We start from the raw sequence: 57,671 nt of genomic DNA, 5'->3' as shown, positions 1-57,671 counted from the left end.
AGTTGACCCCGCTGATGCAGATGCCAGGTTTTATCAAAAGAATATTATTGTTCCTGATGCTCAACTGGCAGATTTTGAAGGCCGCGAGCAGGTGCTCGCTACCGAAACCGAAAACAGCTATTACTGTGTAGAGCCGAACGAATTTGAGATAGACCGGGGAATTCTACGTGGCACCCTTTGGGGACCTAGAAAAGGAGATGATGGGGCATTTTTAACTTGTGAAACCGGAGTTAGAATTTACCCTGTTAAAAACAAAAGAGGAAATGGGCCGGAATATGTAAGCCATACACTAAACGTTGACTTTACCAATGAAGGTGCGTTGCATCATACAGGATACAGATGTTCCAAGTACCAGTTTAGCCGAACTTCACCAAACGGTAACAATTTTAGTAGCGTGGATTTGGTGTTGATGCGTTTGGCAGAGGTGTACTTAATGAGGGCGGAAGCCAAATTAAGAAGTGATGATGCAGGAGGAGCTCTTGTTGATGTAAATACACTACGGGCCTCAAGAACGGCCCGTCCGGATCAAACTCCGGAAGCATTGGAAGCGATAGATTTGGAGATAATGTTCCGCGAGCGGGGATTTGAACTCTACTGGGAAGGCTTTAGACGTGGAGACCAAATTAGATTTGGGAAATACGAGGACTCTTGGACAGAGAAGACCGATTCCGATGTAAATCACAGATTGTTCCCTATTCCGCAAAGTGCTGTTGATGCCGCTTCGGGAATTGATGGTTTTTTAGAGCAGAATCAGGGTTATTAACAATTAGTTTAAATTAATTTTTGTTAAAGGCGGACGTAAATGTCCGCCTTTATTCTTTTTGGAATGCTATGGTTTCTTACATCTTGGAAAAATATGTTGCTACACTCCAATCAGAATAAAACTACTTCCAATAAACTTGCCGTTTTATTTTCCATGTGCCTACCTTTAGGGGTTCATTAAGTATTTTTGTTGTATTTTGTCTTCAATGTTCAATTCCATCGTACTTTTAATTGGTGCAGCCTACAGAGCTGCATTTTATTATCAATGTGAATATGATTAGGCAAGTAGGGATAGTAAATAGAGACTTTATATGAAAAAGGGACGTGTTACCATTAAAGATATTGCACGTGAACTCAATATAGCTCCGTCTACCGTGTCCAGGGCCCTAAACGATCATCCGGCCATAAAAAAGGAAACCAAGGAGGCTGTAAAAGCCCTGGCTGAAAAATTGGACTATCAGCCCAATCTTTTGGCGTTAAATCTACTTCAGAAAAAATCCAACACCATTGGGGTAATCGTCCCCGAAATAACAGGCCATTTTTTTTCAGCAATTATTACCGGGGTTCAGGACGTAATCGTTCATTCCGAATACAATATTATGATTTGCCTGTCCAATGAATCCTACGAGGAAGAGTTGACCATTGTTAAGAGGTTGTCCAAAATCCAGATAGATGGGGTCTTGGTGTCGCCTTCCTCGGAAACCAAAAACTTTGATCACTTTAAAAAACTTCAAAAAAGTGGTATTCCCATTGTGGTATTTGACCGGGATTGTCCGGGATTGGAGGCCGACAAGGTATTGGTAGATGATTATTTTGGGGCCTTTCAGGCGGTGGAATACTTAATCGGTATAGGTTGTAACCGTATAGCCCATTTAGGAGGTCCCTTAAATTTAAGTACTACAGAACACAGGCTGCAGGGTTATTTGGATGCTCTTCATAAAAACAAGGTGGCAGTGAATGACCAATACGTTGTTCACGTTTCCGGGTTTTCCCATGAAGAGGTAGAATTGGCCACTAAAGAACTCCTGAACAACAATGAGCTGCCCGATGCAATTTTTGCCTATAGTGATAATCTTGCCATATCCGCAATGCACACGGCCAAAGAGTTGGGATTGCAAATTCCAGGGCAGATCTCCATTGTTGGATTTGATGATGAACCGCATTCCGCTTTTATTACCCCGGCCTTATCTACCGTTTGGCAACCAGTGTATAGTATGGGAATGCTTTCGGCAAGGATTTTATTAAGTCATTTAAAAAATCCGAATACCCCACCGGAATATAGAAAAGAGGTTTTTAAACCAGAGTTGGTAATAAGAGCATCTTCCAAAGAGAATAAGTTGGTATCGGAGGACTAAGACAGTCTTTTGGCAATGCAAACCTTTGCATGCACTTTTAATGCGAAATTCTTCAAAACACCAATTATTTATTGTTATTTGTGTAAAAGATTAAGGCTATTTATAGTTATATTAAAATTTTACATGCAGATTTCACCTAAAATATTATTTGGGCATTGTTATGGCAAGTTTGCCATACCGGCTGTCAATGTTTTTACCATGGAACAGGTTCTTGGGCTTTTTTGCGCGGGAGAAAGGGCCAATGCACCTTTCATTGTTCAAATTACTCCGGCTGCCAGGGATTATGCACATCCAGAAATGCTCATATCCATGATCAACGCAGCCGCCAAGATTTATCCCAAAGCGGTCTATTCCGTTCATATGGATCACGGGAACGAGGAGCATGCCTTTGACGCTATATTGTCCAATGATTATAACTCTATTATGATTGATGCCTCCCATGACAATTTTGCCGATAACGTTAAAAGAACCAAGGCTGTTGTTAAGGAGGCCCATAAAAAGGGAATCGTTGTTGAAGCAGAATTGGGGGTGCTCAGTGGAGTGGAAGACGATATATCCATAGATGAAAAATTGGCAAAATACACCCAGCCGTCTGAAGTAGAGGAATTTGTAGAACTAACTGGGTGCGATAGTTTGGCAGTGGCGGTGGGCACTAGTCACGGAGCCTATAAATTTTCTGGAGGAGAAGGTATACAGTTTCAAATTCTGGAAGATATCCAGCGCAGATTGCCCCAATACCCCATTGTACTGCATGGGGGATCTGCCGTAAATGAGCAGGAAATAAAAAGGATTAATAAGGCGGGTGGCACTTTACGCGAAGGGGCTTCGGGAGTTTCTCCGGACGAAATTGTAAAATCCATTGCCTATGGGGTGTGTAAGATCAATATAGCCACAGATACCAGACTATTGTGGACCAGAGTGCACAGGGAGTTTTTTAGGGATGCTCCAGAGTTGTTCGATCCTGTAATTCCAGGGAAGACCTATATGAAGGAGTACGAAAAATTTATGCTGGAGAAGTTCAATCTCTTGGGTGCTACCGGGACAGTAAGCGACATGAAATTTTAAAATTAAAAATTATGGAACATAATTCACATTTGCAGATAAAACCAAAATCCAAGACAGGGATATATCATCAAATTACACCTACAAAGGCCAACTGGGAATACCTCAATTTTGAGGCAAGATTAATGACCAAAGGTGAAAGCTGGGAACACCATACCCAGGATAACGAGATGGTCATTGTGCTATTAAGTGGCAATTTTAAGGTGGAAAGCGATAAGGGAAACTGGGAAACAAAAAATGGCAGAAAGGATGTTTTTAGTGGGGTGGCCCACACCCTTTATCTGTCGCGAAATAGCAAATTCACTTTAACGGCAATGAGCGATACCTTGGATATTGCATATGGTTGGTGCAAGGTAACGGAAGATTTCCCGGCAAAATTCGTGACTCCAGAGGATACGCCCGTGGTTATTTTTGGTGGTGATAATGCTACCCGACAGTTTAACGACCTGGTGCCACCAGGTTTTGGCTGTAGTAAAATAGTGGTGCGGGAAGTCTATACGCCTTCTGGGAATTGGAGTTCATTTCCTGCCCATAAGCATGATGAACGCATAGTAGATGAAAAAGGTACCGTTTTGGAACCTATACAGGAAGAGACCTATTTCTACAAATTTCAAAAGCCGGGAGCCTACGCCATTCAACAAGTCTATACCAAGGATAGGTCTTTGGATGAAATTGCCAGGCCCAAACATAACGATGTAGTACTTATCCCCAAAGGGTTCCACCCTGTAGTGGCCGAACACGGTTTTCATTGTTATTATCTAAACTTCTTGGCCGGAACGGACCAATGCCTGGCCAATACCACAGATCCGGATCACGAATGGATCTATGATTCATGGACCTCAAAGGATGCAAGATTGCCGTTGGTAACGGCCGAAATGAACAAACAATAATATCATGGACGAAAAAAAGTTTGATGTAATTACCTTTGGAAGATCATCAATAGATCTTTATTCCCAAAATGTAGGATCGCCCTTTAATGACATCCAGGGTTTTGATGCCTTTGTTGGCGGATCTCCTTTAAATATAGCCGTTGGCTGTGCCCGATTGGGGGTCAATGCAAGTTTGTTGACCGCGGTAGGTAATGACAAAGTGGGAGAATTTATTCTCAACTTTTTGAACGGTGAAGGTGTAAACACCCATACTATCCCGGTTAAATATGGTACCAGGAGTAGTGCCGTGGTTCTAGGGATAGAACCTCCAGATAAATTCCCCTTGGTTTATTATAGGGATAATGCCGCCGATAGTCAAGTAGATATTGATGATGTGGACTCTGCCAATATTGCGGACTATAGGATTTTATTGATCAACGGTACCGCGCTAAATGTAGAACCTACTAGAAGCGCCACTTTTTATGCCACGGAAATTGCCAATAGAAATAATGTTGATGTAGTTCTGGATTTGGATTTTAGGGCAGACCAATGGCATGATTATAGGGCCTTTGGTTTAACCGTCAGGGCCATTTTGCCCAGGGTGAAAATAGCCATTGGGACCGAAGAGGAAATTTTGGCGGCCACTCTTATAGATGCTTCCCAAGTTACTATAAAGGAACAGCAGATTTCCGCCCCTGAAATTAAGGGGGATATAGACGAATCCATTAAACAACTCCTTTCTTCCGGCATAGAGATACTCATTGTAAAACGTGGTGAAAAAGGTGCCAGTATTTATCAAAAGGACGGTTCCAGGGAAGATGTTCCCGGCTTCCCGGTATCGGTTTTAAATGTGCTGGGCGCCGGTGATGCCTTTGCCAGCGGGTTTCTATATGGTATACTACAAGGTTGGGATTTAAAAAAAGCATGCCGAATGGGGAATGCCAGTGGAGCACAGGTGGTGACTAAAAAGGGTTGCGCCAACTTTATGCCAACCCTAGAGGAATCTTTAAAATTTATACACGAAAAGGGGGGATTTTAAATATAAAACCATGAAGACAAAAAGACTTACGGTGGCCCAGGCTACCATTGAATATTTAAAAAATCAGTATGTAGAGCGCGATGGGGTGGAAAACAAATTTTTTGCCGGCTGCCTTGGAATTTTAGGCCACGGGAATGTAGCAGGTATAGGGCAGGCCTTACATCAACATTTGGACTTCCCATACTATGTGGCTAGAAATGAACAGGGCATGGTACACACGGCAGCAGCCTTTGCAAAAGTAAAGAACAGGTTGCAAACCTTTGTGTGTACATCGTCTATAGGTCCGGGAGCTACCAATATGCTTACCGCTGCCGCAGCGGCAACTATCAATAGGATTCCAGTCCTTTTAATTCCCGGCGATATTTTTGCTACAAGGCAAGTGGCGCCGGTACTGCAACAGTTGGAGTCCAATCTAAGTCAGGACGTATCCGTTAACGATTGTTTTAAGCCGGTTTCCAAATACTGGGATAGGATCAATAGGCCAGAACAGCTGATAACCTCCTTACCTGAGGTAATGAGGGTACTTACCTCACAGGCCGAAACCGGGACGGTTACCCTGTCCATACCGCAGGACGTGCAGGCCGAGGCATTTGATTTCCCTGCAGAAATGTTTGTAAAACGAGTATGGCATATAGGCAGGACCATGCCCGATAAAACACTTTTGTCCAGGGCCATTGCGCAGATCAAGGAAAGCAAAAAACCCATGATCATAGCAGGAGGAGGGGCTATTTACAGTGGTGCATCGGCTGTGTTGAAAAAAATTGTCAATAGGAGCGGTATTCCCCTAGCAGAAACCTTTGCAGGCAAGGGGACATTGGATTACAATGAACCACAGAATCTGGGTGCTGCCGGGGTAACAGGAACACCAGGTGCAATAGCGGTTGCCAAAGAGGCCGACCTGGTCATTGGAATTGGAACAAGATATAGTGATTTTACCACCATTTCCAAGTCTGCTTTTCAGGACCCCAATGTGCGCTTTATCAATATTAATATTACGGAGTTCGATTCCTTTAAACACGGAGCACTTCCTTTGGTAGGTGATGCCAAGGCCATTTTGGAAGTCTTGGACCAGGAACTGGTCGGTTTTGAAGTGAGTAAGGGGTACCGTGAAAAAGTAGAAAATTTTAATAAGAGCTGGGACCAATTTGTGGATGATATCTATGCGGAAAAAAATGACACGCCCGCTTTTCAGGGAGAGGTTATAGGTGCTGTAAATTCCTTTTCCAGCCCAGAAGATATAGTTCTTTGTGCTGCCGGGAGTCTACCGGGAGATCTTCATAAATTATGGCGTACCCAAAACCCTAAAGGCTTCCATCTGGAATACGGATATTCCTGCATGGGCTATGAAATTGCCGGTGGTCTGGGCGCAAAAATGGCCCGTCCAGATGCCGAAATATATGTTATGGTGGGCGATGGCAGTTACCTTATGATGTCCCAAGAGATTGTAACATCGATTCAAGAAAAGCAGAAAATGACCATTATTTTGTTAAACAATGACGGTTATTCCAGTATCGGAAGTTTGTCCAGTTCCCTCGGAAGCGAAGGCTTTGGGACGTATTATCGATATAGAAATGAGGAAACGAACCAATTGGACGGGGGAGTGTTGCCTATAGATTATGCAGCCAATGCTACAAGTATGGGGGCCCATGTAATCAAGGCTGCCAACGTTCAGGAATTGAACGCCGCATTGAGAAAGGCAAAGACGATAGATAAAACCACTGTAATATATATAGAGGTAGACCGTAAGAAGGCAGTACCGGGATTTGCATGGTGGGACGTGGCAGTAGCCGAAGTGTCAGAAAAAAATGCAGTAAAGGAATCTTTGGAAACTTATAAGGAAAACAAGAAGACACAGAAATATTATCTATAGACCATAACCAAGCCATACTATGAATACCAATTTGATCATTATACTAACTTCCTTTGTCCTCTTTACCGGAGGGGTCGCTTTTTTTACATGGTATAGTCTGCGAAAGACTAATTTAGCCTCTACCGATGGTTATTTTTTAGGAGGTAGAAGTTTGTCGGGAATGGTGATTGCGGGTTCCATGTTGTTGACCAATATTTCTTCTGAACATCTTATAGGAATGAACGGTAATTCCTATGTCAATGGTTTTATTGTCATTGCCTGGGAGGTTACCTCCTCTATCGCCTTGGTCATTGCGGCCATTTTCTTTGTGCCCAAATACCTGAAAATGGGGCTTACTACCATACCCCAATTTTTGGAAAATAGGTTCGATGGGGTTACTAGGACAATGGTGGCGGCCATACTAATATTTTCCTTTGTAGTGACCCTGCTTCCCATTGTGCTATACTCTGGGGCAATAGGTATAGAAAGTCTTTTTGGGGTTTCGGAAATCCTAGGCGTAGATAAGACCGAAGGCCTATGGGTAACCGTGGTCATAATAGGGACCATTGGATCTATTTATGCCATTTTTGGAGGGTTAAAAGCAGTGGCATTGTCCGATACCATTAATGGTTTTGGACTGTTGCTGGGAGGATTGTTGATACCTATACTGGCATTGATGGCCATAGGGGACAACAATGTTGTAGACGGACTGGTAAAAGTATATAACTATGCTCCAGAGAAATTCAATGTGGTTGGGGCAAGGGATTCCGTATTGCCCATAGAGGTCCTCTTTACGGGTTTGATAATCAATCAACTTTATTTCTGGGGAATGAACCAAACCATAATCCAACGCGCCTTGGGGGCAAAAAACCTTAAGGAAGCACAAAAGGGATTATTGATAACGGGTCTGTTTAAAATATTGATACCCCTTGTGATTGTACTCCCAGGTGTTATCTGCTACTATTATTTTCAGGACACTTATTTTGATCAGCAAGACACGGTATACCCCCAACTTGTAAAAAAAGTTCTGCCAGTGTGGTTGATCGGATTTTTTGCTGCCGTTATCATGGGGGCCGTTCTTAGTACTTTTAACTCTGTGCTTAACTCGGTGGCCACCTTGTTTAGTGTAGATATCTATAAAAAGCATATAGCTAAAAATGTGAGCGATATAAAACTGGTAAGGATAGGGAAGGTAACCTCTGCCATTCTTGCGATAACCGCCATTTTTGCGGCCCCAATGGTGGCAAATGCCTCAGATGGGCTGTATCAATTGTTGCAAGAGCTCAATGGGATATTTTTTATTCCCATAGCCTCTATTCTGTTGGCAGGTTTCTTTATGAAAAAAATATCGGCCATGGGTGCCAAGGTAGCCCTCATATTTGGACTTTGCTTTTATGTTTTTATGACCTGGGGCTATACCAGTCACGGCATTCACTTTGTGCATCTATGGGGTATAGAGTTTTTGCTAAACGTGGCCATAATGTATTCGGTCTCCTATTTCTACCCCAATCAGAATATGTACGAAATTACCGATGTGGGGGCCGTTAATCTCAAATCATGGAAATACACCATTCCAATGTCTATTGGATTGTGTGCTATAACCATAATTATTTATGCCTTGTTATGGAACAATAACTAACATGGCAATAAGGAACAATAACATTTAATACTATACAAAATGGAATTATTAAAAAATTATATCGATGGAGTTTGGACCTCTAGTGTTGCTAAAGAGTCCATAGATGTTGTAAACCCTGCTACTCAGGAGGTTTTGGCAAAGGTGCCATATGGCAATGACACCCAAAAGGATGTAGATAAGGCCGTGGGTGCGGCTTCTAAGGCTTATAAGGAATGGCGAAATGTTCCCGTATTAAAAAGGGTGCAGGTATTATACCGATTAAAAACTTTGATGGAAACCAATAGGGAGGAATTGGCCGAGATTATTACCAACGAATCCGGAAAAACCTATGGAGAGTCCATTGGAGAAATCCAAAGAGCCATAGAAAATATAGAAGTAGCCTGTGGCACACCTATGCTAATGGGTGGTGATGTAATTGAGGATATTGCTTCGGGCATAGATGAAATGATGATCAGGCAGCCGGTAGGGGTTGCGGCCTGTATTACCCCTTTCAACTTCCCCAGTATGATTGTTTTTTGGTTTTTGCCTTATGCCATAGCAACCGGGAATGCCTTTGTGGTGAAGCCGTCTGAGAAAGTTCCCATGACCATGATGAAGATTTTTGAGTTTTTGGATCAATTGGATATGCCCAAAGGATTGGTGAGCTTGGTACACGGTGGCAAAGATACTGTAGACGCTATTTTAGAGCATCCGGAAATCAAGGCTGTTAGCTTTGTTGGGAGTACTCCGGTTGCCAGGTATATTTATTCCAAAGGCACTGCAAACGGTAAGCGGGTACAGGCCCAAGGGGGGGCTAAAAACCCTGTGGTGGTACTGCCCGATGCCGATATAGAAATGTCGACAAAAATAATAGCCGATTCCGTATACGGCTGTGCTGGCCAGCGTTGTCTGGCAGCCTCTACGATTATTACCGTGGATGATCAAAAAAGACAGGTTAAAGATGCGCTGTATGAGACCGTGAAGGCCCGGACTACTGGATATGGCTTGGATAAGAACGTTAATATGGGGCCGGTAATTACTCCGGAAAGCAAATCTAGGATTACGGGACTCATCCAAAAAGGCGTTGACGAAGGGGCTAAAGTGCTTTTAGATGGCCGAAATGCCTCCATTTCGGGCTATGAGAAGGGAAACTTTCTAAACCCAACCATATTGGAAGACGTGGCCTTGGATAAGGAACTTATTGCGACCGAGATTTTTGGTCCAGTGATGAGCCTGATATCCATGAAGAATATAAACGAAGCCTTAAAGTTTGTCAATAGTGGCAATTATGGCAATATGGCCTGTTTGTTCACAGGTAGTGGTGCCAATGCCAGAAGGTTTAGAAATGAGGCCGACGCAGGAAACATAGGAATTAATATAGGGGTGGCCGCACCAATGGCACAATTCCCGTTCAGCGGATGGAAGGATAGCTTTTTTGGAGATCTCCACGGACAGGGAAAACACGCTATAGAATTTTTTACGCAGACCAAGGTGGTCATAGAAAGATGGCCTAATATATGGTCCAGAAAATTTTAATCGGTATAGCATGATGAAAATCGCAAATGCCCCATGTTCATGGGGGGCCTTGGAATTTGACCTGGCAGAAAAACCGGAAGAAATTGGTTTTGAACAGGTGTTGGACGAAATCAGGGAAACTGGATATATAGGAACAGAATTGGGAGATTGGGGCTATATGCCTACTACTCCTGAGCTGCTGAAAGCTGAACTGGACAAGAGAGAGCTGGCCTTATTGGGTGCCTTTGTGCCTGTTGCCTTGGCAAATCCCGACAATCATGAAGTAGGCGTAATCGCAGCCCTAAAAGTGGCAGAACTTATGTACAACGCAGGGTATAAGGATGCATTTATTGTATTGGCAGATGACAACGGCACCGTTGTGGAACGTACAAAAAATGCTGGAAGGATCACGGCTAGCATGGGCCTTTCGGGTGAACAATGGCAAGTGTATGCCGCAGCTGCCGAAAGGATTGCCATGGCTGTTAAGGAGGCTTATGGCCTGCGTACGGTTTTCCACCATCATTGTGCCGGCTATGTGGAAACCCCAGAGGAGATAGATAAACTAATGGCCTTGACCAATCCCCAGTTATTAGGGTTGTGTTTGGATATGGGGCACTATGCCTTTGGTGGGGGAGACCCACTGGAAGCCCTGAAAAAGTACGGGGTTAGAATATGGCATGTTCACTTCAAGGATTATAGCCCCCAGGCTGCCAGGGCATCGCGCGAGGCCAATGGGGATTATTTTGACGCTCTTAAGCGGGGAGTGTTCTGCGAATTGGGAAAGGGTGCTGTTAATTTTCAGGGTGTAGTAAAACTGCTGGAGCAAATGGGATACAAGGATTGGATCGTAGTGGAGCAGGACATATTGCCAGGGATGGGCAATCCTAAAGTATGTGCACAGGCCAATAGGGATTATATAAAATCCCTGGGGCTTTAGTTAATAAGACTATCAGGAAACGATATTAAAGAAATATAGAACAATGACAAAAGTTAAATTCGCCGTAGCAGGTTTGGGAAGGATAGGAAAGATTCACCTAAACAACCTTCTTCAAATGGACCAAGTGGAAGTAGTTGCTGTAATGGATCCCATGGAAGATTGTCAGGAGTATGCAAGGGAAAGAAATATACCCTATATCACCAGTACCTACGGGGAACTGCTGAATAGTGTCGAATTCGATTCTGTTGTAATCTGCTCCCCTACCAACACCCATGCCGATTATGTGGAAATGGCCGCAAAGGCCGGAAAGCATGTTTTTTGTGAAAAACCGTTGGATCTGTCCATGCAACGGGTGGTAGAGGTTTTAAAAGTGGTTGAAGATACCAATACAAAGCTTATGTTGGGGTTCAATCGCAGGTTCGATAAAGAATTTAAAAAAGTCCGGGACCTTGTTGGGGAGGGGGCCATAGGGAAGCCGCATTTGGTTAAAATTACCAGTCGCGACCCTGGGGCTCCACCAATTGGTTATATAGAAAAGTCCGGGGGGCTGTTTTTGGATATGACCATTCACGATTTTGACATGGCCCGCTTTGTGGTAGGAAAAGAAGTAGAGGAGGTCTATGCCAAGGGGGCAGTACTGGTAGATGAGGCCATAGGGAAGGCAGGGGACATAGATACCGCAGTGGTAACCCTTACCTATACCGATGGAACCATGGCTGTTATAGACAATAGTAGGGAAGCGGCCTATGGGTATGACCAAAGAATAGAAGTCTTTGGCTCCAAGGGCATGGCACAGGCAGATAATAACTTCTCGGATTCCCACAGGTTATATAACGGCCAAGGAATACACGGGGCATTGCCCTTGCATTTTTTCTTGGAAAGATATGCGGAAGCATATAAAATAGAAATGGCGGACTATGTACGGAGCCTGGTAAAAGAAGAAGCCGTGCCCGTTGATGGTAAAGATGGCCTATACTCTTTGCAAATAGGGTTGGCTGCCATAAAATCCTTAAAGGAAAAAAGACCGATATGTATTGATGAAATAAAGTTGTGAACCTCCTATTATTTAAGGTTGAAAACATAGCTGTTTTAAGAATTTTTTAGTCTATATGGTCAATCATTATTAAAACCATAGAAAAGGTAATTTTCTATGGTTTTTTGATTAAATATATGGAATATATGTTCGGTTTTTAAAGGGTTATTTTTTTCAATTCATTGTATATTAGTCAACAACATAGTCCAACCAATAACCAACATAACCGATATGAGCAAAGGCGTGAAGTACAAGAAAATGGATAAATCCTATTTTGAATCCAGGGAACTTAAACGCCATGCAGGGGTATGGTCCTTATGGGCCTTGGGGGTTGGAGCTGTTATATCAGGGCATTTCTCCGGATGGAACCTAGGCTTGGCTTCTGGGGGTTGGGGCGGTATGTTTATGGCTACATGTATTGTTGCTATTATGTATGTAGGGCTTACCCAGAGTGTTGCGGAAATGTCACCCGCTTTGCCACATACCGGTGGTGCTTATTCATTTGCGCGTTCGGCTATGGGGCCTTGGGGCGGTTTTTTTACGGGGCTGGTAGAGAACTTGGAGTTTATTCTTACCCCTGCAGTCATTGTGTTTTTTCTGAGTAACTATATGCAAGGTATTTTTGGTACCTCACCAGAGGCGTTGCCTTTATGGTGGTTTGGATTTTATACCATTTTTACCATATTGAATATCATTGGAGTGGAACTATCCTTTCGTTTTACCGTTACACTTACTTTTTTGGCCTTGGGATGTTTGGCCATTTTTTGGGTCTCCTCTATAGGAAGTGTGGATTTTACCACCTTTGCCTTGGATATAAAAGCCGGAGCCGATGGCAAGGCAGAATACCTGAACGGCGGGGGAGGTTCACTATTTCCAATGGGTTGGGAAGGAGCCCTAAAGGCTATGCCATTTGCGGTTTGGCTGTTCTTGGCCATAGAGCAATTGCCCTTGGCCGCAGAGGAATCGGTAGATCCCAAAAAAGATATGCCCAAGGGGTTGACCTATGGTATTATTACCTTGATTATATCGGCATTTTTAATTCTATGGCTTAATGCCTCCATACCTTTGGGCTCCTATGCGTTATCACAGTCCGGGGAACCATTGCTGGATGGATATAAGGTATTGTTTGGGGATAATATTGCCAAGCTTCTGGCTTTGGTAGCTTCCATTGGGTTGTTGGCCTCCTTCCATACAATCATTTTTGCCTTCGGAAGACAAATTTATTCCCTGTCCAGAGCAGGATATTTTCCTGTTATACTATCCCTGACCCATAGTAAAAGAAAAACACCCTATACAGCCCTTGTCCTAGGATCGCTAATAGGTTTTGCCGTGTTAATGGTCACAAAATTCCTGGCTGGTGAGGAAAGCGAGGTCTTTGTGGGGGGAGCTTTATTGAACATTGCCGTTTTTAGTGCCATGCTGTCCTATATTTTACAATGTGGATCTTTTTTAATGCTGAGGAAGGATAAGCCAGAATTGGAGAGACCCTATGTTAGTCCACTTGGGAAATTTGGAGCTTGGACTACCATATTTCTGGCCAGTGTTATCATTTATTTCCAACTGCAGGACCAGTCGTACAGAACGGCAGTATTTATATCCATAGGCTATTTGATCATTGGTTTGGTCTACTTTGGATTAAAGGGAAGGCATAGATTGATCCTCTCTCCGGAAGAGGAATTTGCCCTGGAGCATGAAGCAGAAAAAGCCCAGGCAAAAAACTGAAAATAATGCTGCTTGATCCTCATGAAGCATTATTTTTATGGAAGTTGTTTTAAAGGGAACTGGATATCACTTTTTATTAAATTGAATATTAGGCCAATAACCAAAAAAATAAAACCACAAATAATGGAAGAATCAAAATGGAACGTCAACTCGGTTACAGAATATATCAAGGAACATCAAATTGAAAATATAAAGTTGGCCGTGGTTGATATTGATGGTGTTCTTCGCGGTAAATATGTAAATGCCAAAAAGTTCCTTTCTGCCTTGGACAAGGGGTTTGGATTTTGCAATGTGATATTTGGTTGGGATTCCAATGATGTGTTATATGACAAAGATTCTTTTACCGGTTGGGCCGATGGTTTTACCGATGCCGATGCTGCTATAGATGCAAGTAGTATGCGGTTGTTGCCCACAGAGGATTATAAATCGGTTATTTTTCTGGTTGATTTTTCCAAGAGTGATGCGGCGGCGGTATGCCCCAGATCCCTGCTTAAAAAGACCTTGGATAGGTTGGGGAGCTTGGGATTTGATGCAACTGCAGCTTTTGAATTTGAGTTTTTTCTGTTTAACGAAACCCCAAAATCTATACGGGACAAGAATTATAACCAATTGGAGCCCATGACCCCTGGGAATTTTGGGTATTCTATTTTGCGTAATTCTACCCATGCCAACTATTACCATGAGATAATGGGGCTGGCCCGGGAAATGGATATGCCCTTGGAGGGGCTGCATACAGAAACTGGAGCGGGAGTGCTGGAAGGTGCCTTGGAGTATTCAGGGGCACTAAGGGCGGCCGACAATGGGGCCCTGTTCAAAAATTTCATTAAAGTCTGGGCGCAACAACGCAATTTAATGGCCAGTTTTATGGCCAAATGGTCCGCAGACTACCCGGGGCAGTCTGGACATATTCATATATCCCTGCAATATAAGGACGGTTCCTCTGCCTTTTATGATGGGGACAAAAAGGATGGGATGTCCAATATCATGAGATGGTTTATTGGAGGTCAACAAAAATTAATGCCAGAACTATTGGCAATGGTTGCTTCAACCTGCAATAGCTACACCCGACTCATTCCAGGGTTCTGGGCACCAACCGATGCCTCTTGGGGAGTGGATAATAGGACATGTGCCTTACGGGCCATTCCAGGTTCCCAAAAATCGCAAAGAGTGGAATATAGGGTGTCAGCAGCAGATATTAACCCACACTTGGCCTTGGCGGCAGCCATTGGTTCTGGAATATGGGGCATAGAAAACAAAATAGAACCTACCAAGGATGTAGTGGGAAATGCCTATGATATGGATTTTCCTGAAGAACTTCAGTTGCCCAGGACGCTGACCCAAGCAGCAGAAAAGTTTAAAAAATCGGATATTGCCAGAGATCTGTTCGGTGATAAATTTGTTGATCACTATGCCTATACCAGAATTTGGGAAGACCAACAACAACTGGCAGCGATTACCGATTGGCAATTAAAACGTTATTTTGAAATAATATAGACAATGATAAATACCATTTCACCTATAGACGGTTCCATTTATTACAGTGCAGAGGAACATGGTCCCAAGGACATAGATCAGGCCTTAATAAGGGCAAAGTCGGCCTTTGCCCCCTGGTCTAGCCTAAGCATACAGGAACGCGCTAAATATATCACCTCCTTTGTGGATGCCGTGGTAGAGGATAAAGAGGGGATTGCCAAGGAGATTACCTGGCAAATGGGTAGACCTTTAAGTCAGTCCCCGGGGGAGATTGCGGGTTTTGCAGACCGTGCCCATTATATGATCGGCATAGCCGAAGAAGCTCTCGCGGGCCAAAGTGTAGCCAATGAAAGCCAAGATAAGAGATGGGTAGAACGTGTGCCCATTGGCGTTGTAGGTGTGTTAAGCCCTTGGAACTACCCCTTTTTAACGTCGGTAAATGCCATTGTTCCTGCATTAATGGCGGGAAATGTGGTGATCTTAAAGCATTCTTTTCAGACGCCCTTGGTTGCAGAACGCTATGCCCAGGCTGCTGCTAAGGCCGGGTTGCCGCAGGGAGTGTTTCAAATATTGCACCTCAATCATAAAAATACTGCCCAATTGATATCAGATACCCGCATGGACGGGGTATTTTTTACAGGATCGGTACAGGGCGGAATTGCAGTTCAAAATTCATTGACCAATAAATTTATACCCTGTGGTTTGGAATTGGGAGGAAAAGACCCAGCCTATGTAATGGCCAACGCCAATCTGGAAATGAGTATAGAGAGTTTGGTAGATGGGGCCTTCTTTAACAGCGGTCAATCCTGTTGTGGTATTGAAAGAATCTATGTGCACGAATCCTTATATGATAAGTTTGTAGACGGATTTGTGGAGTCAACTAAGCAATACCAATTGGGAAACCCTTTGAATGCAGGGATCAATTTAGGCCCAATGGTGAAGACCGATGCGGCCAATTATGTTAGAAAACAAATACAGCAGGCGCTTGCCAAAGGTGCAAGATCCTTGATCGCGGAAGACTTGTTCAAGGCTTCCAAAAAGGGAACGCCCTATCTGTCGCCCCACGTATTGGTAGGCGTAGACCACAGTATGAAGGTTATGACACAGGAGAGTTTTGGACCTGTTGTTGGGATTATGAGGGTGGCGAATGATGAGGAGGCCATTTCTTTGATGAACGACTCACAATATGGGTTAACCGCTTCACTATGGACTGATGATATGGACCGGGCCACTGAGTTGGCCAGACAAATTGAGACGGGAACCGTATTTATGAATCGCTGTGATTACTTGGATCCTGCCCTGGCGTGGACAGGGGTCAAGAATTCCGGAAAAGGTGTTACCCTGTCCAAAATAGGTTACGAACATGTGAGCAGGGTAAAGTCCTTTAATTTTAGAAAAGGGGAATAGGAAGTTAAAATTGAATTTACTGAACATTAAAAAAAAGAACTAATGCTATTGGCAAATACAAATTGGAATTATCCAACCGCAGTCTGGTTTGGAAATGGTAGAATTAACGAATTGGTACAGGCGTGTAAGGAATTGGGGATAAGGAACCCGCTATTTATAACTGATGAAGGTCTTGTAAAGTTGGATATTGTTGAGAAAACCTTAAATGTTTTAAGGAAAGAACAGCTTAGTTTTACGGTTTATAGCGATGTGCAGGGGAACCCTACCGGAGACAATGTAGAAAATGGAGTAAGGCATTTTAACGAAAACAAACACGATGGGGTAATAGCCTTTGGAGGGGGGTCTGCCATTGATGCCGCCAAGACCATCGCCTTTATGTCCGGACAAAGCAAGTCGCTTTGGGATTTTGAAGATGTGGGAGACAATTGGACGCATGCCAACCTAGCCGGAATTGCACCAATAATAGCTATCCCCACAACAGCTGGGACAGGGTCTGAGGTAGGTAGGGCATCGGTGATATTGGATGAAAATCTACATAGTAAAAAAATCATTTTTCACCCTAAAATGCTACCTGGCATAGTAATATTGGACCCTGAATTGACCATAGGATTGCCCCCTAGTATTACGGCATGGACCGGGGTCGATGCCATGGTACATGCTATTGAAGCATACTGTGCCCCGGGCTATCACCCCATGGCCGAAGGTATAGCCATTGAAGCCATACGCATTATAGCTAAATACCTGCCCGTTGCAGTGAAGGACGGAAAAAATTTGGAAGCAAGGGGTCAGATGTTGGTTGCGGCCGCCATGGGAGCTACTGCCTTTCAAAAAGGGTTGGGATCCGTGCATTCAGTTGCCCATCAATTGGGGGCCATATATAACAAACAGCACGGATTATTGAATGCCATTATTCTGCCCTATGCCTTACATCAAAATAAATCCGCCATTGAAGAAAGAATGGTGTATTTAAGTACTGTATTGGGACTTAAAGATCAAGGAACGGATGCGGTGATAGCATATATACTGGCCTTGCGAAAGGAACTGGCCATACCCCATACCCTTAAGGAGATTGGTATCACGGAAGACAAGGCAGCGGAAATTGGCAAAATGGCCTATAAGGATCCCTCAACACCATCCAATGCCAAAACTGTAAATGCAAGGGATTTGGAGCAACTTTTTAGGGCTGCGGTGAATGGAGATATAAAAGAACTGTAAGCGTGAGGTTATTAATCGTAGAAGGCAATAATGAACAAACGCGTCACCTAAGGGGTGGTTTCGGCATACAACCCTATCACTTGATGTTTCAGGAAATGATTAAAGGTATGGTTCCAGAGGCAGAAACGGCGTTTGCCTTTCCAGCTGATGGAACTAAAGGGTTGCCAACAATTGCCCAATTAAAGGAGTATGATGGTGTGTTATGGACAGGTAGTTCACTAAGTGTTACCGCTGATATTCCAGATGTTAATAGACAATTGCAATTTGCAGATGAAGTATTCATGAGTGGTGTGCCACTTTATGGTAGTTGTTGGGGAATGCAGGTAGCTACGGTAGTGGCCGGAGGTAAGGTGGCCCTTAGCGATAACGGTTTGGAATTTGGAATTTCCAAGCCAATAGAGCTAACTGGGTTGGGAAGGAAAAGCTCGTTGACTTCACACCGAAAAACGGCCTTTACTTCCCTGTGCATTCATTATGATGAGGTTGTGAAAACACCGGAAAATGCCAGTATATTGGCCAGTAATGCACATTCCAAGGTACAGGCCATGACATTTGATTATAAAAATACATCCTTTTTTGGGGTACAGTACCATCCAGAGTTCAATCCTTCCAATATGGCGTTGATAGGTTCTTTTTTGTCGGAAAAATTGGTCAATAATGGTGCGTTTGGATCTGTGGATGAAGTGAAGAAATTTACCTTGTCTTTAAATGAACATATAGGATTGGCTCCAGAGATTAGCAATTACCAACTCCATACCCAGGAAATAATGGCCTGGTTAAGGTATATCTGTTGATAAGATAGTTTCTTTTGGGGGTAAAGGTTTAGACTTTAATGGCCTCAAATGCACTTTTTAAGCTGCTGACGATAAGGTCGCAATCGTCTTTGCTAAGTATCAAGGAAGGTCTCATGGTAATAATGTTCCCTTCTATAATTTTAAAGGCAACCCCTTGTTCCAAACAATGGTACATAATTTTTTCCGCAGCATCTACGGCTCTTTCCTTAGTAGATCTATCGGTTACTAGATCAACGCCAATATGGAATCCCTTACCGGCAATATTTCCAATTATTGGATAGATATCCATGAGTTCCATTAAGCGGTCCATTAGATAATTCCCTAGTTTTTCAGCATTTTCTACTAGATGGTTTTCTTCTATGAATTCTATTTCTGCCAATCCCGCAGCGCAGCATAGGGGATTTTTTTCGTGCGTAAAATGTCCAATGGACCGGTGTTGCAGCGTATTGTATTTCTCTTTGGTCACTATACCGGCAAAAGGAACCAGACCACCTCCCAAGGATTTCCCCAAAACCAATATGTCCGGGCTTACAAAGTGTTCCGAGGCAAACATTTTGCCCGTACGGCCAAACCCTTCAATAATCTCATCAAAAATTAGCAATATATTATATTGTTCGCAAAGCTGCTGTACCTGCTGCCAATATCCGTGGGAGGGAATTACGGGAGTGGCCGAAATGGGTTCGGCTATAATCGCCGCTACATCCGGATTGCGACGGAGGATATTTTTAATCTGGCGCAAGTATTCCTCGTTAATGGCCTCTTGATCTGAATACCCCCATGGATTTCGGTAATAATTTGGGAATTCTACATGGAAAGCCCCGGGTACCATAGGGCCTTGTCCTACTGTAAAATGTTCTTCCCCACCAATACTGGAGGCTTGGAACCCTGTACCGTGATAGGAATCCCAATAGGAAATGGTCTTCCACTTACCCGTGACCTGTTTGGCCAGCATTACTGCCATTTCTATGGCTTGGGAACCACCTGGGCAAAATAGTACCCTGTCCAATCCGTTGGGTGTTATCTCTACCAATTTTTTTGCCAGCTTTATGGCTGGGAGATTAGTGTATCGGCGTGGGGTAAAGGCTAGGCTTGCATCCATCTGGGCCTTTACCGCAGCAACTACTTTGTGGTTGTTGAATCCTGCATTGTGAACCCCATTGCCGTGTAAATCAAGGTATTTTTTGCCATTTAAATCTTCTATATAGGCAGCAGAGGTCTTGGCGAGAACATTCATAACCGGCGTTGACAGGGCCTGATGTAAAAAATATTTGGCATCTTCCCCTATCCAGTATTTGGTTTCCTTATCCAAATTTTCATGGTAATTTTTTCTATTTACAGTGGCGTTGTTGTCACCCTGTTCCTGGGATACCTTGGTTTTCATAATAACAGGTTTTAGTCAATTTTACAGCATAGTACATTTAGATCTATCCATACAGTAGATACAGGATTTGGGCATTTGACGATCTGGTTGGGAAAATGCTTGTAGCTAATAACAATTACATTTTTAGGTTACTGGGATTCAAGGTACTTATTTTCTTTTTAATAAAAGGGGGGGGGCTCTATGATGGATAATAGATGGGTTGTGTAATAGCTACCACAAACCTATATTCCATTTTTATATTGTACGTTATTTAGGAATGGGCGCTTCCTTTGCCTAGTTATAATTGAAAAAGGATCCTCATTGTGGAATTTCTTTTAAAGTAAATGTGAGTGTTTCTTAAAGGAAGAGTTTGACAATATCACAATATTTGTAGGAAAGCACTCTAAAATTCATGAATTTTAGAGTGCTTTCTTTAGCAATATTCAGTTTCGAGTATTGCTTATGATATATTTAACTCTTGTTGCCTATAGCTGTTAACAGCCTGTATTTTACTCGTTTTTCAGCTTGGGTTAAACTAATTTAACTAACTAAAATTTAACAATTTATGAAGATTACACTAATTAGATGTCTTTTGCTTTTTGGAACATTTTTATGTTTCGGGCTAGCAGGGGCACAGACAGTTACTGGAAGTGTTTCGGATGCATCCGGAGCCTTGCCTGGAGCTAACGTATTGGTAAAGGGAACTACCAATGGAACGCAAACAGATTTTGATGGCAACTACACATTGGACAATGTGGATAGCAATGCCACCTTGGTATTTAGTTATATAGGTTATAAGACTTTAGAGATTCCTTTAAATGGGAGAACGGTAGTAAATGCACAATTGGAAGAGGATGCCAGTGAATTGGAAGAGGTAGTGTTAATTGGCTATGGTAGTCAACGAAAATCGGATTTAACGGGTGCCGTGGGGCAGGTAGATGCCGATCAGCTACAGGAACGTCCGGCAACTTCGCTTAATCAGGCCTTATCGGGAAAAATTGCAGGTGTTCAGGTAAATACCAATTCGGGGCGTCCAGGTGGTAAATCCAATATTAGGGTAAGGGGGTTTAGTTCTATAAATTCTTCCAACAACCCACTCTACGTTATAGACGGGGTACAGTTACCTCAAGGTAACCAAGCAAATTTTAGTTCGGCAATAGATTATTTAAACCCTAATGATGTTGTTTCCATCGAGGTCTTGAAAGATGCCTCTTCAACGGCCATATATGGAGCCCGTGGTGCAAACGGTGTTATTTTGGTGACTACTAAAAGAGGTCGTGCAGGGCAGGGAAGGGTTACCTATGATGTTGAATATAGTGTAAACCAATTTGGTCCCAATAGGGCCAAGGTACTAAACGCGGAACAGTATGCTATGATAGAGCAACTCTCTTGGGAAAACACCCAGAAATTTGATCCAGAAGGGTGGGCTGCCGGAAATTATGCCCAGTACGAGCCTAGACTGAAAAGAGCTAATCCCAATGTGGCTTATCTGTTTGATAGTGATGGTAAAGCAATCTATGATACGGATTGGTCCAAAGAAGTGGTGCAGCACAAATTGTCGCAAAACCACCAATTGGGATTCTCTGGGGGTAATGAAAGAACCACTTATGCCGTTTCCTTGGGTATAAGGGATGCCCAAGGCCTTTTGAAGAATACATATTTAAAGCGATATTCAGGACGTTTTTCAATTGATGATCAAATCAAAACTTGGTTAAAGATCGGGGGCTCTTTGAGTTATAACAATCAAACCGAGAACTTGGCAGACACCAATGACCAAGTACCACGTAGAATGGTGGAGGATTATCCTTTTTACCCTGGTCCTTTACACACAGGAGGTCCATTGGAAGGGCTATATGCCAATAACAGGGACTATCCCTACGCGGAGGGTACCCGTAATTCTGTGAATTGGCTGGAAAATAATGAGTATATATTAAATACGCAAACTACCACTGGAAGCTTCTATACCAATCTTAACCTTACCAAGGAATTGGAAATGAGAACTGTTATAGGGGCAAATGTCCTTACCCAAGAGAACAATGAATTTAGAAATAGCGTGTTGGATAATAATGCGGTAGCCAGGGCCCAAGCAAGCAACGAAAAGCAGACCTTTTGGTCAATTGAAAACTACCTGACCTATAACAAGGAAATCAATGAAAACAATTCATTTACCGCCTTGTTGGGGGTATCTTGGCAGCAATCCAATCAATTTTTTGTCAACGCAGATTCCAGGAACTTCCCTACTGATTATTTTAAATATAACAATTTGGGTGCAGGATCGGATAATATAGCTGTACAATCTTTTGCGGATAGGGAAGCACTGAATTCCTATTTTGGGCGATTAAATTATAATCTCTATGGCAAGTATCTATTTACCGTTACGGGCAGGGCAGATGGTTCGTCGAAATTTGGGGACAATAATAAGTTTTCCTTCTTCCCCTCAGCGGCGGTTGCCTGGAGGATTTCGGACGAAGACTTTCTTGTGGACAACACGCTGATCTCTAACTTAAAACTTAGAACAAGTTATGGGGTAACAGGTAACTCGGAAATACCACCTTATTCTTCATTGTCCTTGTTAAGCTCCAATTATGCTGCTATATGGAACGAAAGCCGTGTGGGAGGAACAGGATTGAACAGGTTGGCAAACCCGGATTTGAAATGGGAAAAGACAGCCCAATACGACATTGGTTTTGAGCTGGGCCTATTTGATAATAGAATTAGTATGGAAGCTGATTATTATTATAGGAAGACCACCGATATGCTTTTGGATGCCCCTGTTCCCCAGTCTAGTGGATATGCTACCATAAGACGAAATGTAGGGTCTATGCAGAACCAAGGTGTTGAATTGGGGCTTTCTACCAAAAATATTGTTACTGCCGACCTTAGCTGGAACACCACCTTTAATATTTCCATGAATAGGAACAAGGTACTTTCCCTGGCCACCCCTTCAGATATTTTTGGGGTAGGCGGACCTGGTATAACTAATGAAACCAGTATAATTAGAGTAGGTGAACCTGTAGGTGCTTTCTGGGGACTTACCCGCTTGGGCACATGGGGAACCGATGAGGCCGCTGAAGCCGCCAAGTTCGTAAGTTATAGAAACGGACTTACCATTTTGCCCGGTGATATTAAGTACAAGGATTTTAACGGGGATTATATCATTAATGATGAAGATAGGTCTATTATTGGAAACGGTTACCCAACCGCATGGGGGACACTAACAAATTATGTGTCCTATAAGAATTTGGATTTTACCTTGGAACTTCAATATTCCTGGGGTAATGATGTTATGGATATGAACCTTCACTCCAGTGAAGACCGTCAGGCACTTGCCAATAGTTATACTACAGTCTTGGACGCCTGGACTCCGGATAATCAAGATACCATGATCGCCCAGGTACGGGATACACGGGCCGGATATGTTACAAATGTGGATTCACATTGGGTAAAGGACGGTTCCTTTGTAAGGGGTAGAAACATTATGTTGGGATATACCTTTGGCCAAAACTTAATTGAAAGGATGCATTTAAACAAATTGAGATTATATGCCTCGGCGCAAAACTTCTTTTTATTGGTAGATGACGAACTGCTGGGTGACCCCGAGGTAACTCCTATCCGAGGAGGTGAAAGCAATAACGTTTTCTCACAGGGAATGAAATGGCATGAATATCCAAAATCGACAACCTTTGTACTGGGTCTCCAAGTTGGTCTGTAATTAATAAATTTTAAAAAATAATATTATGAAAATTGATATAATTAAATATATAGGCAAGTTCTACCTCTGTGCGCTCTTACTGGTGTCTATGGTAGGTTGTTCTGATTTTTTGGATGAATCGGATCCATCCAATCTTACACCGGATAGTTTTTACACTACCGCCAAGCAAGCAGAATCGGCCATTGCCGCAGTTTATGCCGATGCTAGGTTTGTTGGTAATGGTGCCGGTATTTTTTCTTCCAACTGGCAATTATTGGAAGCTCCTACGGGAACCTCCACGACACAGACGGCGCAGAACTCGGATTTAAACAACTTGTACTCCCTATCGTACGATGCCAATACCCTGCATGTCAGAAACTGGTGGCGAGGGGTGTATAAGGTAATAGCCAACGCCAATTTAGTGCTGGAGAATGTACCGGATATTGATATGGATGAGGGCCAAAAGAACCAAATCTTGGGTGAAGCCAGATTCTTGCGTGCCTGGGCGTATTTTTATGCCGTTAGATTGTGGGGCGATGTGCCGCTGATTACCCTTCCACAAAGTGCTACTTCCGAGGATTTTTTCCCATCTCGGAGTCCACTAAAAGCGGTGTACGATCAAATTGTGGCCGATTTAACGGCTGCGGAAAGTGCAGGACTATCCTGGACCGATGAGAGTGGACGGGTATCCCAATCGGCTGTAAAATCTCTCTTGGCCAAGGTGTATCTTACCATGGCCGGAAATCCTTTGAACGAAACAGCACGATATGCCGATGCGGCCAGTAAGGCCAAGGAGGTAATAGACAATGCTGGCCCTATAGATTTGTTTGATACCTATGGAGAGATCCACGACGAAAGCCTTGGAAACACCGTAGAGCATATTTTTAGTTTGCAATACAACGATGAGGTGGCCGGTAATCCTATGGGGAATATGTTCCCGAATTTTCAGCCGGTTACCTACCGTGGACCTTCGGGAACAGGTAGTACCGTACCCGAGATAGAATTTTATAACTCTTTTGAAGCGGGCGACCAAAGAACCGTAGATCGAGAAGGGTGGTTCTATACCAGTTACTATACCAATGGGGACGGAGAGCTTTTTGATTTGGGTGCCCCTTATATCTTTAAACATTTTAATGTGACGGCCAATGGTACCCAAGGCGTTCCGGGAACGGCAAAGGACAATCTTAATATGCCTATAATAAGGTTTGCGGAAGTATTGCTCATTTATGCGGAAGCTTCCAATGAGGCCACAGGTCCAACCCAAGATGCCGTTGATGCTTTGACAAGGATACGGGACAGGGCGCAACTAACTACACCCACGCTTGGGGAATTTACCCAAGAATCTTTACGTGAGGCCGTTTGGAAAGAAAGATGGCATGAGCTGTGCTACGAACAAATTACATGGTTCGATATGGTGCGCCTTAGAAAGGTGCTGAACAGTGAAACAGGTGGTTTTGACGATTTTGTGGGTCATATTAACCTTAGTTCCGACCAGGCTTTACAAGAAAAACACTTATTGTTTCCCCTTCCAGAGCAGGAAATGATCAACAATCCAAGTTTAACACCACAAAATCCGGGATATAACTAATGGAAAACGCCAAAAATATTCGCGGTGATCAAAAACTTTGGTAATTAGTTTTTAGTTAATAATTAGTTTGGAGTTTTATTAAGCAGTATCCCTAAAGGGGGTACTGCTTTTTTTGTGATAATAGGTAGTTTGGCCAAGCCTATTTCTTATAGATCCCCTTAGTCTGAGCAGTATTCTTTGTTTTTTAGAATGTATATGGAGCGTAGACCTTGATTAGACGATTTTCTTTAGTTGATTTACCCGTTCTATTGCCTTGCTCTTGACCTCAATATTGTTGTTCAGCTCATTTATAAAGTTGGATGGTAAAATACCCAGTCTTTTCTTAAAGGCGGCGTTAAAGGTATTTAGGTTGTTAAAGCCCAGGGAGACGGCTATATAACTTAATTTATTGTTCCTGTAATCAATATCCTTTAATAGTTTTGGCAATAGATAGTTTATCCGTAACTCGTTTATATAATTGTTGAAATTGGATTTTTTCTCTTGATTGATGACTTGTGAAAGATATTTTGGGTTGGTTTTTAGCTGTTCGGCCAACAGGTGCAAGTTGCAATTAGGGTCCAGAAAAAAGGATTTTTTTTCCAATTTTTCCAATTTAGTCAGGATTATGTTCTTAATTTCTTCGTCAAGTCTGGGCTGGGCCTTTGGGGCATCGCGTTTTTTTCGCTCAACGGACCAATTGCTACTATCTTGCTCATATCCATTAAGTTTTTCGCTCAGCCTTAATTGTATTTCGGCAAGATCTATGGTTCTACATAATAGCAGTCTATTTTTTTTTCGCACTTTTAGATATGAGAAAACAGCAATACAACTTATTGCCATTAGAAAAAGCAGGGCAATGATAAAACCTCTAAACTGTGCTCTTTGGGCCTTATTCTCCAATTCCAATATTTTTTTCTTTTGTAGTACCTCCTTGACCTTTCTTTTGGTTTCTAGAATTAAGATTTTTTGTTCCTGTTCATTGGTAAATAGGGAGTCGCTTATGGTTTTATATAGATTCTTGTAATCATTGGACTTTAGAGGTTCATTGGTTTGTTGGTACAATTGCCCTAGTATGTAACTGTTGCGCTTTACCACGTCAAAGGCATTTATGTCCTCTGCAGCTTCAATACTTTTTTCATAGGTTAAAATAGCCTGGGTGGTGTCATGCTGTTGTAGATAAAGTTTGGCTTTGATAGTTAGGGCCCGGGGGATTCTAAACCTATAGTTGTTTTTATAATTAATCTCTAGGGCGGTAGATATATGGTTGAGTGCCTTTTTATTCTCCCCAATAGACATATATATGTTGGCTATATTACTGTGAACAGAAGCAAGTATGTAGCTGCCGGCCGGAGGAAGTTTCTTTTCAATATCCAGAAAAAATGAATAGACTTCCAAGGCTCCTTGTGGGTCGTTTAGTTGGGCGGTCATTTTTGCAATTTCATCTATCTTAGGGTAGATGTATTCTGTCTTCTTCAGCTTTAAAATATAATGCAGGCCCTGAAGACAATAGTGTAGGGATTTTGAAAACTGTTCAATTCTTAGGTAGTAGTGGGATAAGGCGGCATTGGCCTTCATCAATAGGTAGTCGCTCTTTGTTTTCTCGGCATGGTCCAAAAGTTGTAAGCCAACCTCCAAGGCTTTGTCATACTCCCCCCTTTCAGTATATATATCGGATTTCAAGGTGGCAATGTCGCCATACACATTCTGGAAACTTCCAGCCACTATTAAGTTCTCTATCTCCTGCACCATTTTCATGGAAGCATCAAAATGTCCTTTTACAAACAAGTGGTAGGCTTTATTGTATTTTGCGGAAAGTATGCCTTGGGTGAACCCTATTTTTTCTGAGAGCTCCAATGCTTGTTCATTGTAGGTATTGGCCGCATCATCGGATTTATAGATATATGCGGTAAATAATTTAAGCAGTACCAATATTTTTTCGTTGCCTTCCGCTTGCTCCTTTTTGGCCAGCAGGTATTCTATATCCAAAAATTCTTCTTTGTAACGATCTTTGACCTCAATAAGATTTCGGATAGATTTAAGGTAAGAGTCTATGGATTTGTTTTGTCCTTCAGTAGCGCGCAAGGGAATGATGGTACAAAAAAAGAAGAAAAGTAATAGTTTGATGGTTAGGTTGTTCATGGTCTTTTTTTTTACTTATTAAACTGGGGGATTTTTAAGCAAAGGAAATGGGACCTTCTTTTTGGTTTTTGTAGCTAGGGGTACTTGGAACTTGAAATGTAGGTAAAATGGTTTGTATCCATAATTAAAGAAATAATTAAGTTTTGGTAAATACCATAAAGGATTTATAAATATAATGGAAATATAACAACACCAAAATTTAAAATCCGCAATATAAATATGGAGAATGGCTTTGTTGCTATCCGGAATAGGTTTGGATGTAAAATGGCTTTTGGTGTCTTGTTAGGCGAAATTTGGTATAAACTCCCAAAAACTAAAAAGAGCCCTGTTAAGACAACAAGGCTCTTTTACGAGAACACTATATGAAAATGAAAAAATTACTTTTTTGCTAATTATTATGTTGTAAATGTAAAATACCGAACCTATTTTGAGAAATTATTGTTGTGAACCTTGTTGATTATGAGGTGTCGCCAATAAAATTTGTTGTTTGGGCATTAATTCTTCTTTTAAATATAAAAATATGACGAACTTTATAGCTTGAAATTTATGCAGCTATATTTAGTAGTCCTGCTAATGTTAATGTAAAAAAGAAGATGGATATGCAACAATCAGAAAGGTTAGACGAGTTTAAGAAATCGGTACACAATAAATTTAATATTTATAATAGTCTATTCCTTAATTTGCCGTACCGTAACATTGAAAATGTAGGAATGCTTATTCCTTTGTTGCTTCATCAGGCCGACAAGGGACTGAAGTCTGGTAAGAATCCCCAGGAAATATTGGATGCCTTTTTTCAAAATTACGCCAATATTGATTCGGAAAGGGAAAGGATAGATTTTATGTTCCGTATTATACAGTATGTAGAAAGACAGGTGGTACTGTATGACAGTGTTGAGGACGCTGCTTTTCCTAGACTCCAGAAGCATAGTAGTTCTTTGAGTATCCGTGACTATTTTCAGTTGGTTGACAAAAATAAAAGTTGGGATCAGATATCGGAAAAATTATCAACCTTTAGTGCCAGGATAGTTTTAACGGCCCATCCTACACAATTTTATACTCCTGCTGTACTAGATATCATCAGCAATCTTAGAAACCTTATTTTGGAAGATAAGATAAACGATATAGATATAGTATTGCAACAATTGGGGCTAACTTCCCTGATCAATGCAAAAAAGCCAACTCCTTTGGATGAGGCCAAGAATATCATATACATTCTTAGAAATGTATATTATGATGCTGTAGGGGATCTTTATGCTTATATAAAGGATAATATTGGGGATGTGGAGTTCAATAACCACAATATTATGAAGTTGGGCTTTTGGCCCGGTGGGGATAGGGATGGAAACCCTTTTGTAACCTCTGATATTACAAAGGATGTAGCAGATGAACTGCGGATAACCCTAATGAAGTGCTACTATCATGATGTAAAGGGGCTACAACAAAAATTGACTTTCCGCGAGGTTCAGGATATTATAGTAAAGCTTAGGGATCGCTTGTATACTTCCATGTTCGATGCCAATAAGGTTTTGCCTTATGAAGATATTATTGGACCACTTTTGGAAACTAGGTCAATTTTAATTGAAAAGTACCACAAGTTGTATTTAAAGGATTTGGATCATATTATAGACAAGGTTAAAATCTTTAAGACCCACTTTGCCACTTTGGATATTAGGCAGGACCACAGTGTGCACAAACAAGTGGTGCAGACCGTACTAAGGGAGCAAGGGCTTATATCGGAAAGTCTAGAGGAATTAAGTAAAGAGGAGTTAGTAGATATTCTCTTGCACAAGGACATAGATCTTAGAGCGCAGAACTATGGCGAGGATATAGTTAAAGAAACCATTCAGAACATACTTCAATTGAGAGGTATTCAAGAAAAAAATGGCGAGGAAGGATGTAACCGTTATGTAATCAGTAATTCTGAAGATGTTTTCTCCGTACTCTTTGTTTTTGGTCTATTTAGATGGTGTGGTTGGGATTCCGATAAAATTACTTTTGATATTATTCCTTTGTTCGAGACCATGAAAGGTATGGAAAGCTCTGAAAATACCATGGAGGAATTGTTCAGTATACCAGAATATATGACCCATTTGGAGCAGCGGGATAGAAAACATACTATAATGTTGGGATTCTCTGATGGTACCAAGGACGGTGGTTATGTTAAGGCCAACTGGGAAATCTTTAAGACCAAGGAAACCTTATCCGCAGTTTGTGAACAAGCAGAAATAAAGGCTATATTCTTTGATGGTCGAGGTGGGCCACCAGCACGTGGAGGAGGAAAAACCCATAGGTTCTATGCCGCCCAAACAAAGGATATTGCCAACAATGAAATTCAACTTACCATTCAGGGGCAGACCATAACCAGTACCTATGGCACCAAGGAGCAGTTTATACATAATTGCGAACAACTGCTTACAGCCGGACTTTCCAATAATATTTTCGGGAAGGAAAATATAATTTCCAAGGAATCAAGGCAGTTAATGGAGGAACTTTCCGATCTGAGCTTTGCCAAATATGATGCCTTAAAGAACCATGAGCGGTTTATACCTTATTTGGAAGATAAGAGTACCTTAAAGTACTACCAGAAAGCAAATATTGGTAGTAGACCGGGCAAGAGAGGGAAGAAGAAAAAATTGGAACTTACAGATTTAAGGGCTATTTCATTTGTGGGGTCTTGGAGCCAGTTAAAGCAAAATGTACCTGGTTATTTTGGAATAGGTACGGCCATCAAAACCCTAAAGGATCAGGGGAAAATGGAAGAATTGAAAGAAATGTTCAATGAGGTTCCTTTGTTCAAGGCGCTGATGCTTAATAGTATGATGTCCTTGGCCAAATGTTATTTTGAACTTACCAGTTACATGAAAGAGGATAAGGAATACAAGGAATTCTGGAATATTCTTCATGAGGAGTATCTGCTTTCCAAAGAAATGTTACTGTTAATTTCCGATTCGGAAATACTGATGGAAAAAGAGTCGGTGTCAAGGGAATCTGTGAAAATAAGGGAAAATATTGTACTTCCCTTGTTGGTAATACAGCAATATGCCTTACAAAAAATGAGTAAGGATACCGAATTTAAGGAGTTGTATGAGAAAATAGTTATACGCTCATTGTACGGTAATATTAATGCCAGTAGGAATTCGGCCTAATCACCTAATAACGGTAATTTTTAGGTTGTCTACATATAGAAACCCCAAAGTGCAGCACGTACTTTGGGGTTTTTACTTGTTTGGCATGCAGCGGTATGTTTTGTATAATTTTTCCTGATTTTTTTTACGGTAGGTAATTTGCTTTCCAGCCCTTGTATTGTAGGTGGCAATTAAGTTTTTCGTTGGAACATGTTCCATTACAAGGCTTTGTGTGGTGTGATTGTAGAAATAATCCAAGGTCTATAGACCGGTTAACTATTACTTTGATTATATTAGGGGCAGTAATAGTATGGCAATAGGATCCCTATGTATAGGTAATAGGGAAATATATTTGATCTACTAGGTATTCCCCCCTCTTCCTTATAAAGAAGTAGACAACCAATAATGAATAGTCAGACAAATGCATGTGTAGGATTTAAAATGCTGTAAACATGTATGAAAATTATGTAATTTACGGTAGTATTTAAGACTAATTGTTGTAATAAAAAAAAGGGGGGATGCCAAAATACAATAATGGTACATTTCAAAAAGACTTTGGTCAATTGTTAAATGACGAAAGTGGTATTTTTAGCTATTTGGAGCAATATGTTCTGGATGGCTTGTGGTGTTGTGATTTAAGGAATCCTGAGAAAGGTAGTATCAACAACAACCTGGCCAAGTCTTTGGGGTATGCCCAAGAAGTAGGTGGAGGCATGACCGTTGATTTTTTAACACTGGTGTATGGACCCGACCGGGAAATACTACAAAACTCTTATAAGGACCTTAACGGGGCTTCTGTTGTAACCAATGTTAATGTGGAGCTAAGGCTGATCCCCAAAAACAATGATCCAATATGGTATAACCTAAAGGGGTTCTTGGTTATGGATGGGTTGGAAGGCCCTTTGCGGATATTGGGTGTGGCTTACAACATTCATAAATACAAATCCTTAGAGCTAGAGATAAGAAGAAGGAAAGAGTATTTTAAAAATGTTGTAAAAGGGGCCAAGATTGGAATATGGGAAGGTAATCTTATTACAGGGGAAGTTGTATGTAATGAGCGGTGGGCAGGTATGGTAGGCTATACCTTGGAGGAATTGGAGCCTATCAATTATGAGGCGTTTTTGGGTCTTGTGCACCCGGATGATGTACCTATTATAGAACGTTCACTTCAGGATCATGTGGGCAATCTAGGTGTTTATGAGGTTGAATTTAGGATGCGCCATAAAGATGGACACTGGGTCTGGATGCTGAGCAGAGGTGAAATCACCAAATATAATTCCGAAGGTCTTCCCCATATAGTTTCAGGTATCCACTATGATATTACGAAAAGAAAAACGAACGAACTATTACTTAAAAAATACAAGGATCTTTTTGAGCGATCTGGTGAGGCGGCAAAAATTGGCTATTGGGAATTGGATCCACTGAACAATACCATTTTTTGGAATAAAGCAGTAAATGAAATCCATGAAGTGCCCCAAGACTATGTTCCAACTTTGGAAGGTGGATTGGAATTTTATTTGGAAGGAGAGGATCGGAATCGTTTTCAGGCTATAATTGATCAGGCTTTAAAGCAACCTATGGAGTTTGATGAAGAACTGCGCATCAAGAGCAGTAGTAGCCGAGTAAAATGGGTGAGGGTTATAGGGGTTTCAGAGCATAAAAAGGGAGAGTGTATAAGCCTTTTTGGACTTATACAGGATGTAGATCAAATAAAAAAGGTACAACTGCAAATAAAGATAAGGGAGGAGCAGTTTAGGCAGACCTTTAATCACTCTGCGATTGGGATGGCCCTGATAAACAAAGAGAATAAACTATTACAGGCAAATGACAGTTTAAGTGGGATCTTTGGCTATAGCGAGGAAGAACTGCAGCAGATGAACCTTGAGAAAATAGCAGAGCCCAACGATCTAAAAGTGAATAGAAAGCTAATAGAGGAGCTGTTTTTAGGTAAACATAAGTATATAAAGCTAGACCATAGGTTTATTCATAAGAATGGATCTGTAATCTGGGCCAACGTATGCATGTCTGCTATTAACAATGATCAAGGTGATATCATTCATTTTGTGGCCCAGATACAGGATATCACCGAGCGCAAGGAAAATGAAATGCTATTGGCCCACAATGTGGACCTAATGCAGCGAATAAATGATGCCGTGAATATTGGGATATGGGAACTGGATTTGACAGGCAATACGGTTTATTGGAGCCCAACAATCAAAAAAATGGCGGAAGTTCAAGACGATTTTGTACCCACTCTGGAGGAGGTTTACACCTTTTTTGCATCTGGCCAACAACGGGAAACCTTTGTTGAAGCCATAGAACGTGCCGTGGAAAAAGGAGAAGGCTTTGATCTTGAACTTCAGGTTGTTAGCACAACCAATAAAGTGTTTTGGTCCAGGACCATTGGTATTCCCGTTATGGAGGATGGGAAGTGTGCCAGATTGTACGGTTTTTTCCAGGATATTGATGAGAAGACAAGGGCAACAAAAGAATTGGCTATCAAAGAAGAGGAGTTTAGGAGGTCTTTTAAACATGCGGCAATAGGGATGCTGGTAATTGATCTTGACGGCAGGTTGAAAAAAGCGAATCCCAGGATTTGCGATATACTGGGTTATGATGAAAAGGAGATTCTTCAGAAATCAATTATAGATTTGGTACATCCGACGGATAAGGACAGTGTTCGTCAGATGTTGGATGATATTCAAAGGGGGGAAAAAGGAGTGTTTAAAATGGAGCAGCGCTGTGTGCATAAGTCAGGGGATTACGTCTGGGTTAATTCCGGTATAGCAGCTGTTCAAAATGACGCTGGAGTCTATACCCATTTGGTGGCACAAGTGCAGGATATTTCCGATAAAAAACAATTGACCGAGAATCTTACCGAACACAACAACAGATTGATAAATTTTGCACATATCGTTTCCCATAACCTAAGGTCCCATACCAGTAATATTAGCATGTTACTGGATTTGGCACTACAGGATAACCCCAGCTTGCTTAAAAATGATTATTATCGAAATATAAAAGCTGTTTCGGATAATATGAACGAGACAATCTTTCAGCTAAATGAAATTGTTGAAATAAATTCCAAGGTGAGTTCTACCTTGACCTCCCAAAATTTATTGGCCAACGTTCAAAAGGCATTAAATACGGTTCAATCCCTGGTAAATAAAACCAATGCCAAGGTTGAAGTGAATATCGATTCCGATATCAATGTTTTGGCCGTACACGCCTATTTGGAGAGTATTATTCTGAATCTGGTTACCAATGCCATAAAGTATAGGTCGCCAGACCGAAATTTGGAAATAAAGGTATTAGGCGGATTAAAAGGTAGTTTTGCTTATCTAAGTATTGAAGATAATGGTTTGGGATTGGATTTGGATAGACACGGTTCTAAAGTTTTTGGTATGTATAAAACTTTTCATAGTCATCCGGAAGCAAGGGGAATTGGGCTGTTTATTAGTAAGAATCAGATTGAAGCCATGGGCGGCAGTATAATGGTGGAAAGCGAATTAAATAAAGGAACTACCTTTACCACCTACTTTTTGATCGCAAAATAAATTTAATCAAATATAATAAAATGTCTTTTTAGAAAATGGGAGTTCATAAAATATTACATATAGACAAATATGTATTGGTAAAATCCTTGCGTATCAATTACCTTAGATGCGTAAAAAATGAATGTACAAAAGGTAAGGTATTGGATCAAGAATTATAGAATCTTTTTAATTATATGAAAATCAATACCACCTTTATTATAGATGACGACCCAATTTTTGTTTTTGGTTCTAAAGTACTTCTGAAAAAATGTGGTTTCGCATCCAATATTGTTGTTTTTCAGAACGGAAAGGAGGCACTGGAAACAATTGTAAAGCTTCTGGAGTCTGAAGCGGAGTTACCCGAAGTTATTTTTTTGGATTTGAACATGCCTATTATGGATGGCTGGGAGTTCTTGGAAGCCTTTGGTAAACTGTCCGGGCTAGAGAATATACGCCTGTATATTTTGAGTTCTTCAATTGATTCCAGGGATATGGAACGCGCCAAAGACTATGATATTGTCGCTGATTTTATCGCAAAACCCTTGACCGAAGGCAGAATAAGCGAATTGTTGAGCAGTATAGAAGTATAATTTACGTCCAATCGTAAAATATGCTCTACAGTTGTTTTGCAGCCTTGTGATACAGAATTTAACCATACAGTTGGAGGGGTTTTCACTTCTGAAGGCTATTAGGGTGCAAATAGTGTGATTTTAGTTAAAATCGTAAGATTGTTCTGGTAATCAAGCTATATTATGTCAAATTTATTATAATCCATTAGTATTTTAGGTTGCACTGCGTTATTTTAGTGCCTGCGAAAAAATAAGTCCATTATTGGTGCATTTTACTATTTTGAGTGGACCATCCAAGAGTTAAGAGGCTGGTTATATGCTGAGGGCCTGTTGGAGGTTAGATGTGCTAAATTTTTTAATTCATGAGATTACTTTTAAGTATTGTCCTTCTGTTGTTCATTGCATCCTGTAAAACTTCCTATGATGAGCCAGAAATTTCACTTGACGATTATACCTTGGAGGAGGGCTTCTCTTTAGATGTTGTAGCCTCCGAACCATTATTGACAGCTCCCGTGGCAATTGATTTTGATTCCAAAGGACGTATTTGGGTTGCCGAAATGACCGGATTTATGGTTAATTTGGAAGGTGACGATGAGGATTTGCCCAGTGGGTCCATCAAGATATTGGAGGATTTGGACCAAGATGGGGTTATGGATCATGCCAAAACCTTTCTGGATAGTTTGGTTATGCCAAGGGCCTTGGCATTGGTCTACGGGGGCTTGTTATATGCGGAATCACCCAATCTTTGGTTTGTGGAAATTAAGGATGATAAGCCCGTAAACCGGGTGCTGGTAGATTCTTTGTACGCTGTAGTAGGGAATCCGGAACATCAGCCAAATGGTTTAATGATGAATGTGGATAATTGGATTTACAATGCCAAGTCCAATTATAGATATCAGCGAAAAAACGGAGTTTGGAAAAAAGAACCTACTACCCAAAGGGGGCAATGGGGTATTTCACACGATAATTTTGGGCGACTATACTACAATAATAATTCTACCCAGTTGCTGGGAGATCACGTACTGCCCAATAGGCTTACCAGGAATAAGTTTTTTGTACCCAAGGTGGGAGTGGATGAAAGGTTAACCAAGGATCAGCGGGTTTATCCCTTGCACGCAGCATCGGTAAACAGGGGGTATGAAAAAGGGGTTTTGGACCAAGATAGTTTGTTGCGTAATGTAACGGCCGCCTGTGGTCCTCTGGTGTATAGGGGCGGAACGTTTCCTGAAGGTTATGATCAGAATGTATTTGTCTGTGTGCCGGAAGTTAATCTGGTAAAAAGGAACGTACTCTCTTTTGAAGCAGATAGAGTAGTGGCCAAGCAGGCTTGGGAGGGTAAGGAATTTCTGGCCTCTACGGACGAAGGCTTTAGGCCGGTAAACCTTTCAAACGGACCGGATGGGAATATGTATGTTGTGGATATGCACCGTGGTGTAATTCAGCATTACGCATTTTTAAGTCCTTATCTGAAAAAAATATCGGCCCAGAAAAAATTGGATACTATTCAAAATTATGGAAGGATACTAAGGGTTAGTGCTAAAGGTCAGGCCGCTAAAACTATTCCTGATCTGGAGACTTTTTCAACATCCCAATTAGTGGCGGCTTTAAAGGATACCAATGGTTGGATTAGAGATCGTGCCCAACAAATTTTGATTCACAATAAGGATGTGGAGGCCTTGCCGCAATTAAAGAATATGCTTGGGGATAATGACAGCCCCTTGTCCCAAATACACGCACTGTATGTACTTGAAGGATTAGATGAGCTGGAGTTTGATATGTTGGGGGATATGGTTAAAAATGGTAGGCCAAATGTGGCTTCACATGCCCTTGTTCTTATGGAAGGGTTTGCATCGGCCCAAAACGTTTCCAAGGCAGAGCAGATCTTTAAAGAGGCCGTGGATAGGAATCAGCCTATGATGGATCTTTATCTATCAACCACTTTGGGGGTATGGGCTCAGTATGACCAGGATGTATTCTTTCCGGTTATTTATGAGTTGTCCCAAAAATACAGTGATAAAAAAATATATCAGGAGGCCATTGTGAGTGGGGCCGAAGAGGTGATGCCAGCCTTGAAATCCGGAATGGGTAAGTTGGCCAATTTGCAGGATTCCGATCTTGATAATTTATTGGCAGAGACCGTTTCCCGTAAAGAAAACGATAAACAGAATTATATTTATTCCACTAGAATTGCAAGGGCCGATTCCAGAACCAATGGAGCCGTTCTATTTCGTCAGATTTGTGCCTCATGCCATTCCTCCAGCGGGGAAGGTATTAACGGATTGGCACCGCCATTGGTGGGGTCCGAATATATATCTACCCATTTGGAGCAATTAGGTTTAATAATTCTCCACGGTCTAAAAGGTCCCCTGCTGATTAATGGTGAAATCTATGATAAAAACCATCAAATGCCCGGGTTAATGTATAATACTGATATTACCGACAAGGATATATCGGATATTATTTCATATGTTACCAATGCTTTTTCCGTTAAGCCAAAAGGGCTGAAGCCCGAAAAAATCAAAGAACTCCGAAATGCTAAACCTAAAGCTGGTATAGGGTATACGGAAGAAGAACTATACCAAACCTTAGGGAAATAATTTTATTTGCTGGCAGTGGTCTGTTCTAATAAATAGTTAATCATTAAAAATTCAAACCCGGTAGAAAGATGAAGACTTTTATAAATGAAGATTTCTTGTTGCAGAGCGAATTTTCTAAAATTTTATATCATAATTATTCCAAAAACTTACCAATTATAGATTATCACAATCACCTGCCTCCAGAGGAGATTGACGGAAATCGGGTTTTTGAAAACATCAGTCAAGTATGGCTGGCCGGGGATCATTACAAATGGAGGGCCATGCGTGCGTTGGGTGTAAATGAGAAGTACATTACCGGAAATGCATCGGATAAGGAGAAGTTCTTAAAATGGGCAGAAACCGTTCCCTATACCGTAAGGAATCCGCTCTACCATTGGACGCATCTTGAGTTGCAGCGCTATTTTGGTATTCAGGAGCTTTTAGGGCCGGACAATGCAGAGGAAATTTATGAAAAGACAACGGCAATACTGCAAGGGAAATCGCATAGTACCATAGGACTGTTGCAGCAACAGAATGTAGAATCATTGTGCACCACCGATCAGCCAACAGATACCCTGGCCTTTCATAAAAGCATAAAGGAAAAGGGCGACTCGCCAAAGGTTTTTCCAACCTTTAGACCAGATAAGGCATTTGCCATAGACTTAGGGGCTTCCTATGTTTCCTATTTGGAAGAATTAGGGAATGCGGCTAAGTTGAGTATAGAAAGTTACGACGATCTTTTATCGGCTTTGGAAAATAGAATGGATTTTTTTCATGATCAGGGATGTAGATTGGCAGACCATGGCCTGGAGCAACTGTATTACTTCAAGGAAGGGACCTATGTAGCGGCCGAGCTGTTTAAAAAGGTGAGGGAAGGCAAGGCACTTTCCAATGAGGAGGTTCAATACTTTAAATCGCAAGTGTTACTGTTTTTGGGAAGGGCATATCATAAAAGAGGCTGGGTGCAACAGTTTCATATTGGGGCCATCCGTGATAACAACAAAAGGTTATTGTCCGTACTGGGCCCTGATACGGGGTTTGATTCTATTGGGGATTTTTCCCAGGCTAGGGCATTAAGTGGCTTTTTAAACGAATTGGACGGTACAGATCAATTGGCCAAGACTATAATTTACAACCTAAACCCGGCCGACAATGAAGTGATAGCTACCATGGTGGGTAATTTTAATGATGGTAGTGTAAAGGGAAAAGTGCAATTTGGTTCCGGATGGTGGTTCTTAGATCAAAAAGACGGTATGGAAAAGCAAATGAATGCGCTTTCCAACATGGGACTTTTAAGTTGCTTCGTTGGAATGTTGACCGATTCCCGAAGCTTTTTGTCTTTTCCTAGACATGAATATTTTAGGAGGATTTTATGTAACCTTATAGGTAATGACGTGGTAAATGGGGAATTGCCTGCCGATGAAAAATGGTTGGGGAAGATAGTAGCCGATATTTCTTATTACAATGCCAAAAATTATTTCGATTTTAATAAATAAATGATAGACTTTTAAGTCGTCCTTAGGGAATTGGTAACATAAAAAATGCGCACCCGTTTAAGGTGCGCATTTTTTATGTTTTGTAGAGATGAAGTGCTGTGGATCAGGGATTTCCTATAGGGCTATCATCGCATTTTAAGTCCCCTACAACGTATTGCATACCATCTAAAAAGAACTGCAATAGTGCTGCTTGGTCCATGCTTTGGGCATTATGGGAAGGGGAGCTATAAAAAACCCGGCCTTTACCATGCCTTTTTATCCAGGATACATAAATGGTGTTTTGATCTACTTCTTTGCGCAAGCCTTCCAATTTATCGGCCTCTATGTACAATAGGGGCCTAAAGTTGTAATCAAAATAAGCATTCTTAAAAAAATAAGGTTCATCAACATGTGTATAACCATTGCCATTAAAGGCTTGTACCATAGGGTGGTCTTTATTTACTTCCTTTAGGTGCATTTTTTGTTGCTTGGGGTGGTAGTCAAAACTGCCGCCTGTCATTTTACTAAATTCGGTAGAGTTGTTTTGTACCGTAATGGCGCCGTGGAGGATCATTAATCCACCGCCCTTGGCCACATAGTTCATAAGGTTGTTCTCGTATTGGGCGGCAAGCTTGCTTATGGCCTCATCACTGAGGTTGGAATTTTTTTGCAATAAGTCCCAAAAGAGATCCCTTTTGGGGCCGGCCGGATTGGAATTGTTTAGGATAACGGCATCGTATTGCTTTAGGTTTTTCTTGCTAAAACTGTCTACATCATACGCTATGGTAACCTCAAATGCTCCAGTTTTTTCGCCCAGGATTTTTAGCATTTCCACATTGTGGGGAATGGTCCAATGGTAAAAGCCGGTATGTTGGGAAAAGACCATAACCTTTTTGGTGTCGGCCTTAACTCTTGTGGTAGAGGGGGCCAAAGTTTCTATTTTGGCAAGCCATTTGTCGTTAACATCAAACTGTTCTATATTTTGTGCTAAGGTGGTACCGACAAAGATGAGGGCTAAACTGGTAAAAAGGATTTTTTTCATGTGTTGCTTAAATTTAAATATGTGTAGATTCTCTAATAATTAATTGATGTCTCAAGGTAATGGAATTGGCGGGCTGCAAGTCTAAACTTCCGTTTAGTTGGCTAATTACACTTTGTCCGGCCAGTACGCCCATTTCGTAACCGGGATAGTTAATGGTACTTAAGGGAGGCGTGACCAGTTCGGAAATAGGGTCGTTGTTAAAACCTATTATTTTAATGTCTTCAGGTATTCTGAAATGTTCTTTTTTTAGAGCTTTAATGCAATGGGCCGCAAAGGTGTCACTGGCTACGAAGAGTCCGTCTATAGCTTGTTTTTGGTTTTTTATATAATTTATCACCTTTGGCACATCATTGGGGTCCAGTTCGGTCTCTAGGCAATTCGATTTTTTAAATTTCATTTGGTGTTTGGCAAGGGCCTCCTTAAAGCCCATTAGCCGTTCGGAATATACATTTCTTTTCAGGTTGCCACTAATGCAGAGCAAGTTTTTGCACCCCTGTTCTATTAGGTGTTCGGTTGCTTCAAAGCCGGCCTGCTTGTTGTTGATTATTATAGTGGAACAATTGGGGAGGTTGTGTACCCTATCTAAAAAGATAAGAGGTATGTTGTGTCTAATATAGTAAGCAAAGTGATCAAAGTCATTGGTGTCGTAGGCAAGGGATACCAATAGGGCATCCACTCCACTGTTATACAATGTCTTGGCATTTAGTTTTTCCTTTTCCATCATTTCCAAAGACTGACTAATAATGAGGTTGTATCCAGCCTCATTTACGGTCTTTTCTATTCCTGCCAAAACATCCGACATAAAGATGGAGTTTAGTTTAGGAACTATAACGCCTATGGTGTTGGACTTTTGAGTGCTGAGGTTTACGGCAAATTTATTGGTTTGGTACCCCAGTTCGTTGGCCTTGGCAATGACTCTTTGCTTGGTCTTGTCACTAATGGATCGATGGTTGTTTAAGCTACGGCTTACAGTGCCTGCCGAAACCCCCAGCGCTTTGGCCAAATCGTAGATTGTTATCTTTTTGTCCATCTTCCTGCTTGTAATTGCTTATGCAATAATACGCAATAAAATGATTTACTGGGTTATGTTTTATTTATTGTTGTACAAAAAATACATTATTCGTAGATATCGGGCTGTTTTATTGTCTAAATAGTATGTAAATAATATTTAGCGTGATATTTTTTTACGCAATCGGTTGCGTAATAAAATGCAATTATATAGATTTGGGGAAATTAATTGTAGAAAATATCCCCACCTAAGGTGATTCTGTTCCCTAAATGGGGCCCAGTAGCCAAGCTGCGAAGTGTAGCAACTGTAGTAGTTTAAGTGCATTGGAGGTGATTTTTTCTATGATATAACTAACCAAACTAAATAGTATGAAACAAAAACAATTGAAATGGGTTTTTAAAAAGAAAAAGCCATTGAGGTCAAAGAAGGTGGTGCATGTGCTAATGAGTACACTGCTACTCTCTTCAGTGCAGGCAAATTTTGAAAATACAAGGGATGAGATCAATACGGTGGGTACGCTTGTGGTGCCGCAACAGCAAGTAAGTGGTACTGTTTTGGATGGCAGTGGGGTGCCTGTTCCCGGTGTCAATATTGTAGTTGCCGGTACAATCAACGGTACCCAGACTGATTTTGACGGTAATTATAGTATTACGGCAAATAAGGGAGACGTTGTGGAGTTTTCCTTTATTGGTATGAAGACCGTTAGGGTAACCGTAGGGGACGATCCAATAATAAATGTGGAAATGTTGGAAGATGCATCTGCCTTGGACGAAGTGGTAGTGGTAGGGTATGGGACAACAAAAAAATCTGATTTAACCGGTGCTGTTAGTCAGATTTCTTCTGAGGAATTGGAAATAGAGAAGCCCAATGATGTTTCCGACATGCTTCGTGGTAATATTGCTGGACTATCCGTTGGATTCAGTACCTCGGCAAAGGGAACAAGTGGATTTCAGGTAAGGGGAAATACCACCCTCACCGCGGGAAGTAGCCCATTGATAGTCTTGGACGGTACCATATATAACGGTGATATATCAGACATAAACCCTATTGATATTGAGTCGGTAAGTGTATTGAAAGATGCCAGTTCGGCGGCAGTTTTTGGAGCCAGGGCGGCCAATGGGGTAATTACCATAACTACCAAAAAAGGGAGTGGGGGAAAGCCATCCATTAATTTTAGCTCCAATATTGGCTTTACGTCACTGAGCAAAGATCAGCCCGTTTATGGGCCAGATGGCTTTGTGAACTGGAGAAAGGACGTTGCGCAAAGTACCAATGTAGGCTTTTCTCCTGAGGAGTATTCGGATCCCAGAAGCCTAACGAATGTATCCGTAGAAGATTGGTTGGCCTATGATGGTTCGTCCGGGGATCCTGTGGAGGTTTGGTTAAGAAGATTGAATTTGCAGCCCATTGAAATTCAGAACTATATGGAAGGTAAATCTATTGATTGGTATGACCTAACATATCAGACCGGGGTTAGGCAGGATTATAATTTAAGTCTTTCTGGAAGTTCGGACGTTCTAAAGTACTATTGGTCCATTGGCTCAACAGAAAATGAAGGAGTCGTAATTGGGGATGAGTTTACAACTATTAGAAGTAGGTTGAATCTAGAGGCTGATGTTACGGATTTTATTACAGTAGGTCTTAATACCCAATTTGCAGAAAGGGATGAAGGTTCCGTTCCTGTAGAGCAAAGGATTACGCAGAATTCCCCATGGGGCTCTTTTTATGAAGAAGATGGAACAACACTTAGGTTGAGTCCACAGGATGATTCCGGTGCAGGGGCCAGAAATCCGTATCTGCCTATGGAATTTACCGACCGTATGGTGAAGTATAATACCTTAAATGCCAATCTTTACGCCAATGTAAAGTTGCCTCTGGGTATAACCTATAGGGTGAATTTCACCAACAGGTATACCTTCCTGAATAGTTTTAATCACCGTTCCAGTGACCATCCGGAATGGCAGTCCTTTGGAGGGGATGCCAGTAGGAGAAATTTTAAATCATACGAGTGGCAATTGGATAATATATTTAAGTATAGTACCACAATTGAGGACCATCATAATTTGGATTTAACCTTATTGATCAATGCAGAAAAATATCAATCTTGGGACAATACAATGTCCAACAAAGGCTTCGATCCAAATGACAACCTAGGGTATCATAATATGGCGGCAGGGATATTGCCCGAAATATCCAGTAATGACCAATACAGTACCGGAGATGCTTTAATGGGAAGGATTAATTATTCCTACAAGGATAAATATTTGTTGACCTCTTCTATTCGTCGCGATGGCTATTCGGCCTTTGGGGTGAATAACCCAAGGGCGACTTTTCCGTCCTTTGCCTTGGGGTGGATACTATCTGAGGAAAGTTTTTTAAATGATGTAAGCTGGCTAAATTTCTTAAAGCTTAGATATTCCAAAGGTGAAAATGGGAATAGGGATATTGGGCGCTATGCTGCACTTTCAGATTTAAACACAGGGAAATACCAACTAGTAGACAATGCAAACAATGTTTATATTGTTTCCCAGCTATACGTAAACACTATGTCTAACCCTAACCTAAAATGGGAGCGGACAGTTGCCAATAACGTTGGATTGGATTTTGGCTTTTTTAACAATAAGATCTCTGGATCGGTGGAATTTTATAAGGCGGTTACCAAAGACTTATTGGTGAGTAGGTCCTTGCCCGATATTATAGGTTTTAATAGTATTCTGGACAATCTTGGCGAAGTGGAAAACAAAGGGTTTGAGTTTACCTTGAACACCAAAAATATCAATGCCCACAATTTTAAATGGGATACCTCCTTCAACTTTTCCTTAAATAGGAATAAGATATTGCATTTGTATGGGGATATGGAAGATGTTCTGGATGATGAAGGAAATGTTATAGGTCAGCGTGAAGCCGATGATATTTCCAATGGATGGTTCATAGGGCAGTCTACCGACCGCTATTTTGGATTAAAGACAGATGGCGTTTATACTACGGATGAAGCTGATGAAGCGGCGGTCTATGGCGTTCAGCCAGGTGATTTTAGGGTTGTAGACGTTAATAATGATAACTTGTATACCAATGAGGACAAGCAATTTCTAGGGTATTCCTCCCCTCGGTTTAGATGGACCCTGAGGAACCAGTTTGAGCTGTTCCAAAATTGGGATTTTTCATTTATGATGTACTCCTATTGGGGGCACGAGGGCACGTTTAATCAGGCCAAGAACCAAGGATTTGGAGATAGGACAAGCTCTTATGTTCTGCCGTATTGGACAGTGGATAACCAAATTGACAATGCGGCTAGGTTATTTTCTAGCAATGGATCGGCAAGCTATAATGTATATGTGGACAAATCCTTCATTAGACTTCAGAATGTTTCCTTGGGGTATACCTTGCCTAAGAGCCTAACGGAAAAGTTTAAAATTTCCTCTTTAAGAATATCGGGAAACATCAAGAATGCTGCTGTGTGGACCAAAGAATGGGATTTTTGGGATCCAGAAAATAGCGGTCCTACCCCCCGAACAGTTACGCTTGGTCTAAATATTACATTGTAAAAATTTTAATATATAACATTGAAATTATGAAATTATATAAAAATAAAACCCACCATATAATCGCGGCTTTGTTGGCCGTTCTGGGACTGTCTAGTTGTTCAGAAGACTTTTTGGAGCCCAATCCGCTTTCCTTTTATGCACCGGAAAACACCTTTATAGATGAAGATGGAATGCGGGCTGCAAATATCACCAACCTTAGAAATATGAGATATGAATGGTATGGGGACGGTGCACCAATTATTACCCAGAATATTTTTTCGGAAGTAGCCGTGGAAGGAACAACGGATAAGTCGGGCCCAGCTCAAGATCTCAATCTATTGATTCTTCCCGACAAAAACCTAAACAGCGTAAACACCAATAGGATTGGTTGGTATTGGTACGAAGGCTTTAAAGGGATTAAATATGCCAATACGGTGATCACCAGAATAGATGATGCTACCTATCCTTCAGAAGCGGTAAGAAACGAAATACTGGGGACGGCATATTTTCACAGGGCCTATCGGTATTATAATCTAACCCAATGTTTTGGGGATGTTCCTTTTATTCCAGGGGAGGCCACACAACCTAAATTGGATTTTTACAGCAATACCAGAGAGAGTATTTTGCAGGAGTTAAAGAGAAATCTGGAGTTTGCGGCCCAATGGGTTCCCGATGTGATGGACAAAGGTGAGGTTAATAAGGGAGCCGTAAATCATTTATTGACAAAGGTAAATTTGGCTTTGGGCGATTTTGATGATGCCGTTGCCTCAGCATCGGCTGTTATTGACGGGGGAGTACATAAATTAATGACAGATCGTTTTGGTGTTGACGTGAATGACGCTTCCAAAAATGTGATTTGGGACTTGCATCAGGCAGAAAATAAAAGCTTACCGGCCAATACCGAGGCCCTTTTATTGGTGATAGACCGTTTGGATGTTGAAGGTGATCTTGCTGGGGGTACCAGCGTTCAAAGAAATGCAGTTCCCCTCTGGTGGTCCGGTTTTAATACTCCAGCAGGTAACAGGGGTACCTTTGATGACCCCAATGATTCCTTTGGATTAATACAGAAATACGGTAGGGGAATTGGTAGGTGCAGAGGTACCTCCTATAGTACCAAACACATTTGGAAAGATGAAAACGATTTAAGACATGCCCCGGGAAACTGGATAGACATGGAGGATATTGTTTATAATAATGCCGCTTTGGTGGGGCAGGGAGATCCCTATTATGGAAAGAACCTGCAGTTGTATACGGATGATGGCTTAAATATTCTGTGCAACGACACTATTAGAAATTACTATGGATGGCCGCAGTACAAGTTCGCTATTGATGATCCAGAACGATTAAAGCCTCAGGGAGGTCATTCGGACTGGTATGTATATAGATTGGCCGAGACCTATCTTTTAAGGGCCGAAGCTTATTTTTGGCAAGGACAAACAGGTCTGGCAGCAGCCGATATCAATGCGGTAAGAAATAGGGCCGGTGCCGCTGATGTAACCGAAGTGAATATTGCTACAATCCTGGATGAAAGGGCAAGGGAACTTTATTATGAGGAGCCTAGAAAAGCCGAATTAAATAGAATCTCCTTCCTTTTTGCCAAAACAGGCAAGGCAGCATATAATGGAAAGGTGTATAGCATGGATAACTTTAGCCAGGATAACTTCTTTTATGATAGGATAATGGAAACGACGGATTTTTACAATAAAAATGCTTTTACCAGGCATGGTGATGAATACACTATGAGTCCACATCATGTTTTATGGCCTATACCCCAAGGAGCTATCGATTCCAATACCGGGGGAGTAATAAACCAGAATGAGGGTTATCCTGGTACGGAAAATAATCAGCCGCCCCTGACCAACATACCTGAAATTTTTTAACGAACCCAATCAGCGATTTTGTAAATTCCACTCTTTCAATCTATTTAAATGAAATATATATTCTTTTTTGGTGTTTTGATGTCCTTGATGTTTTCTTGCAAGGAAGCGGAATCCTATAGTTTTACAATAGAGGGGAGGACTGCTGTTTTACAAGCTGCTCCGGTCTCCGTCAACTTGGAAACTATTGGGCTGGAGAAAATAGGAGACCTTAGTGAATTTGTCCTTGGTAATGAAGGGGAGCAGATTCCGTTTCAGGTAGATAATGACAAAAAAAGGCTCTGGTTTGTTCATATGCCACAGCGTTCGGTGAACTACACATTTGGGAGGGTAGCAGCCAATACGCAAGCCGATGCGGGAGTTTCAACAAGCCAAAACAAAGGGGACCTACACTTGTCCATAGGGGGTGTTCCCGTGCTTACCTACAGGTATGGGATGAGCTATCCTCCCAAGGGGGTAGATTCCATTTTTAGAAAATCAGCTTATATTCATCCCTTGCTGTCACCAGCGGGAGATACTTTGACCCGTATTCAACCTCCGGACCATTATCATCATTATGGAATTTGGGGCCCATGGACCCATACCAGGATAGATGGGGAGCGGATAGATTTTTGGAACTTGGTTGAAGGCCAAGGCACCGTACTTTTCAATAAGTTTAACGACACCTTCTCTGGGCCTGTCTTCGCAGGTTTCAGTGCGCATCAAGAACATATTAACCTAAAAGCTTCCCAGGATAAGCAAATAGCCCTAAATGAAAATTTGGAGGTAAAGCTGTGGGACCTGGGGCGTTCAGATAGATATATGGTAGATTATATCAGTACGTTTAATACGCCCTTGGAGTCTGGTATTCTATTGGAGGCCTATCGCTATGGCGGCGGCCTTGGCATGCGTTTTACAGAACGTTGGAAAAAGGATAATTGCACCGTGCTCACTTCAGAAGGGAAAGACAGGCTCTCGGCAGATGGTACCAATGCGCGTTGGTGCATGGTAACAGGAGAGGCATCATCAGGAGAGGGTACAAACGGGATATTGTTTCTTAGTTATCCAGAGAATAGAGCTCACCCAGAGCCCATGCGTATTTGGCCCATGGATGCCAATGGAGGCAGGGGGGATATGTTCTTTGAATTTTGCCCTATTCGCCATAAAGAATGGAATATTGAGTCAAATAAAGACTATCGCCTAAAATACCGTATGGTGGTTTTTGAAGGGGAACTTTCTCCAGAGGAAGCAGAGGGGTATTGGAAAGCATATGCGGATGCTCCTATAATATCAACAAAATAAAATTTAATATATATTTACAAAAACAGTAACATGAAAAGAAGAAAGTTTATTAATAATTCCTTGATGACCACGGCGGCGGTTGTTGGATTTCCAACCATTGTCCCTGCCAGTGTTTTTGGGAAGAACGCACCTAGCAATAAAATAAATATCGGACAAATTGGTTGTGGACGAATTGCGAGGTCGCACGATATTCACGATACCATCCGTTTTGACCAGACCCGTTATGTGGGCGTCTGTGACGTGGATGCCAACCGGGCAGCAGATGCCAAGGTTTTGGTAGACAAGTATTATCAACAAAAAACGGGAAAGAGTAACTATATGGATACCAAGGTCTATGGTGACTACCGTGAAATGTTGATGAATAAGGATATAGACGCCGTAGTGATCAGTACCCCGGACCACTGGCACTCCCAGCCCGCAATGGAAGCGGCCTTGGCCGGTAAGGATATCTACCTGCAAAAGCCAACCTCCCTTACGGTTAGGGAAGGGCAGCAGTTGCGTGATGCCGTCCAGAAAACTGGAGTCATCCTACAGGTAGGTACCCAGCAAAGGGCCATGCCACAATTTAGAATTGCAGCAGAATTGGTAAGGAACGGAAGGATTGGTAAAATACATACCGTAAAAATTGGTCTTCCAGGAGATCCTGCCGGACCGGAAGCGGCCCCAATGCCAGTTCCCAGTAACCTTAACTTTGATATGTGGTTGGGGTCTACCCCAGATGTGCCCTATACCGAAATAGGAGTGCACCCACAACAAGGCTATAGCCGTCCGGGCTGGCTTCGTTTAAGGAGCTATGGTGCTGGTATGATTACAGGTTGGGGACAGCATCACTACGATTCCGCTGCTTGGGGTATGGATACCGAATTAACAGGTCCTACTTCCGTGGAAGCCTTGGCCGAATTCCCAAAATCGGGCTTGTGGAATGTGCACGGAGATTTCTTTGTAAAGCATCAATATGACAATGGTATAACCGTTTATACTAGCGGTGGCTATCCCAACGGAATAAAATATATAGGGGAAGATGGGTGGATTTTTGTTTCCCGTGGAGCCTATACGGCATCAGCCTCCGATCCGGTAGATAAGGAGAAGAGCAGCAAAGCCCTAAATGCCTCCGATCCAAAGATTTTGGAATCGGTAATCGGAGAGAACGAAATCCATTTGGAAAAAATAGATGATCAACACGGGAACTGGTTAGATTGTATAAAAACTAGAAAGGCGCCAATATCGCCAATAGAAAAAGGGCATAAAGCCTGTGTAACCTGCCTGATCAGTGATATTGCCATGCAGTTTGATAGAAAATTGGAATGGGACAATGACAAGGAAATGTTTGTCAATGATGACGAGGCCAACGCAATGTTGCACCGTGAGCAGAGAAAGCCTTATGGTACCGACTATGTGAAGGCCTAAGCAAAAATTGATATATTTACCGTGAAGAATTCCCTTTCTAGGATAGGTGGTAGTGTCCAATATCAAAGGAGGGGAATATTCTATTATTAAAATACAGCCTATGAAATATAGTGTGTGGACCCTCCTGATGCTTTTGTGTCTGGGATGTGGTCAAAAAAAAGAAAACGTAAAAAAAACGGAAGAAAATTCAACCAATATGGTGAAACTAATGACCTTGGATCCGGGGCATTTTCATGCTGCCTTGGTACAGAAAACTATGTACAATGGGGTAGATTCCACTATTTATGTTTTTGCACCGCAAGGCCCGGAAGTACAGGATTTTCTAAGTAAGATCAAATCCTATAACTCTAGGTCTGAAGCCCCAACCCATTGGAAGGTAAATACTTATTTTGGAGACGACTATTTGGAGAAAATGATAGCCCAAAAGCCAGGGAATGTCATGGTGGTGGCAGGAAAGAACTCTAAAAAGATAGATTATATCCTGGCTGCGGTGAAGGCCGGACTAAATGTATATGCAGACAAGCCATTGGTGATTAATCCGGAAGGCTTCCAAAAACTGGAACAGGCCTTTAAGATTGCCAAGGAAAAAGGTGTTATGATCTATGATATCATGACCGAACGCTTTGAGGTTACCACCGCGATGCAAAAGCAATTCTCCATGCTCCCCATGGTTTTTGGGGAATTGGAAGATGGCAGCAGGGTGAACCCGGCCATAAGCAAGGAAAGTGTTCATCACTTTTTTAAGTACGTTTCGGGTCAGCCCTTGGTTAGACCGGCATGGTTCTTTGATGTAAACGAAGAAGGAGAGGGTATAGTGGATGTTACTACCCATTTGGTAGATTTGGTGCAATGGGAACTTTTTCCAGATCAAATTATCAATAGAACGGATATAGAGATGGTAGCGGCCAAGCGTTGGCCAACTGTATTGACCTTGGAAGAATTTAAGAAAGTTACCGGTCTGGACAGTTTCCCGGACTACCTTAAAAAGGATATAGAGGACAATAAGCTGAAAGTATATTGCAATGGGGAAATGGTATATAAAATTAAAGGAAAATATGCCAAAGTATCGGTTATTTGGAACTATCAAGCTCCTGAAGGTACTGGTGATACCCACTATAGTATTATGAGGGGGACAAAAAGCGACCTGATCATAAAACAAGGTAAAGAGGAAAACTATAAGCCAACGCTTTATATTGAGAACAAAGGCACAGAGAATTTTGATGCTGTTCTGGGCAATGTGGTCCAAAATACCATAAATCCAATGTATCCCGGAACTACTGCTGAAAAAGTGGGGGATAATGTTTGGAAAATTAATATACCCGACCAATTTAAAATTGGTCATGAGGCACATTTTGCCCAAGTAACCCAAAATTATTTGAAATACTTGGAAGAGGGCAAATTGCCAAATTGGGAGGTGCCCAATATGATTGCTAAATATTATACAACCATTGAGGGCTATAAGATGGCCAAAGAAATGGAGTAAGGGCTGTACGTAGAACCTAGTAGTAAACATTATAGGTTATAGCATTTTTGCAATCGATTGCAATTGTTGACCTATGGTTAATCTGGTTATTGATACGTAATGTTATTTCCTTATATTATATTTGGATTTTGTGGAATTATAGTAATAAAACTTAATATAGATGAGTCAACTTTTTTCAATTGAAAATAAACTATATGCCCTATCGGGTGCAACAGGTACCCTAGGGGGGTCTATAGCCAACTATCTTGTAGAAAATGGCGCCAACGTACTATTGTTGGGAAGGTCATTGGATAAACTAGAGGCCAAGTGCAAGGAGTTAAACGGTATTCGCGACAATAGCGCTAGCTTGTTTGTACTGGATGTTATGGATCAGAAGCAACTGAATGATTTAAAAGATACCATTACCTCCAAGTATGAAAAATTGGACGGACTAATCAATCTGGCCGGAGGTAATATTCCCGGGGCTACCCTAAAACCAGATCAGACCATTTATGACATAGAACTGGGCGATACCCAAAAGGTGGTAGATATCAATCTGTTCGGTACTGTAGTGCCAACTATCGTTCTTAGTGAGATCATGGCTAAACAGGGATATGGTTCCATAGTCAATATTTCATCCATGGCGGCCAAGCAAACAATTTCAAGGGTGTTGGGCTATTCCATGGCAAAAGCAGCGGTGGATATTTTTACCAAGTGGATGGCGAACGAATTGGCTTCTAAATTTAGCGATAAGGTTAGGGTGAATGCCATAGCGCCAGGTTTTTTTATCGGAAACCAAAATAGAAGGTTGCTAACCAATGAAGACGGTTCATTTACGGATAGGGGAGAAAAGATTATTGGCAATACGCCAATGGCGCGTTTTGGCGATGCCTCGGAACTTAACGGAATGGTCCACTACCTTCTTAGTGATGCTTCTTCTTTTGTAACCGGAAGCATTTATGAGATAGATGGTGGGTTTAGTTCATTCTCCGGAGTGTAGCAATGCAGTTTTTAAAGAAAACACTGCGTTGGTTCGGACCCAATTTTGGTGTATCCCTAAAAGAGATTAAAGAGCTGGGCGTAGAGGGTGTTGTAACAGCCTGTCACCAGGTGCCTATTGGGGAAATATGGACCTCAGAACAAATCGGCATACTAAATAAGGAGATTGAAGATAACGGACTTGAGTGGTCTGTTGTGGAGAGTGTAAATATACACAAGGCCATAAAATATGGATTGCCAGAACGGGACCTGTATATTCAAAACTATATAGAGACCCTAAAAAATTTGGCAGGGCACGGCATTAAGGTGGTCTGTTACAATTTTATGCAATTGATAGATTGGACCCGAACCGATTTAAATTATGTACTGCCCACAGGTGCTGTAAGCCTCTTATATAACCCTCTTGCCATTGCAGCCTTTGATTTGTTTGTTCTGGAACTGGAAAATGCCCTGGAAGTCTATGGAGAGCCAAGGGTAAAGATGGCACGTGATTTTTACGATGCCCTGGATAGCCATGGGCGTGAACAACTAAATAATGCGATTTTAGCGGGAATGCCCGGTTCCAAAGACCTCATAGCTATTAACGATTTTAAGGCAACCTTGGAAGAGGTGAGCAAAATAGACAAAACCGAATTACGTGCTAACCTTGCTTATTTCTTAAAGTCGGTTATTCCAGAGGCAGAAAAATTAGGATTAAAAATGGCCTTGCACCCAGATGACCCGCCTTTTCCAGTATTTGGGATTCCCCGCATCGCTTCTACATATGAAGATCTAAAATTTATATTGGATTGTGCTCCTTCTCCTTCCAATGGTTTAACGTTTTGCTCCGGATCCTTAGGTGCAGTTGCCTCCAATGATTTACTAAAAATGCTACGTGATTTTGGTCAGGATATCCATTTTTTGCATTTGAGAAACGTTTGTCGGCAAGCGGATGGTAGCTTTTATGAAGCCGCCCATTTGGATGGATCCATTCCTATGGCTAAAGTAATGTTGGAAGTGGTTCGTGAACAAATTAGAAGGCATAAAACAGCCAAGGGACTAGTGGCTATCCCCATACGTCCCGATCACGGACATGTGCTATTGGAAGATAAAAAAAGAATGGCCGACTTTTATCCTGGTTATTCTCTTGTTGGGAGGGCCAAAGGAATGGCGGAACTCTATGGGTTGGAACAGGGAATCAGGGAAATGCTATTGTAGCTAGAGTGGTAAAAGTATAATAAGCGGAGCTTTTAGTTGAATAAAACGCAGTAATGTGACCATATTTGTTATGAATTGTTGTGAAATTTTAAAAAAAGACTATATTTAAAGTTTTTTGGAAATATATTTTAAGGTTATAATCGTTAACGTTAACGACAAAGTAAAAAATTGAATATGCAGCTGTACAGAACCCTAGGGAAAAAATTAGTTATTGCGATTGGTGTTTTGGCGTGTTTTGGATTATATTCTTGTTCCGAAATAACAAGTCATAAAACCTTGTTCTTTGCCCATTCCTTACCTATTACACATCCCGTTCACAAGGGGATTCTAGCGATGCAGGAGGCTTTAAATGAAAAGTCGGGCGGCAAACTGCAGATAAAAATATTTCCTGATGGGCAATTGGGCACAGAAAGGGAGGTGTTGGAATTGCTTCAAATAGGCAGTGTGGCCATGACCAAGGTAAGTGCCGCATCAATGTCCAGTTTCGCTCCGGAATATAGAGTGCTGGGAGTCCCGTATTTGTTTAGGGACAGCGAACATATGTTTTCGGTATTGGAAGGTAAAGTAGGAAAAGAACTGTTGGAAGGCGGTAGTGAATATTTGCTTCGCGGTCTTTGTTTTTATGACGCAGGGAGTAGGAGTTTCTATACCTTGGACGGCTTTATAAAAACTCCAAAAGATTTAAATGGCAAAAAGATTAGGGTTATGAACGACCAAATGGCGGTTAACATGGTTAATCGGTTAGGAGGATCGGCAACGCCCATGGCCTATGGGGAGTTGTATACAGCCCTACAGCAACGTGTAGTGGATGGCGCAGAGAACAATATCCCTTCATTTGTGACCTCAAACCATTACGAAATATGTAAATACTATACCGTGGACGAACACAGTATGGTGCCAGATGTAGTAGTGGTAGGGACTAAATTTTGGGATACCTTGAACGATACGGAAAAGGAATGGCTACAGGCAGCAGCCGATGAAAGTGTGGAGAAACAGAAAAAATATTGGCAGGAAACAGTAGAGGAGGGCTTGGAGATTATAGAAAAGGCCAACGTTGAGATCTACAATCCGGATAAAAGTCTTTTCGTGGAAAAAACAAAGCCTATTTTGGAGGAATTAAAGAAAGATCCCGTAATGAAAGAGATAATCGATGAAATCAATAATCAATAATGCAAACAACATATAAAATATTAAATAAGGCCATAGAAGGGTTGTTAGTGCTAATTTTCAGTTTATTGGTGCTTGATGTGGTTTGGCAGGTAGTATCCAGATACGTAGTAGGGCAATCCAGTTCCTTTACAGAGGAGTTTGCCAGATTTGCCTTGATATGGTTAACTGTATTGGGGGCCGCGTATATTAACGGGCAAAAGGAAGGCCATCTTTCCATGGATTTTTTGCTGTCCAAACTTTCGGCCGATAAGCAAATTAGAAGAAATAGGGTCATACAGCTGCTGATGGCTGTTTTTGCCTTGGTAATCATGGTGATAGGAGGAGGTAACCTCGTATACACCACCCTAAAATTGGGGCAATTATCCCCAGCCCTACAATTGCCATTGGGTTATGTATATGCCATAGTTCCCATATGTGGTCTATTGATTATTTTCTTTTCTATTTATCATATCAAAATAACTTTTAACGCCAACCAGAAATGAGTATTGAAACCATAAGTATACTAGTATTGTTTATTAGCTTTATGGGCTTGTTGGCCTATGGGGTACCCGTGGCCTATTCCATTGGGATATCTACCACCTTAACACTTCTGATCAACATTGCCTATATGCCCGCTACCACGACGGTGAGTCAAAGAATGACCACGGGAATTGATAACTTTGCCCTTTTGGCCATACCTTTCTTTATTCTGGCCGGAGAGATTATGAACCGGGGAGGTATAGCCAATAGGTTAATAGATTTTGCCAAATCGCTCATAGGGAGTCTTCCCGGGGGGCTGGCCTATGTTAATATTATTTCGGCCATGTTGTTCGGGGCCATTTCCGGATCTGCCATCGCAGCAGCCTCGGCAATAGGAAGTACCTTAACAGAAAAGATGGCAAAAGATGGCTACCCAAGAGAGTTTAGTGCAGCCGTTAATATTAGTTCTTCTACAACCGGACTGCTAATTCCACCCAGTAACGTTTTAATCATCTTTGCCTTGGCCAGTGGAGGTACCGCATCGGTAGCTGCACTGTTTATTGCCGGGTATATACCGGGAATATTGGTGGGCTTGGCCATTATGGCCATGGTCTATTTCTACGCTAGGAAAAAAGGTCTTCCCAAGGAAGAACGGGTGAGTTTTAAGAAATTGTTCCATGATTTTAAAAGGGCAATTTTAAGTCTTACCCTATTGGTAATTGTGGTAGGTGGTATTGTTGCCGGAATTTTTACGGCTACTGAAGCTGCGGCCATTGCGGTAGTATATGCGGTTTTGCTTGGTTTTATTAATAAAGAATTAAAATTTTCAGACTTTAGGTCCATCCTATTGCGCTCTGCCAAAACCACTGCCATAGTAATGTTTTTGATTTCTACCTCCATGGCCATGTCATGGTTGTTTTCCTTTGAATCTATTCCCCAATCCTTAACAGGCTTCCTCTTGGAATCTGTTAAAAATCCATTGATAGTATTGCTATTTATCAATATTACACTGCTCGTGGTGGGCACCTTTATGGATATGACACCGGCCGTATTGATTTTTACCCCTATATTTTTGCCGGTGGTCATGGCTATGGGAATGCATCCAGTTCAATTTGGAATGGTCATCGTACTAAATTTATGTATTGGGGTATGTACCCCTCCGGTGGGTACCCTGCTCTTTGTAGGAAGTGGTGTGGCCAAGGTGCCGGTAACAAAAGTTATTAAACCACTATTGCCGCTCTTGGCAGTAATGACAGCGGTACTGCTAATGCTAACCTATATCCCTGAGCTATCCCTATGGTTGCCACGTGCATTTGGCCTAATTGAGTAATAGCTTAACAGTAAAACTTTTTGAGATCCCTTATTTCTGAATGAAATAGGGGATTTTTTTTGTTGTGATGTACTACAGATTTCTATGGTAATGGCTGTTTAATTTTCTTCATTTGGCCCTGTATTAATTAGATTTTAGGGCTTAAGCTGTATAGTGATCCCCTACATTTTAGGCAGCCTTGGCGGTCCTAATCCTTGCCATTTTTTTCTCCCCTCCTTAACCCAATCTTAATAATTACATGTCAATAAATTTAACTTTAAGTAAAATTTTATCTATTTATTTGTCAACAAATGTGACTTATATGAAATTTATTTATACATTGGGTACATAAATTTAACTATTAGTAAAATTAGTTTTTAATTTATTAACTAAATAAACCAACAATGAACAAACGAAGAATTAAATTATTTGGGCTGTTATGCTCAATGGGAATGGCCCATGTACTATCTGGGAATACCGTGTATTTTGATGGTGTAAAAACCAAGGGAGACCCTATTCTGTCAAAGGTGGGGCTGCAAGACCGGGTAAGCGGTACCGTAGTGGATGGGGAGGGGGTTCCTTTGTCCGGTGCTTCGGTAATGGTAAAGGGGACTACCAATGGTGTTGTGGCAGATTTTGATGGGAATTTTATTATAGAGGTAGCTACAGGCGAGGTTTTGGTAGTGTCCTATGTAGGTTTTGAGACTAAGGAAGTGGTTATAGGCCAGGAAAGGGAGCTTAATATCATCTTAACTGCGGGCAATGCCCTGGAAGAGGTGGTGGTAACTGCCTTGGGTATAAAAAAGGAAAAAAGACGGGTGGGATATGCTACTCAGGAGGTAAAGGGAGCATCTTTGCAAAAAGCAGTTGCCCCCAATGTTGTGGAGTCCTTAACAGGTAAGATTGCCGGAGTTACCGTAACGACCAATGGTTCCGATTTTTTTTCCGATCCGCAAATTTATTTAAGAGGTGAAAAACCGTTGATAGTAGTGGACGGAGTGCCGCAACCAAATAGTGATTTTTGGAATCTGGCGTCGGATGATATTGAGAACATAACAGTCCTAAAGGGGGCAGCGGCTTCTGCCTTATATGGTTCCTTGGGAGCCAACGGGGCAATTCAAATCACTATGAAATCTGGTAGGGGGATTGAAGGAACGGTAATTTCCTTTAACTCTTCCACTACCTTTCAGGGCAGCTTTCTTAGAATCCCGCATGGTCAAACTCAATACGGACCCGGAAATACTGGTAGATATGAGTTTGGAACCGGAGCTGCAGGTGGGGGAGGTGTAAACGATTTTGACTACTCTGTCTGGGGACCAAAATTTGATGGGCGCCTTATTAAGCAGTTCGATTCACCTATTGATCCGGAAACTGGGGAGCGTATTCCAACTCCATGGATTTCCCGGGGAGAAGATAACCTGAAAAACTTTATGGAATTGGGAATGGTGACTTCCAACAATATAAGTGTGCAATCCAATTCCGATAGGGGAAGTTTTGTGATTTCCAATTCCTATAAGTATGCAAAAGCCTCCACACCCGGACAGCGCCTAGATATCAATACCTTTAGGTTGAGGGGGAATTTAATTCTATCGGATGCCATAAATATAGATGGATCGCTTCAATATAACTACCAATACTCTGATAATAGGATTAGGGGAACATATGGGCCTACTTCGCCCATCTATCTTTTAAGCATATGGGGCGGTGCTAATTTTGATGTCCGCAATTTTGATGGGGATAATATTTGGTTGCCAGGAAAAGTGGGTATAAAACAGAACTTTGTGGAGAATTGGAGATATAACAATCCGTATATTTTGTCCCATTATTGGAAAAAACCTTGGACAAAAAATGATATTCTGACCTATCTCAAAGCCAATTTTAAACTTTCGGATAAATTTAGCGGATCCCTCAGATCAACCCTAAACTCTTATTCCTTAACCAATAACGAAGAAATATCCATGGATATTTATAATTATGATATTCCGGATAGGGGAGGTAGGTTTAGATATAATGCAACACGGTATTTTGAAAATAATACCGACTTTCTACTTTCCTACAATGATAGCTTTTTTGACGATGAGGTACAATTAAACGGAACCCTGGGGGCTAATCAGCGCTATCTCCGCATAGAAAATGAAAGCGCAAGTACCACACAACTGATAATCCCTGAAGTTTTTACCTTGGACAATTCTGTAGACCAAGTAACCCCTTCCAGTAGTAAGGAGTACAAAGGGGTTTATAGTGCCT

The 57,671-nt window shown here is 41.6% G+C and carries 37 protein-coding genes (2 of these 37 running past the window's edge); 33 read left to right on the top strand and 4 right to left on the bottom strand.

Annotation, left to right across the window (positions count from 1 at the left end):
• From EHW67_RS01115 to EHW67_RS01045, 15 genes are all read left to right on the top strand, one after another.
• A protein-coding gene (locus tag EHW67_RS01115) for a RagB/SusD family nutrient uptake outer membrane protein (RefSeq protein WP_126160499.1) crosses the window boundary here: on the top strand, positions 1–763 show its 3' end. Its footprint begins 980 nt before the window's first position; the window shows 763 of its 1,743 coding nt (coding positions 981–1,743); its start codon lies beyond the left edge, outside the window; its stop codon occupies positions 761–763.
• A gap of 310 nt (positions 764–1,073) precedes the next feature.
• Complete coding sequence (locus tag EHW67_RS01110) at positions 1,074–2,117, top strand: LacI family DNA-binding transcriptional regulator (protein WP_126160498.1); 1,044 nt, start codon at positions 1,074–1,076, stop codon at positions 2,115–2,117.
• Between the two features lie 123 nt (positions 2,118–2,240).
• The gene (locus tag EHW67_RS01105; RefSeq protein WP_126160497.1) at positions 2,241–3,182 is read left to right on the top strand and encodes a class II fructose-bisphosphate aldolase; all 942 of its coding nucleotides are present in this window, start codon (positions 2,241–2,243) and stop codon (positions 3,180–3,182) included.
• Between the two features lie 11 nt (positions 3,183–3,193).
• Positions 3,194–4,069 (top strand): 5-deoxy-glucuronate isomerase, encoded by an 876-nt coding sequence (gene iolB / locus EHW67_RS01100; RefSeq protein WP_126160496.1) that lies wholly within the window; start codon positions 3,194–3,196, stop codon positions 4,067–4,069.
• Between the two features lie 4 nt (positions 4,070–4,073).
• The gene (gene iolC / locus EHW67_RS01095) at positions 4,074–5,087 is read left to right on the top strand and encodes a 5-dehydro-2-deoxygluconokinase (protein ID WP_126160495.1); all 1,014 of its coding nucleotides are present in this window, start codon (positions 4,074–4,076) and stop codon (positions 5,085–5,087) included.
• A gap of 10 nt (positions 5,088–5,097) precedes the next feature.
• Entirely contained in the window at positions 5,098–6,957 is a 1,860-nt protein-coding gene (gene iolD / locus EHW67_RS01090; protein WP_126160494.1) for a 3D-(3,5/4)-trihydroxycyclohexane-1,2-dione acylhydrolase (decyclizing), read from the top strand.
• 19 nt (positions 6,958–6,976) lie between these two features.
• On the top strand, positions 6,977–8,575 hold the full coding sequence (locus EHW67_RS01085) for a solute:sodium symporter family transporter (protein ID WP_238389810.1): 1,599 nt from the start codon (positions 6,977–6,979) through the stop codon (positions 8,573–8,575).
• 39 nt (positions 8,576–8,614) lie between these two features.
• Positions 8,615–10,090, top strand: coding sequence for a CoA-acylating methylmalonate-semialdehyde dehydrogenase (locus EHW67_RS01080; RefSeq protein WP_126160493.1), 1,476 nt, complete (start codon positions 8,615–8,617; stop codon positions 10,088–10,090).
• Positions 10,091–10,100: 10 nt separating this feature from the next.
• Entirely contained in the window at positions 10,101–11,006 is a 906-nt protein-coding gene (locus EHW67_RS01075; RefSeq protein ID WP_126160492.1) for a sugar phosphate isomerase/epimerase family protein, read from the top strand.
• A 43-nt stretch (positions 11,007–11,049) separates the two neighbouring features.
• Positions 11,050–12,060 (top strand): inositol 2-dehydrogenase, encoded by a 1,011-nt coding sequence (gene iolG, locus EHW67_RS01070; protein ID WP_126160491.1) that lies wholly within the window; start codon positions 11,050–11,052, stop codon positions 12,058–12,060.
• Positions 12,061–12,270: 210 nt separating this feature from the next.
• Entirely contained in the window at positions 12,271–13,761 is a 1,491-nt protein-coding gene (locus tag EHW67_RS01065; protein ID WP_126160490.1) for an amino acid permease, read from the top strand.
• 123 nt (positions 13,762–13,884) lie between these two features.
• Positions 13,885–15,255: a glutamine synthetase family protein gene (locus EHW67_RS01060; RefSeq protein ID WP_126160489.1), complete on the top strand. Its 1,371-nt coding sequence runs from the start codon at positions 13,885–13,887 to the stop codon at positions 15,253–15,255.
• A gap of 3 nt (positions 15,256–15,258) precedes the next feature.
• Positions 15,259–16,641 carry an aldehyde dehydrogenase family protein gene (locus tag EHW67_RS01055; RefSeq protein WP_126160488.1) on the top strand — a complete coding sequence of 461 codons (1,383 nt, stop codon included), beginning with the start codon at positions 15,259–15,261 and terminating at the stop codon, positions 16,639–16,641.
• Positions 16,642–16,683: 42 nt separating this feature from the next.
• Positions 16,684–17,856 carry an iron-containing alcohol dehydrogenase gene (locus EHW67_RS01050; protein ID WP_126160487.1) on the top strand — a complete coding sequence of 391 codons (1,173 nt, stop codon included), beginning with the start codon at positions 16,684–16,686 and terminating at the stop codon, positions 17,854–17,856.
• Positions 17,857–17,858: 2 nt separating this feature from the next.
• Positions 17,859–18,650 (top strand): type 1 glutamine amidotransferase, encoded by a 792-nt coding sequence (locus EHW67_RS01045; protein ID WP_126160486.1) that lies wholly within the window; start codon positions 17,859–17,861, stop codon positions 18,648–18,650.
• Positions 18,651–18,678: 28 nt separating this feature from the next.
• On the opposite strand, the gene pbfA is transcribed toward EHW67_RS01045, so the two are convergent.
• The gene (pbfA, locus tag EHW67_RS01040) at positions 18,679–20,031 is read right to left on the bottom strand and encodes a (R)-1-hydroxy-2-aminoethylphosphonate ammonia-lyase (protein WP_126160485.1); all 1,353 of its coding nucleotides are present in this window, start codon (positions 20,029–20,031) and stop codon (positions 18,679–18,681) included.
• A 544-nt stretch (positions 20,032–20,575) separates the two neighbouring features.
• On the opposite strand from pbfA, the gene EHW67_RS01035 reads away from it, so the two are divergent.
• Positions 20,576–23,722 carry a SusC/RagA family TonB-linked outer membrane protein gene (locus EHW67_RS01035; protein WP_126160484.1) on the top strand — a complete coding sequence of 1,049 codons (3,147 nt, stop codon included), beginning with the start codon at positions 20,576–20,578 and terminating at the stop codon, positions 23,720–23,722.
• A gap of 25 nt (positions 23,723–23,747) precedes the next feature.
• On the top strand, positions 23,748–25,289 hold the full coding sequence (locus EHW67_RS01030) for a RagB/SusD family nutrient uptake outer membrane protein (protein ID WP_126160483.1): 1,542 nt from the start codon (positions 23,748–23,750) through the stop codon (positions 25,287–25,289).
• A 213-nt stretch (positions 25,290–25,502) separates the two neighbouring features.
• On the opposite strand, the gene EHW67_RS01025 is transcribed toward EHW67_RS01030, so the two are convergent.
• Complete coding sequence (locus tag EHW67_RS01025) at positions 25,503–27,407, bottom strand: AraC family transcriptional regulator (RefSeq protein ID WP_126160482.1); 1,905 nt, start codon at positions 27,405–27,407, stop codon at positions 25,503–25,505.
• A gap of 599 nt (positions 27,408–28,006) precedes the next feature.
• Between EHW67_RS01025 and EHW67_RS01020 the strand changes: the two genes are divergently transcribed.
• The 5 genes from EHW67_RS01020 to uxaC all read left to right on the top strand — a co-directional run bounded on the left by EHW67_RS01020 (position 28,007) and on the right by uxaC (position 38,709).
• On the top strand, positions 28,007–30,553 hold the full coding sequence (locus EHW67_RS01020; protein ID WP_126160481.1) for a phosphoenolpyruvate carboxylase: 2,547 nt from the start codon (positions 28,007–28,009) through the stop codon (positions 30,551–30,553).
• A 497-nt stretch (positions 30,554–31,050) separates the two neighbouring features.
• Complete coding sequence (locus EHW67_RS01015) at positions 31,051–34,089, top strand: sensor histidine kinase (protein WP_126160480.1); 3,039 nt, start codon at positions 31,051–31,053, stop codon at positions 34,087–34,089.
• 173 nt (positions 34,090–34,262) lie between these two features.
• Positions 34,263–34,658, top strand: coding sequence for a response regulator (locus tag EHW67_RS01010; RefSeq protein ID WP_126160479.1), 396 nt, complete (start codon positions 34,263–34,265; stop codon positions 34,656–34,658).
• Positions 34,659–34,999: 341 nt separating this feature from the next.
• The gene (locus EHW67_RS01005) at positions 35,000–37,234 is read left to right on the top strand and encodes a PVC-type heme-binding CxxCH protein (protein WP_126160478.1); all 2,235 of its coding nucleotides are present in this window, start codon (positions 35,000–35,002) and stop codon (positions 37,232–37,234) included.
• Between the two features lie 68 nt (positions 37,235–37,302).
• On the top strand, positions 37,303–38,709 hold the full coding sequence (gene uxaC / locus EHW67_RS01000; protein WP_126160477.1) for a glucuronate isomerase: 1,407 nt from the start codon (positions 37,303–37,305) through the stop codon (positions 38,707–38,709).
• Positions 38,710–38,812: 103 nt separating this feature from the next.
• Here the strand turns inward: uxaC and EHW67_RS00995 are convergent, their stop codons facing one another.
• Positions 38,813–39,730, bottom strand: a complete 918-nt coding sequence (locus EHW67_RS00995) for a ThuA domain-containing protein (RefSeq protein ID WP_126160476.1) — start codon at positions 39,728–39,730, stop codon at positions 38,813–38,815.
• A 13-nt stretch (positions 39,731–39,743) separates the two neighbouring features.
• Positions 39,744–40,760, bottom strand: coding sequence for a LacI family DNA-binding transcriptional regulator (locus EHW67_RS00990; RefSeq protein WP_126160475.1), 1,017 nt, complete (start codon positions 40,758–40,760; stop codon positions 39,744–39,746).
• A 347-nt stretch (positions 40,761–41,107) separates the two neighbouring features.
• Here EHW67_RS00990 and EHW67_RS00985 point away from each other — a divergent pair, with 347 nt between their 5' ends.
• From EHW67_RS00985 to EHW67_RS00935, 11 genes are all read left to right on the top strand, one after another.
• Positions 41,108–44,284 (top strand): SusC/RagA family TonB-linked outer membrane protein, encoded by a 3,177-nt coding sequence (locus EHW67_RS00985; RefSeq protein ID WP_202911888.1) that lies wholly within the window; start codon positions 41,108–41,110, stop codon positions 44,282–44,284.
• A gap of 26 nt (positions 44,285–44,310) precedes the next feature.
• The gene (locus EHW67_RS00980; RefSeq protein WP_126160474.1) at positions 44,311–46,143 is read left to right on the top strand and encodes a RagB/SusD family nutrient uptake outer membrane protein; all 1,833 of its coding nucleotides are present in this window, start codon (positions 44,311–44,313) and stop codon (positions 46,141–46,143) included.
• Positions 46,144–46,191: 48 nt separating this feature from the next.
• Positions 46,192–47,421 (top strand): DUF6807 domain-containing protein, encoded by a 1,230-nt coding sequence (locus EHW67_RS00975; RefSeq protein WP_126160473.1) that lies wholly within the window; start codon positions 46,192–46,194, stop codon positions 47,419–47,421.
• Between the two features lie 30 nt (positions 47,422–47,451).
• A complete protein-coding gene (locus EHW67_RS00970) occupies positions 47,452–48,828 on the top strand; it encodes a Gfo/Idh/MocA family protein (protein ID WP_126160472.1) in 1,377 nt (458 codons plus the stop codon).
• A gap of 100 nt (positions 48,829–48,928) precedes the next feature.
• Positions 48,929–50,311 carry a putative oxidoreductase C-terminal domain-containing protein gene (locus EHW67_RS00965; protein ID WP_126160471.1) on the top strand — a complete coding sequence of 461 codons (1,383 nt, stop codon included), beginning with the start codon at positions 48,929–48,931 and terminating at the stop codon, positions 50,309–50,311.
• Between the two features lie 160 nt (positions 50,312–50,471).
• Positions 50,472–51,290, top strand: a complete 819-nt coding sequence (locus tag EHW67_RS00960; RefSeq protein ID WP_126160470.1) for an SDR family oxidoreductase — start codon at positions 50,472–50,474, stop codon at positions 51,288–51,290.
• A 2-nt stretch (positions 51,291–51,292) separates the two neighbouring features.
• The gene (gene uxuA, locus EHW67_RS00955) at positions 51,293–52,486 is read left to right on the top strand and encodes a mannonate dehydratase (RefSeq protein ID WP_126160469.1); all 1,194 of its coding nucleotides are present in this window, start codon (positions 51,293–51,295) and stop codon (positions 52,484–52,486) included.
• 174 nt (positions 52,487–52,660) lie between these two features.
• Positions 52,661–53,656 carry a TRAP transporter substrate-binding protein gene (locus EHW67_RS00950; protein ID WP_126160468.1) on the top strand — a complete coding sequence of 332 codons (996 nt, stop codon included), beginning with the start codon at positions 52,661–52,663 and terminating at the stop codon, positions 53,654–53,656.
• Entirely contained in the window at positions 53,656–54,138 is a 483-nt protein-coding gene (locus EHW67_RS00945; protein WP_126160467.1) for a TRAP transporter small permease, read from the top strand. The genes EHW67_RS00950 and EHW67_RS00945 overlap by 1 nt, the downstream gene beginning before the upstream one ends.
• Positions 54,135–55,445, top strand: coding sequence for a TRAP transporter large permease (locus EHW67_RS00940; protein WP_202911887.1), 1,311 nt, complete (start codon positions 54,135–54,137; stop codon positions 55,443–55,445). The genes EHW67_RS00945 and EHW67_RS00940 overlap by 4 nt, the downstream gene beginning before the upstream one ends.
• A 383-nt stretch (positions 55,446–55,828) precedes the next feature.
• Positions 55,829–57,671: the 5' portion of a SusC/RagA family TonB-linked outer membrane protein gene (locus tag EHW67_RS00935; protein WP_126160466.1), read on the top strand. 1,355 nt of this gene lie beyond the right edge of the window; the window shows 1,843 of its 3,198 coding nt (coding positions 1–1,843); its start codon is at positions 55,829–55,831; the stop codon falls past the right edge of the window.

Source organism: Arenibacter aquaticus (genome assembly GCF_003957295.1).
Lineage (GTDB): Bacteria > Bacteroidota > Bacteroidia > Flavobacteriales > Flavobacteriaceae > Arenibacter > Arenibacter aquaticus.
This window is presented reverse-complemented; position numbering and strand designations above follow the sequence as displayed.

Excerpts from the sequence above, each read along its gene's own strand:
- iolC (WP_126160495.1), top strand. The coding sequence starts at position 4,074 with ATGGACGAAAAAAAGTTTGATGTAATTACCTTTGGAAGATCATCAATA.
- EHW67_RS01035 (WP_126160484.1), top strand. The coding sequence starts at position 20,576 with ATGAAGATTACACTAATTAGATGTCTTTTGCTTTTTGGAACATTTTTA.
- EHW67_RS01085 (WP_238389810.1), top strand. The coding sequence starts at position 6,977 with ATGAATACCAATTTGATCATTATACTAACTTCCTTTGTCCTCTTTACC.
- EHW67_RS01050 (WP_126160487.1), top strand. The coding sequence starts at position 16,684 with ATGCTATTGGCAAATACAAATTGGAATTATCCAACCGCAGTCTGGTTT.
- EHW67_RS00980 (WP_126160474.1), top strand. The coding sequence starts at position 44,311 with ATGAAATTATATAAAAATAAAACCCACCATATAATCGCGGCTTTGTTG.
- EHW67_RS00985 (WP_202911888.1), top strand. The coding sequence starts at position 41,108 with ATGAAACAAAAACAATTGAAATGGGTTTTTAAAAAGAAAAAGCCATTG.
- iolB (WP_126160496.1), top strand. The coding sequence starts at position 3,194 with ATGGAACATAATTCACATTTGCAGATAAAACCAAAATCCAAGACAGGG.
- iolD (WP_126160494.1), top strand. The coding sequence starts at position 5,098 with ATGAAGACAAAAAGACTTACGGTGGCCCAGGCTACCATTGAATATTTA.
- EHW67_RS00965 (WP_126160471.1), top strand. The coding sequence starts at position 48,929 with ATGAAATATAGTGTGTGGACCCTCCTGATGCTTTTGTGTCTGGGATGT.
- EHW67_RS01030 (WP_126160483.1), top strand. The coding sequence starts at position 23,748 with ATGAAAATTGATATAATTAAATATATAGGCAAGTTCTACCTCTGTGCG.
- EHW67_RS01060 (WP_126160489.1), top strand. The coding sequence starts at position 13,885 with ATGGAAGAATCAAAATGGAACGTCAACTCGGTTACAGAATATATCAAG.
- EHW67_RS00960 (WP_126160470.1), top strand. The coding sequence starts at position 50,472 with ATGAGTCAACTTTTTTCAATTGAAAATAAACTATATGCCCTATCGGGT.
- uxuA (WP_126160469.1), top strand. The coding sequence starts at position 51,293 with ATGCAGTTTTTAAAGAAAACACTGCGTTGGTTCGGACCCAATTTTGGT.
- pbfA (WP_126160485.1), bottom strand. The coding sequence starts at position 20,031 with ATGAAAACCAAGGTATCCCAGGAACAGGGTGACAACAACGCCACTGTA.
- EHW67_RS01005 (WP_126160478.1), top strand. The coding sequence starts at position 35,000 with ATGAGATTACTTTTAAGTATTGTCCTTCTGTTGTTCATTGCATCCTGT.
- EHW67_RS01055 (WP_126160488.1), top strand. The coding sequence starts at position 15,259 with ATGATAAATACCATTTCACCTATAGACGGTTCCATTTATTACAGTGCA.
- EHW67_RS01025 (WP_126160482.1), bottom strand. The coding sequence starts at position 27,407 with ATGAACAACCTAACCATCAAACTATTACTTTTCTTCTTTTTTTGTACC.
- EHW67_RS00940 (WP_202911887.1), top strand. The coding sequence starts at position 54,135 with ATGAGTATTGAAACCATAAGTATACTAGTATTGTTTATTAGCTTTATG.
- uxaC (WP_126160477.1), top strand. The coding sequence starts at position 37,303 with ATGAAGACTTTTATAAATGAAGATTTCTTGTTGCAGAGCGAATTTTCT.
- EHW67_RS00990 (WP_126160475.1), bottom strand. The coding sequence starts at position 40,760 with ATGGACAAAAAGATAACAATCTACGATTTGGCCAAAGCGCTGGGGGTT.
- EHW67_RS00970 (WP_126160472.1), top strand. The coding sequence starts at position 47,452 with ATGAAAAGAAGAAAGTTTATTAATAATTCCTTGATGACCACGGCGGCG.
- EHW67_RS01110 (WP_126160498.1), top strand. The coding sequence starts at position 1,074 with ATGAAAAAGGGACGTGTTACCATTAAAGATATTGCACGTGAACTCAAT.
- EHW67_RS01075 (WP_126160492.1), top strand. The coding sequence starts at position 10,101 with ATGATGAAAATCGCAAATGCCCCATGTTCATGGGGGGCCTTGGAATTT.
- EHW67_RS01020 (WP_126160481.1), top strand. The coding sequence starts at position 28,007 with ATGCAACAATCAGAAAGGTTAGACGAGTTTAAGAAATCGGTACACAAT.
- EHW67_RS00945 (WP_126160467.1), top strand. The coding sequence starts at position 53,656 with ATGCAAACAACATATAAAATATTAAATAAGGCCATAGAAGGGTTGTTA.
- iolG (WP_126160491.1), top strand. The coding sequence starts at position 11,050 with ATGACAAAAGTTAAATTCGCCGTAGCAGGTTTGGGAAGGATAGGAAAG.
- EHW67_RS01105 (WP_126160497.1), top strand. The coding sequence starts at position 2,241 with ATGCAGATTTCACCTAAAATATTATTTGGGCATTGTTATGGCAAGTTT.
- EHW67_RS01015 (WP_126160480.1), top strand. The coding sequence starts at position 31,051 with ATGCCAAAATACAATAATGGTACATTTCAAAAAGACTTTGGTCAATTG.
- EHW67_RS01065 (WP_126160490.1), top strand. The coding sequence starts at position 12,271 with ATGAGCAAAGGCGTGAAGTACAAGAAAATGGATAAATCCTATTTTGAA.
- EHW67_RS00950 (WP_126160468.1), top strand. The coding sequence starts at position 52,661 with ATGCAGCTGTACAGAACCCTAGGGAAAAAATTAGTTATTGCGATTGGT.
- EHW67_RS00995 (WP_126160476.1), bottom strand. The coding sequence starts at position 39,730 with ATGAAAAAAATCCTTTTTACCAGTTTAGCCCTCATCTTTGTCGGTACC.
- EHW67_RS01080 (WP_126160493.1), top strand. The coding sequence starts at position 8,615 with ATGGAATTATTAAAAAATTATATCGATGGAGTTTGGACCTCTAGTGTT.
- EHW67_RS00975 (WP_126160473.1), top strand. The coding sequence starts at position 46,192 with ATGAAATATATATTCTTTTTTGGTGTTTTGATGTCCTTGATGTTTTCT.
- EHW67_RS01010 (WP_126160479.1), top strand. The coding sequence starts at position 34,263 with ATGAAAATCAATACCACCTTTATTATAGATGACGACCCAATTTTTGTT.